At 40.4% G+C, this 55,176-nt stretch carries 54 protein-coding genes; 10 read left to right on the top strand and 44 right to left on the bottom strand.

The genetic code is table 11. The annotated features are described in order from the left end of the window. Window positions 1-16: 16 nt before the first annotated feature. From ACQKFO_RS01430 to ACQKFO_RS01410, 5 genes are all read right to left on the bottom strand, one after another. Entirely contained in the window at window positions 17-1,210 is a 1,194-nt protein-coding gene (locus ACQKFO_RS01430; protein ID WP_427596548.1) for a M14 family metallopeptidase, read from the bottom strand. 101 nt (window positions 1,211-1,311) lie between these two features. Then, a complete protein-coding gene (locus ACQKFO_RS01425; protein WP_427596547.1) occupies window positions 1,312-3,177 on the bottom strand; it encodes an LTA synthase family protein in 1,866 nt (621 codons plus the stop codon). 360 nt (window positions 3,178-3,537) lie between these two features. Continuing rightward, complete coding sequence (locus ACQKFO_RS01420; protein ID WP_427596546.1) at window positions 3,538-4,506, bottom strand: ROK family glucokinase; 969 nt, start codon at window positions 4,504-4,506, stop codon at window positions 3,538-3,540. A 5-nt stretch (window positions 4,507-4,511) separates the two neighbouring features. Beyond that, the gene (locus tag ACQKFO_RS01415) at window positions 4,512-4,718 is read right to left on the bottom strand and encodes a YqgQ family protein (protein ID WP_148969671.1); all 207 of its coding nucleotides are present in this window, start codon (window positions 4,716-4,718) and stop codon (window positions 4,512-4,514) included. Window positions 4,719-4,870: 152 nt separating this feature from the next. Further along, window positions 4,871-6,331 (bottom strand): spore germination protein, encoded by a 1,461-nt coding sequence (locus ACQKFO_RS01410; RefSeq protein WP_427596545.1) that lies wholly within the window; start codon window positions 6,329-6,331, stop codon window positions 4,871-4,873. A gap of 140 nt (window positions 6,332-6,471) precedes the next feature. On the opposite strand from ACQKFO_RS01410, the gene ACQKFO_RS01405 reads away from it, so the two are divergent. Continuing rightward, complete coding sequence (locus ACQKFO_RS01405) at window positions 6,472-7,350, top strand: hypothetical protein (RefSeq protein WP_427596544.1); 879 nt, start codon at window positions 6,472-6,474, stop codon at window positions 7,348-7,350. On the opposite strand, the gene ACQKFO_RS01400 is transcribed toward ACQKFO_RS01405, so the two are convergent. The 9 genes from ACQKFO_RS01400 to ACQKFO_RS01360 form a co-directional block, all read right to left on the bottom strand. Then, window positions 7,347-8,870 carry a rhomboid family intramembrane serine protease gene (locus ACQKFO_RS01400; RefSeq protein ID WP_427596543.1) on the bottom strand — a complete coding sequence of 508 codons (1,524 nt, stop codon included), beginning with the start codon at window positions 8,868-8,870 and terminating at the stop codon, window positions 7,347-7,349. The genes ACQKFO_RS01405 and ACQKFO_RS01400 overlap by 4 nt on opposite strands. A gap of 121 nt (window positions 8,871-8,991) precedes the next feature. Further along, a complete protein-coding gene (locus tag ACQKFO_RS01395) occupies window positions 8,992-9,171 on the bottom strand; it encodes a hypothetical protein (RefSeq protein ID WP_148969675.1) in 180 nt (59 codons plus the stop codon). A gap of 87 nt (window positions 9,172-9,258) precedes the next feature. Beyond that, the gene (locus ACQKFO_RS01390) at window positions 9,259-10,041 is read right to left on the bottom strand and encodes a DUF92 domain-containing protein (protein WP_427596542.1); all 783 of its coding nucleotides are present in this window, start codon (window positions 10,039-10,041) and stop codon (window positions 9,259-9,261) included. Further along, window positions 10,034-10,597: a 5-formyltetrahydrofolate cyclo-ligase gene (locus ACQKFO_RS01385; RefSeq protein WP_427596541.1), complete on the bottom strand. Its 564-nt coding sequence runs from the start codon at window positions 10,595-10,597 to the stop codon at window positions 10,034-10,036. The genes ACQKFO_RS01390 and ACQKFO_RS01385 overlap by 8 nt, the downstream gene beginning before the upstream one ends. Window positions 10,598-10,700: 103 nt before the next feature. After that, window positions 10,701-10,850, bottom strand: a complete 150-nt coding sequence (gene rpmG, locus ACQKFO_RS01380) for a 50S ribosomal protein L33 (protein ID WP_064091498.1) — start codon at window positions 10,848-10,850, stop codon at window positions 10,701-10,703. 57 nt (window positions 10,851-10,907) lie between these two features. Then, the gene (locus ACQKFO_RS01375; protein WP_427596540.1) at window positions 10,908-11,489 is read right to left on the bottom strand and encodes a hypothetical protein; all 582 of its coding nucleotides are present in this window, start codon (window positions 11,487-11,489) and stop codon (window positions 10,908-10,910) included. A gap of 6 nt (window positions 11,490-11,495) precedes the next feature. Further along, entirely contained in the window at window positions 11,496-12,503 is a 1,008-nt protein-coding gene (locus ACQKFO_RS01370; RefSeq protein ID WP_427596539.1) for a nucleotidyltransferase family protein, read from the bottom strand. Beyond that, window positions 12,500-14,815, bottom strand: coding sequence for a glycosyltransferase (locus ACQKFO_RS01365; RefSeq protein ID WP_427596538.1), 2,316 nt, complete (start codon window positions 14,813-14,815; stop codon window positions 12,500-12,502). The genes ACQKFO_RS01370 and ACQKFO_RS01365 overlap by 4 nt, the downstream gene beginning before the upstream one ends. After that, a complete protein-coding gene (locus tag ACQKFO_RS01360; RefSeq protein WP_427596537.1) occupies window positions 14,812-15,519 on the bottom strand; it encodes a DUF4912 domain-containing protein in 708 nt (235 codons plus the stop codon). The genes ACQKFO_RS01365 and ACQKFO_RS01360 overlap by 4 nt, the downstream gene beginning before the upstream one ends. 352 nt (window positions 15,520-15,871) lie before the next feature. Here ACQKFO_RS01360 and ACQKFO_RS01355 point away from each other — a divergent pair, with 352 nt between their 5' ends. Further along, window positions 15,872-16,219 carry a helix-turn-helix domain-containing protein gene (locus ACQKFO_RS01355; protein WP_427596536.1) on the top strand — a complete coding sequence of 116 codons (348 nt, stop codon included), beginning with the start codon at window positions 15,872-15,874 and terminating at the stop codon, window positions 16,217-16,219. 102 nt (window positions 16,220-16,321) lie between these two features. Here the strand turns inward: ACQKFO_RS01355 and phoU are convergent, their stop codons facing one another. The 10 genes from phoU to ACQKFO_RS01305 form a co-directional block, all read right to left on the bottom strand. Beyond that, window positions 16,322-16,981: a phosphate signaling complex protein PhoU gene (gene phoU / locus ACQKFO_RS01350; protein ID WP_427596535.1), complete on the bottom strand. Its 660-nt coding sequence runs from the start codon at window positions 16,979-16,981 to the stop codon at window positions 16,322-16,324. Window positions 16,982-17,068: 87 nt separating this feature from the next. Next, window positions 17,069-17,869: a phosphate ABC transporter ATP-binding protein PstB gene (gene pstB / locus ACQKFO_RS01345; RefSeq protein ID WP_427597758.1), complete on the bottom strand. Its 801-nt coding sequence runs from the start codon at window positions 17,867-17,869 to the stop codon at window positions 17,069-17,071. A gap of 58 nt (window positions 17,870-17,927) precedes the next feature. Continuing rightward, a complete protein-coding gene (gene pstA, locus ACQKFO_RS01340; RefSeq protein ID WP_427596534.1) occupies window positions 17,928-18,806 on the bottom strand; it encodes a phosphate ABC transporter permease PstA in 879 nt (292 codons plus the stop codon). A 2-nt stretch (window positions 18,807-18,808) separates the two neighbouring features. After that, window positions 18,809-19,714 (bottom strand): phosphate ABC transporter permease subunit PstC, encoded by a 906-nt coding sequence (gene pstC, locus ACQKFO_RS01335; protein WP_427597756.1) that lies wholly within the window; start codon window positions 19,712-19,714, stop codon window positions 18,809-18,811. 132 nt (window positions 19,715-19,846) lie between these two features. After that, window positions 19,847-20,782 (bottom strand): PstS family phosphate ABC transporter substrate-binding protein, encoded by a 936-nt coding sequence (locus tag ACQKFO_RS01330; protein ID WP_427596533.1) that lies wholly within the window; start codon window positions 20,780-20,782, stop codon window positions 19,847-19,849. Between the two features lie 356 nt (window positions 20,783-21,138). Beyond that, entirely contained in the window at window positions 21,139-23,334 is a 2,196-nt protein-coding gene (locus ACQKFO_RS01325; protein WP_427597755.1) for a peptidoglycan D,D-transpeptidase FtsI family protein, read from the bottom strand. Between the two features lie 111 nt (window positions 23,335-23,445). Beyond that, window positions 23,446-24,660, bottom strand: coding sequence for an MFS transporter (locus tag ACQKFO_RS01320; protein WP_427596532.1), 1,215 nt, complete (start codon window positions 24,658-24,660; stop codon window positions 23,446-23,448). Window positions 24,661-24,763: 103 nt separating this feature from the next. Beyond that, window positions 24,764-25,372, bottom strand: a complete 609-nt coding sequence (gene sodA, locus ACQKFO_RS01315) for a superoxide dismutase SodA (protein ID WP_427596531.1) — start codon at window positions 25,370-25,372, stop codon at window positions 24,764-24,766. Between the two features lie 174 nt (window positions 25,373-25,546). Beyond that, window positions 25,547-26,026, bottom strand: coding sequence for a DUF456 domain-containing protein (locus tag ACQKFO_RS01310; protein WP_427596530.1), 480 nt, complete (start codon window positions 26,024-26,026; stop codon window positions 25,547-25,549). Window positions 26,027-26,098: 72 nt separating this feature from the next. Beyond that, complete coding sequence (locus tag ACQKFO_RS01305; RefSeq protein WP_427596529.1) at window positions 26,099-27,727, bottom strand: Na/Pi cotransporter family protein; 1,629 nt, start codon at window positions 27,725-27,727, stop codon at window positions 26,099-26,101. Between the two features lie 244 nt (window positions 27,728-27,971). On the opposite strand from ACQKFO_RS01305, the gene ACQKFO_RS01300 reads away from it, so the two are divergent. Beyond that, window positions 27,972-28,745 (top strand): DUF1189 domain-containing protein, encoded by a 774-nt coding sequence (locus ACQKFO_RS01300; RefSeq protein WP_427596528.1) that lies wholly within the window; start codon window positions 27,972-27,974, stop codon window positions 28,743-28,745. Window positions 28,746-28,817: 72 nt separating this feature from the next. Here ACQKFO_RS01300 and ACQKFO_RS01295 read toward each other — a convergent pair whose 3' ends face one another. Both ACQKFO_RS01295 and ACQKFO_RS01290 read right to left on the bottom strand, forming a co-directional pair. After that, window positions 28,818-30,557 carry a methyl-accepting chemotaxis protein gene (locus ACQKFO_RS01295; RefSeq protein WP_427596527.1) on the bottom strand — a complete coding sequence of 580 codons (1,740 nt, stop codon included), beginning with the start codon at window positions 30,555-30,557 and terminating at the stop codon, window positions 28,818-28,820. Window positions 30,558-30,637: 80 nt separating this feature from the next. Continuing rightward, window positions 30,638-31,825 (bottom strand): MFS transporter, encoded by a 1,188-nt coding sequence (locus ACQKFO_RS01290; protein WP_427596526.1) that lies wholly within the window; start codon window positions 31,823-31,825, stop codon window positions 30,638-30,640. Window positions 31,826-31,882: 57 nt separating this feature from the next. Between ACQKFO_RS01290 and ACQKFO_RS01285 the strand changes: the two genes are divergently transcribed. Then, window positions 31,883-32,245: a hypothetical protein gene (locus ACQKFO_RS01285; protein ID WP_427596525.1), complete on the top strand. Its 363-nt coding sequence runs from the start codon at window positions 31,883-31,885 to the stop codon at window positions 32,243-32,245. 124 nt (window positions 32,246-32,369) lie between these two features. Then, a complete protein-coding gene (gene ispG / locus ACQKFO_RS01280; protein WP_187443688.1) occupies window positions 32,370-33,473 on the top strand; it encodes a flavodoxin-dependent (E)-4-hydroxy-3-methylbut-2-enyl-diphosphate synthase in 1,104 nt (367 codons plus the stop codon). An 84-nt stretch (window positions 33,474-33,557) separates the two neighbouring features. On the opposite strand, the gene ACQKFO_RS01275 is transcribed toward ispG, so the two are convergent. Beyond that, the gene (locus ACQKFO_RS01275; protein ID WP_148969695.1) at window positions 33,558-33,938 is read right to left on the bottom strand and encodes a DUF4190 domain-containing protein; all 381 of its coding nucleotides are present in this window, start codon (window positions 33,936-33,938) and stop codon (window positions 33,558-33,560) included. A 201-nt stretch (window positions 33,939-34,139) separates the two neighbouring features. On the opposite strand from ACQKFO_RS01275, the gene ACQKFO_RS01270 reads away from it, so the two are divergent. Next, window positions 34,140-34,709: a hypothetical protein gene (locus ACQKFO_RS01270; RefSeq protein ID WP_427596524.1), complete on the top strand. Its 570-nt coding sequence runs from the start codon at window positions 34,140-34,142 to the stop codon at window positions 34,707-34,709. A gap of 32 nt (window positions 34,710-34,741) precedes the next feature. On the opposite strand, the gene ACQKFO_RS01265 is transcribed toward ACQKFO_RS01270, so the two are convergent. From ACQKFO_RS01265 to ACQKFO_RS01245, 5 genes are all read right to left on the bottom strand, one after another. Next, window positions 34,742-35,101, bottom strand: coding sequence for a DUF1499 domain-containing protein (locus tag ACQKFO_RS01265; protein WP_427596523.1), 360 nt, complete (start codon window positions 35,099-35,101; stop codon window positions 34,742-34,744). A gap of 314 nt (window positions 35,102-35,415) precedes the next feature. Further along, window positions 35,416-35,832, bottom strand: a complete 417-nt coding sequence (locus ACQKFO_RS01260; protein ID WP_044339634.1) for a Fur family transcriptional regulator — start codon at window positions 35,830-35,832, stop codon at window positions 35,416-35,418. A gap of 3 nt (window positions 35,833-35,835) precedes the next feature. Then, the gene (locus ACQKFO_RS01255) at window positions 35,836-36,693 is read right to left on the bottom strand and encodes a metal ABC transporter permease (protein ID WP_427596522.1); all 858 of its coding nucleotides are present in this window, start codon (window positions 36,691-36,693) and stop codon (window positions 35,836-35,838) included. Window positions 36,694-36,711: 18 nt separating this feature from the next. Continuing rightward, on the bottom strand, window positions 36,712-37,488 hold the full coding sequence (locus tag ACQKFO_RS01250) for a metal ABC transporter ATP-binding protein (protein ID WP_427596521.1): 777 nt from the start codon (window positions 37,486-37,488) through the stop codon (window positions 36,712-36,714). A gap of 156 nt (window positions 37,489-37,644) precedes the next feature. After that, window positions 37,645-38,526, bottom strand: a complete 882-nt coding sequence (locus ACQKFO_RS01245) for a YitT family protein (protein WP_299738452.1) — start codon at window positions 38,524-38,526, stop codon at window positions 37,645-37,647. A 90-nt stretch (window positions 38,527-38,616) separates the two neighbouring features. Between ACQKFO_RS01245 and ACQKFO_RS01240 the strand changes: the two genes are divergently transcribed. Then, window positions 38,617-38,871, top strand: a complete 255-nt coding sequence (locus ACQKFO_RS01240) for a DUF2624 domain-containing protein (RefSeq protein ID WP_427596520.1) — start codon at window positions 38,617-38,619, stop codon at window positions 38,869-38,871. Between the two features lie 55 nt (window positions 38,872-38,926). On the opposite strand, the gene ACQKFO_RS01235 is transcribed toward ACQKFO_RS01240, so the two are convergent. Both ACQKFO_RS01235 and ACQKFO_RS01230 read right to left on the bottom strand, forming a co-directional pair. Further along, a complete protein-coding gene (locus tag ACQKFO_RS01235) occupies window positions 38,927-39,820 on the bottom strand; it encodes a deoxyribonuclease IV (RefSeq protein WP_427596519.1) in 894 nt (297 codons plus the stop codon). Window positions 39,821-39,889: 69 nt separating this feature from the next. Next, a complete protein-coding gene (locus ACQKFO_RS01230) occupies window positions 39,890-41,197 on the bottom strand; it encodes a DEAD/DEAH box helicase (RefSeq protein ID WP_427596518.1) in 1,308 nt (435 codons plus the stop codon). Between the two features lie 305 nt (window positions 41,198-41,502). Here ACQKFO_RS01230 and vrrA point away from each other — a divergent pair, with 305 nt between their 5' ends. Next, window positions 41,503-42,222, top strand: coding sequence for a VrrA/YqfQ family protein (vrrA, locus tag ACQKFO_RS01225; RefSeq protein WP_427596517.1), 720 nt, complete (start codon window positions 41,503-41,505; stop codon window positions 42,220-42,222). 171 nt (window positions 42,223-42,393) lie between these two features. Continuing rightward, entirely contained in the window at window positions 42,394-43,350 is a 957-nt protein-coding gene (locus ACQKFO_RS01220) for a 4-hydroxy-3-methylbut-2-enyl diphosphate reductase (protein ID WP_427596516.1), read from the top strand. A gap of 43 nt (window positions 43,351-43,393) precedes the next feature. Here the strand turns inward: ACQKFO_RS01220 and ACQKFO_RS01215 are convergent, their stop codons facing one another. The 10 genes from ACQKFO_RS01215 to ACQKFO_RS01170 all read right to left on the bottom strand — a co-directional run bounded on the left by ACQKFO_RS01215 (window position 43,394) and on the right by ACQKFO_RS01170 (window position 53,161). Further along, window positions 43,394-44,512, bottom strand: a complete 1,119-nt coding sequence (locus ACQKFO_RS01215) for a Nif3-like dinuclear metal center hexameric protein (RefSeq protein WP_427596515.1) — start codon at window positions 44,510-44,512, stop codon at window positions 43,394-43,396. Then, window positions 44,509-45,219 carry a tRNA (adenine(22)-N(1))-methyltransferase gene (locus tag ACQKFO_RS01210; protein ID WP_427596514.1) on the bottom strand — a complete coding sequence of 237 codons (711 nt, stop codon included), beginning with the start codon at window positions 45,217-45,219 and terminating at the stop codon, window positions 44,509-44,511. Before ACQKFO_RS01210 ends, ACQKFO_RS01215 begins: the two co-directional genes overlap by 4 nt. A 116-nt stretch (window positions 45,220-45,335) precedes the next feature. After that, window positions 45,336-45,710, bottom strand: coding sequence for a cytochrome c550 (cccA, locus tag ACQKFO_RS01205; protein WP_148969708.1), 375 nt, complete (start codon window positions 45,708-45,710; stop codon window positions 45,336-45,338). A gap of 230 nt (window positions 45,711-45,940) precedes the next feature. Beyond that, complete coding sequence (locus ACQKFO_RS01200; RefSeq protein WP_427596513.1) at window positions 45,941-47,083, bottom strand: acyl-CoA dehydrogenase; 1,143 nt, start codon at window positions 47,081-47,083, stop codon at window positions 45,941-45,943. 163 nt (window positions 47,084-47,246) lie between these two features. After that, window positions 47,247-47,786, bottom strand: a complete 540-nt coding sequence (locus ACQKFO_RS01195; RefSeq protein ID WP_427596512.1) for a hypothetical protein — start codon at window positions 47,784-47,786, stop codon at window positions 47,247-47,249. Window positions 47,787-47,910: 124 nt separating this feature from the next. Further along, window positions 47,911-49,041 (bottom strand): RNA polymerase sigma factor RpoD, encoded by a 1,131-nt coding sequence (rpoD, locus tag ACQKFO_RS01190; RefSeq protein ID WP_148969711.1) that lies wholly within the window; start codon window positions 49,039-49,041, stop codon window positions 47,911-47,913. A 33-nt stretch (window positions 49,042-49,074) separates the two neighbouring features. Beyond that, window positions 49,075-50,886 carry a DNA primase gene (gene dnaG / locus ACQKFO_RS01185; protein ID WP_427596511.1) on the bottom strand — a complete coding sequence of 604 codons (1,812 nt, stop codon included), beginning with the start codon at window positions 50,884-50,886 and terminating at the stop codon, window positions 49,075-49,077. 44 nt (window positions 50,887-50,930) lie between these two features. Beyond that, entirely contained in the window at window positions 50,931-51,398 is a 468-nt protein-coding gene (locus ACQKFO_RS01180) for a YaiI/YqxD family protein (RefSeq protein WP_427597754.1), read from the bottom strand. A gap of 310 nt (window positions 51,399-51,708) precedes the next feature. After that, window positions 51,709-52,521 carry a pyruvate, water dikinase regulatory protein gene (locus tag ACQKFO_RS01175; RefSeq protein WP_427597753.1) on the bottom strand — a complete coding sequence of 271 codons (813 nt, stop codon included), beginning with the start codon at window positions 52,519-52,521 and terminating at the stop codon, window positions 51,709-51,711. A gap of 13 nt (window positions 52,522-52,534) precedes the next feature. After that, window positions 52,535-53,161, bottom strand: coding sequence for a helix-turn-helix transcriptional regulator (locus ACQKFO_RS01170; RefSeq protein WP_427597752.1), 627 nt, complete (start codon window positions 53,159-53,161; stop codon window positions 52,535-52,537). A 461-nt stretch (window positions 53,162-53,622) separates the two neighbouring features. On the opposite strand from ACQKFO_RS01170, the gene ACQKFO_RS01165 reads away from it, so the two are divergent. Beyond that, window positions 53,623-54,996: a glycine--tRNA ligase gene (locus tag ACQKFO_RS01165; RefSeq protein ID WP_427596510.1), complete on the top strand. Its 1,374-nt coding sequence runs from the start codon at window positions 53,623-53,625 to the stop codon at window positions 54,994-54,996. Window positions 54,997-55,176: the final 180 nt, after the last annotated feature.

Below are 55,176 nucleotides of genomic sequence, written 5' to 3'. Positions count from 1 at the left end.
GCCGCCTGCGCTTTTGTTAGTACCAGCGATAGATGGATACGAGGAAGATCCCGAGCATGTCTTGGTAGATTTCGTTGAATTGAGAGAGGGGCAGAGGATTTATTCCTTTTCCTAACTCTATGGTAAACCCCGCTTTCTTGAAATCTTTAATGAACCAATCCTTGTAACCCGCGTAGCTGTCTATATATCTGACAGATTCATACCCGCTCACTCTGTTAAAGTCTGCTGCCAGCTTGACAGCTTCAGGAGGTTCCAACCCTTCGTATCCCCAATAGAATTCCTTCCCCTGAGTATGGAGGGCAAGCAGCCGGTCGAACTTTTCCTGACGGGCCAGTTTTGCCATAGCGATTGTTTCAGGTTCTGATAGTGGCTTATATCCTGGGAAATCTCTCGGGGCGGGTGCTTTTTCTTCTTTTCTTTCTTTCTCCACCTCCCATTTGGCGGGGAATTGGTTATTCAGATCCACTCCTCTAATATTTGCTTTCCAGCCTGTAAAGTCGGAACTTCCACGATTGATCTCGATTAATTCTTTTCGTTTGTCTTTCGGCGGACCATTCAAGACGAGGTCTACTCCATCCGGATTAACCATAGGTACAAACGATATCGTCACCACCTTATACAATGGCAGGGTTTGAATTCCTCTCATGAGGTTTCCATTCGTTAACGATAATAAATAGTCATTAATGAACGTCATTAAAATGGAAGTGGTTATCCATTCATTTGCATGAAAAGAGGCATCTATGTGAACCTTTTTCTTTCCAGTTCCAACTCTCATTTCAATGAGATCTTTTCCAAGGACACTTTCGCCAACCGAGTTTAATTTGATGAACGGATAGGCCGCTTTTAATTTCTTCACATCTTCTTCGAATGTTTCTGAGCTATAGGCTTGTTTCCCAATGACTATCGGGTGTACCACTCTTGATGGTAGAAAAATGCTTGACCCTATTTGTACACGGTTGGGATTAACCCCTTCGTTCAGTAGGAGTAAGGAGTCAACTCCAATATTCCGCTGCTCGGCAAGCGTCCAAAAGGAATCTCCGCTTTTAATTGTATAGCTTTCTTTTCTGAATCCAGGGAGTTCTATCTCTGTGCCAATCTTTAATCTATCAGGATCAACAGAAGGGTTCGAATCAATGATTAGTTGGATTGGAATATAAAACAACTGGCTATAGTACCAAAGAGAATCGCCATTACGAACTTTCACTTTCATGAAGGAACCTCCCTATACATACGTCCTTACTTACATGTATGAGTGGTTCTATATTTCATGACAAAAAAAAGCTTGCGAATCCCTTCGCAAGCTCTTTCTTACTATTCATCGTCTTCGTTTTCACCATAAAAACGAAGGAGGTCTCCATTAATGATCTTATCGGAGTATTCCAGCTCCTCATTTACACGCTCTTTGTATGGCTCACAGTATTTCATATCCGTTGTTTCTTCGGATCCTTTATTCCAGCACTTTTCACCTGCAAAGACATAGTCTTCAGTGATGAATCGACCGTCACGGAGAATAGCCAGATTTTCATGTTGACTGGAGAATATATCAGAACCAAACTGGATATCTTCCTTCGTATCAATCCCTAATAGATGCATAATCGTTGGTTTTAAATCAATTTGCCCGGAAACTTTAGAAATGGTCTTCCCTTCCTGGCCCGGAACATGAATGATTAAAGGTACTTCTTGAAGTTGTGTACTTACCAATGGTGTAACTTCTTTGCCGAGGTATTGGCTCATAGCCTTATTATGATTTTCGGATATGCCGTAGTGATCTCCGTACATCACGATAACAGAGTTCTCATATAAACCTGATTCCTTTAAGTCTGTAATGAAGTTCTTTACAGCTTCATCCATGTAACGGACAGTTTGGAAATACCGATTGACCGTACCGTCATTGGATGTGTAAGGATCGATAAGCTTATCCTCTTCATCTAATGTGAATGGATAATGGTTCGTCAATGTGATCATCTTCGTACTGAAAGGTTGAGGCATCTCTTTCATATGCTCAACAGATTGCTCGAAGAACGGAATATCCTTCATACCCCAGTTAACGGAATTCTCTTCCGTCACCTCATAATCCGGTAATGAGTAGAAACGTTCGTATCCTAAGGAATCATACATAATGTCACGATTCCAGAAGCTTTTATTGTTTGCATGCATAGCAGTTGTATAGTACCCATTTTCACCAAGCTTTTCAGTCATGGATTCAAACTCATTTCCTGAATGAGTGAAGAATACTGCTCCCCTGTTCAATGGGTAAAGGGAATTATCGAGTAAAAACTCTGAGTCAGACGTTTTCCCTTGCTGAGTTTGATGGTAGAAATTATCGAAGTAATAGCTTTCTCCAATAAACTCATTCAGAAAAGGTGTAATTTCCTGACCATTCATTTCGCTGTTAATGACAAAATTCTGTAGTGATTCAAGTGATACGATGATCAAGTTCTTATCCTTTGCCACACCATACATTTCTTTATCAGGTTCGATGTAACTTGCGCGAACATAATTATCAATATCCGCTAATTCACTGCCGTCTGCCATTGCTCGTTGAGCGGAAGACTTTGATTGCAAGAAAATATCATACACATGGTAGTTATACGTTCCAATATTCTTTACTAACATTTCACGATCAAACGTTCTTGTCAGCAGCTGTGGTCGTTCCGATTCTGCCAAGCCAAGGTTAAAGAAAACAAGGGCCGTGGCAACCAGGAAATACGCACGTCGATTGGCTCTGCTATAGTTTTGCAGAGAGAACCATGTTGGTTTTAACTTGATGATAAGAATTAACACAATGACATCCGTAAAATAGAACAAATCCTTCCAGCTCATAATTGCGCTGGCACTTGTACCTAAATCAGAGAAATTGCTTGTTTGAAACAGGACTGGGAGTGTCAAAAAGTCATCAAAGAATCGATAGAAAACAACGTTTCCGTATAGGACAAACGAAAGGACGAAGCTTGCAGCGATAATATAGCGGGTGCGAGACTTATCCTTCTTAAGAAGTAATCCTACTCCGAAGATAAATAGTAAGAAACTTAGTGGATTGATGAAGAGTATAAGTTCTTGGAGTGTATTTTCTATCTTTATATCAAAACTAGTTTTATAGACAATGTACGTTTTAACCCAAAGGAGCAATGCAGCGATGATAATAAGAGAAGCCTTTGGTGTCTTTTTCAATTTCATTTAATCAACCTCCTTGCTACAAACGGTTCATTCGTATGTAACAAATTCATGTAATATTTGTAATGGTAAAATCAGGTAATATCCGACGTGCAACCTTGACCTATCTTAATACTTTTTTTACAAAACGTCAAACTCCATTTCACATTGATCAAGTACAATAAATATTTAAGTCTTATTCTCTTACCCATACTATTAGACGATTGAAACCGTTGAAAGTTTCAAAATAACTATATTTTTTAAAAATGGTTCCATCGTCCCCGGGGCATAAAGACTAGTTCTGAACTTTAGTAGAATCACACAAAAAAGAACCCTCCTTTACAGGAAAGCTCTTTCTTAGAAATAATTATGTAACTTATTTCATCAAATCTTATTCTTTACTAACCAGGCTGCACCGATCACACCGGCGTCATTTCCAAGTGTAGCAATACTCAAGTTTGTTGAAGTACGGACGGTAGGGAATGAAAATTGCTTGAAATATTTCACGACCGGGGTTAATAAGATCTCACCCGCTTTGGATACCCCTCCACCAATGACGATCTTTTCAGGATTCAGTGCATTCCCTAAATTTGCGAGGGACAACCCTAAATAGAAGGATAATTGATCAATGACTTCAAGGGCAAGTTCATCTTGTTCTCTGGCTGCATCAAAAATATCCTTTGCACTGACAGTTCCATGGGACTCTCTTATTCCACGCAGGACAGACGTTTTCGTGGTCGCATCCAGTTTTTCATTTGCAAGACGAACGACTCCAGTCGCAGAAGCAACCGTTTCCAAACAACCTGTCTTTCCACAGTTACACTGGAATCCACCTTCAGGAACAACGGTAATATGCCCGATTTCACCACCTGCACCTTTCACCCCGTGCACGATATCTCCATTTGTTATGACTCCCCCGCCAACACCTGTCCCAAGTGTCACACAGACAATATCCTTTGCTCCGTCTCCTGCACCTTTCCACATTTCACCCAATGCCGCGCAGTTTGCATCATTGTCAATAACGGCTGATAAACCTGTTTCCATTTCAAGTAAATCTTTTAATGGCGTATTTTTGTCCCAGCCTAAATTAACGGCTTCGTAAATAATCCCTTTCGCCATATCGACAGGTCCCGGCGCACCCATTCCGATTCCGACTAGCTTATCTTTTGACTGATCTAAGTCTTCAAGCTTCTTATCAATCGCTTTAGCAATATCTACAATAATATTTTTACCATTTTCTGATTTATCAGTAGGTATTTCCCATTTATGTAAGAGCTCACCGTACTTATTCAAGAACGCGATTTTTGTCGTCGTTCCTCCTAAATCTACACCGACCAACCATTTTTCTGTCATCTTTATCACCTGTCCTGTTTTTCTTTTTCAATTTCTATTTCATGTCGCAACAAAAACAATGCTGTTTGAAAATCCCGCGTGTCGATCAGCTGGGATTGATAAAGTTCTATAAGTTCGCCTTCCATTAGTTGCAGGTCGGAAAGACGATGCCCAACATAGATTATCGTTCCATAACTTTTTAATAGCTGTTGGATATCATAAATCGTTTTCATAACATACACCCTGCTTTCTATCATTCACATTAAAGTATAAGTGAAAATCCCTATCTTCTCAATACGCAGCTATCAAATATCCTATCTAAATAACAAACAAAAAAAAGACCTCCTTAATGGAATAACCAATAAGGAAATCTCTTCAACCTTTATTAACGATCGGGATCTTTCGGGTGTAAGAACCGTGGTCGTCTGTTTTTTAAGGGCATAGGCGAACGCAGGAAGACGTCCCGGAATGCTCTCAGGTTAAACGGAATGAATGGCCACATATACGGAATATCAAAGGAGTTCATTCTTGAAAGCATAATAATCCATAGCAGTATACCAACAACAAATCCGTACACTCCAAATAATGCAGTGCAGATCAATAAGAAGATCCTGACTAACCGGTTGGCTAAGCTCATCTCATAGCTTGGCGTTGCAAAGGTACCGATTGCTGCAATGGCCAGGTAAAGAATGACTTCGTTGATAAAGAGACCAACTTCCACCGCCACTTGTCCGATCATTAACGCAGCAACGAGACCAAGGGCCGTAGCTAAGGAAGATGGGGTATGAATGGCAGCCATCCTTAGAATATCGATTCCGACTTCAATGATTAAAAATTGAAGGAACAATGGTACTTCACCCACATCATTTGGACCCACATAACTCAATGCTTCCGGCAATAGTTCAGGATGAATCGCAAATAAATAATAAAACGGCAATAGGAAAATCGAACTCCACACAGCGATAAACCTGACAAAGCGTAAGTAGGCTCCAACTGAAGGCTTGTTCCTATATTCTTCTGCATGCTGGAGATGATGCCAAAAAGTTGTCGGTGTAATCAAGACACTCGGTGAGCCGTCCACCATAATAATGACGTGTCCTTCATATAAATGTGCTGCAGCTGTATCCGGCCTTTCCGTATAACGGACCATAGGGTACGGATTCCAGTGGCGCCCGGCAATGAATTCTTCAAGTGTCTTCTCTCCCATGGGAAGACCATCTGTGTCGATCTTCGATAGGGCATCTTTGATTTTGTGGACCAAATTTGGATCGGCAATGTCTTCTATATAGCTGACGACTATATCCGTTTTGGATCTTCTCCCAATTTGCATATATTCCATTCGAAGAGAAGGATCACGAACTCTCCTTCTTGTCAAAGCAGTATTGAACACAATCGTCTCGACATACCCATCCCTTGAGCCCCTCACCACCCGTTCGATATCAGGTTCCTGTGGTCCTCTGACTGGATACGTTCTTGCATCGATCATAATGACCTTGTCAATACCATCCACCACAAGGGCAGTGGGACCTGCCAATACTAAATCAATCACTTGGTTCAGATCATCTACTTGCTCGATCTCTATGTAAGGGATGTACGTCTTCAATAATTTTTCCAATGTGTCTTCTTCTAATTGTTCAGGACTAAGTCCCGACAAAAGCTTCATCAGATAATGCATAATATCATCTTTAACAAAGCCATCCACTAAAAACATCGCCATTTTTCTCTCAGCATACTCCAAATCCAATTGAATGACATCAAAACTTTTGTCTACTGCTAAGGTTTCCCTTAGATAATTGGTGTTTTCTTCAATCTGAGTAGAGACAGGCTTTTTCTTTTGATTTGTCATTAGCCTTCACTCCCAATACCTTACATGAATTTCCATCTTTACCATCCTAGACAAAGCAGCTAGAAAACATACATCCTATCATATTGGTATCATGCGCTTCATACTATTAACTAAATGGACATACTACTGGAGTGAACGAAATGAAACAAAGACTAAAAGAAGCCATGCCTTTTCTTGTCATCATGTGCATTGTTGCTCTTGGGATACAATTTGTTTACAAGCCCCAAACGGAGGAAAGCATTATTTTTTTCCCGATCAATGAAAATGTTTCCTATGAATATGCCACTACCATTCTGATGCTTCAACCTGAGAAGAAAAATGATCATTATGAGGTGAACTGGAAGGTATCGTCAAAGCTTGATACACCTGCCTATTTACGTCAGGATGTCGGCTTTTTATTTATGAACGGGAGACTAAAAGGGCTCATGAACGAATGGGAACAGGACACCGATCAAATTGTTGAGGAATCAACCATAAAGGGAAAAGAAAGTAGTCTTCTTCAAGCTGTGTCTTTCCACTATTCTGAAATCCATGAAACGGAAACAGATTTTACGAGTGCTCAGAAAATGTCTGAAGATACATTGTATGTGATTGATTCAAATTTCAGCCCTTTAAATGCCTTCCGACAACCCGGTACAGATGCAGAAAAAGAATGGAAGAACATACTGGACAAAGTGACCTCACAACAGCTTGACTATTTATGGGAAAAGGCAATCGCATCCATGCAAATCCCCATCGAGGACTATACATCCTTTCCATTAACCCGACTCCCTAAAATCGAAAATCAACCTTTGGAAGGATTCACCGAGCAAGAATGGGAACGTGTAATAGGAAACCTATGGGAAGGACTTTATAAAAACTATTATTTAGGAATTAAAAAAGAGGACGGCTCTGTCATTGAGTCAATAGACAGTGCCATCCCACTTATATTATTGAAAAAAGACCGAAAGGAAGTTCTCGTGTTACTGATTGATAAAAACGGAGAAGCTTCTTTACTTAAACAACAGATTTCCATTTAAGTGCTCTCCTGTAACTCTTTATAAAGTTTTTCATAATTTTCATCCTGCCTATTTAATTCATAGGCTTTTTTTGCATGAACAAGAGCTTCCTTTCTGTCACCTGAGTCGATCAGAATTAACGCAAGATTGTAGTGTGCTTCATGAAACTCACCATTTTCTTGGATCGCAGCTCTCAAATGATCTTTTGCTTGTGCTAATTTGTTCATCTTGATTTCAGCGTATGATAAGTAGAAATATGTCTGTGCATTTGGCGAGCCTTCTTCAACCACCGGGACAAGAATATTTTCCGCTTCCTCCCACTTTTGATTGGAAATCTTTTCTTGGGCGACGCCATTCACAGTGTTAACATCCCAAGAAGTTGGATCTGCTCCAATCCCCCTCGTCACCAGAACTCCGACAAGCAGGATACTTCCCGTCAAAAAAAGCAATTGACGCAGCGGGCGGTGACCATTCGGCAAGCTGACAATTCCCGCTGCAAGAAACCCTCCCACTAATCCGCCGATATGACCTGCATTATCAATTCCCGGGATGGTAAACCCCAGGACTAAATTCAACAGGATCACCGCTATGATATTGGTACCGATCGTTCTAAAGAAAATCTTCGGATATATTACGCCGAAATACAGCAGTGCACCGAAACAGCCGAAGATTGCACCACTGGCTCCTGCAGAGAGATTGGATGTGAATAGGAAGCTGGCCAGAGATCCCGTGATTCCCGATATCATATAAATGAAAATGAATCTGAGACGTCCGAACATTTTCTCCACTGCCATTCCAAGATAAAAGAGGGCCAGGGTGTTCATAAGTAAATGCAGTATTCCTATATGCAGAAAGATCGGGGTCACAAGGCGCCACCACTCTCCTTCAATCATGAGGGGATTGTACTTAGCACCGAACTCGATCAGTGTCTGTGGGTCCTTGCTTCCACCATTTAGTTCAAGAATTAAGAACATGATCAATTGGAGTGCAATGAACAAATAAGTAAAGAACGGCTTTCCTTTTTCAAACAGCTGCCTTTCCTTCTGTATCTGTTTGGAAGAAGAAGTCATGGTCATGCTTTTAATCCACTCTACATTGGCATCCAATACTTCAACTGGAAGCTCCCATTCCCCTTCATTGAAAAGAGGGTCATTCCTAAGCGTTTTGACACTCTGATCACCATGAAGAAGAAGTGGCTGAACGGAGGTCTTTTGATGGTTCACGGATTCCTGGAGTAGATCCGGATCTGCATCTACAGGTGGATAAGTGGAGACATAGATATTCTTCATTTGAAGCTGCCTCTTCCCAAGGGATTTTCTGATTTTCTCCCCATTCACCGAGGTCAATTCCAAATCCCGCTTGACCCAGTTTCCCCAATCCAGATCTTTCCGGACCATCCGAATGACGGCCGCTTCTTTTTTCCCGGTATTCTCAAGCCATATTTCATCCTGGTTGGGTGAGAGATTAAGAATTCTATATTGCTTATCTTCAACTAAATGATAAGCTATCTTCCAAAACAAATAATGATATCGTAAATCCACATCATCCACTACTTTCTTTTATAAGAAATCCTATTCTCCCCCTACTATACCGAACCTTTTCTAAAACTGTAAAACAAAAAGACTGTAAGAGAGGTTTTCCCCCTTACAGTCTTTTTCACTGTTATCCTCTGAATGCACCTTGAATGAATTTAGAGCGGATACCAGGTATCCCCATCGCTGCTTTCACAGCAAATTTCCTAATGAGAAAGTTCCCTAGAAGTACATTCAACAGTCGATATCGATTCGGAATCAAAAAAAGAACCAAACCGCCCAGCACTAACCATTTTGTCCATCCGTTCATGATGATCCCTCCTGTTAGTAGTTTGGATCATTATAGAGAAGCTTATCCCACTAAATTACAAGTAAACGATACTTTCTTTCGTTAATGTCAATAGAATATGAGCATAAATACTCCTGCAAAAAGACTAGACAGAGCATTCACTGTCTCATTGTTCATGAGAGGAAACCCCTTTGTTCTTTCTGTTTTGTGTTCACAGTGAAAGGATGACTCTGTTTGAAGATCGCAGACCGTACACCGGTACTCCAACTGAATGAACGCGCCCAGCACTGTATCCAGGATGTTTCCTAAAAACCCGGAAAGGAGAAGGAGTAATAAGAGAGATACATCCATGGCGTTCAACAAAATTAATGAGACTAGTGAGATAAGGGCAGATCCAAAGAAAGCAGCTACCGTACCGATAATGGAAACAGCACCCGACGTGCCTTTGGGAACTCTCCTGAAGGTTCTTATGGAAAACGGCATATTATGACTGAGAGGTCCGATTTCTGATGCCCAAGTATCAGCATTTGCCCCCGCGATTGACGCAATGAAGGCCAGTGTCCAGACTTCGCTTCCCGTCACACTGAATAATATGGCAAAGATGGCTGCAGGGCCTCCATTCGCCAACACTTGCTGCCAGTCCCTGATGGACGTTTTCGCTAAGCGCTCCTCGATGCCTATCTTGCTTTTCTTAAAAAGGCGTGACCATATGCTTGATGACAGGAAGAATACGCCTAATATAAACAGTCCCTCAAACCCATATGACCATCCAATAGCCATGCCTATCATTATGGCCATTACTGCGCCCGAGAGACTTAAATTACTGGTTTTCCACCCTGCTATGGCGATAGAGAAAATAAAAAGGAGAATAAAGAAATACTCATTAATCACAATCGATTCGTCCCTTTTCCGTCAAGATCGTTCCAACGGGTATGTCGAAAGATTCGATCGGCAATGTATCGACCATTTGCTCCACAAAGGCAAGGGACATCGTCAGACCCGAATAGCTTGAGAGTAACCTGTCATAATACCCCCCGCCAAACCCCAACCGATATCCCTTTTCTGTATAAGCTAAACCTGGAACGATCATCAATTCGATCGCATCATTATGTACCACGGTCGACTTGTCGGGGTCCGGTTCATACAAATCAAAATAGGATTGTTCGAGCTGGTGGAAATCATGAAGCTCGAAGAAGACCAATTCACGGTTTTTCGGAAAACATTTCGGGACCACTACCGTTTTCCCTTCCTCCCAACCCCGTTTGATGATATTCCACGTATCGACTTCCGGAGGCTTTGAAATGGTCACCGCAACGGTGGTGCTCTTCTTCCACTCAGGAGATTCAAAAAGTAATTGTTCAATTCTAAAACACTTTTGTTGAAACGCTATATGATCGATTAATTCTAATGATTGAAGCTGAAGATTCCGTAGTTCTTTTTTATACATAATATCCCTCCATGCTTGATATTATATTAATGGATTCTCTATGTAAATGCGATGATGTAACAGTTATGAGCATAAAAAAAAGCAGCGGATAAAATCCGGCTGCTTATTTCGTTTCGCGGTGAAGAGTCACACGCTTTAATTTCGGGCAATATTTTTTTAGCTCAAGACGGTCTGGGTTGTTACGCTTGTTCTTAGTTGTAATATAGTTACGCTCACCAGTTTCTGTGCAAGCTAAAGTAATGTTTACACGCATTATTGTTTCCCTCCAAACATATACATCTTCTACTATTCATACGACTTTTCTATAATATCACTTTTCTTTCGGAAATGCTAGTCCGTTTTTCATTCTATCACTTAAATTTGAAACCTCTTCCTCCAATGCTCCTTCAATGGCATAGACTTTGCCTTGTTTCACTTCAAAAGGCTTGAATGAGAAGTCTAACATATAGACCATCATATTAAGACCATTGGTAATTGGATAGTAATAAAGGCTTCCGTTACTAAGGGATTTCTTCCATAGTTGTAAGCCTTTCAAGTTCAGGGGATAGATGGATTTCTTAACAGAGCCCGCGCAGGAAACAATATTCGTGATGGCAACAAGTTTACCACTGTAATTCCAGAACGTATCCTTGGATAGTGATAATACCCCAACTCCATCTTCTTTACAAGCGAGCCATTCAATGAGAAAGAAAACCTTAAGCCGCCTGCTTTCCTTTGTGGTATTTTCCATTTCAAAGTGTAAGGATTCTCCCCACCCTTCAAGATGTTCATGAATTTTTACCCTTATGCCGGTAAGAGAGGTTAGTTTCTCTGAGTAAAGGGGTACATATTCATTATTCCTGTTCCAGGCTATTCCTTGGATATGGAATTTTCCATTCGGATTCTCCTTCATTAGCCTCTACACCTTTTGCCAGATTTTTATTTTCTTTCCATAATATCTGGCAAGCTCCCTTGCCAGATTTCGTCTGTCAGCTTTGGAATAAATGATGAATCCTCTTTTTGGATCACTGATGATTTTCGTCCGGCCGCCATCTCTATGGTCAAAAACGATTTCTTTCTGACTGGAGGAAGACGGAACCGTTTCCAGTAATTTAGCAAGGACGATGGGCTTCTTACCATTTGGACACGCTACTTGAAGTCTGGTGATAAAAGGCTCAATAATGTCTTTAGAGTGGTGGAAGCCTTTTTTTAAGGAGGGGGGAGAATATTGCCCCCTCATGAGGTCATCACGTGCGCATTTATATTCTTCCGGGTTTCCGATATCTCTCCAATAAGCACTAGTTTTAAAAACATAGACTTCCTCATTGTTCGTAAGAAGTTGCGGAATGAAATCCTGACCAAAATCCCTCGCTCCTAAGTGGGCATAGCGATCAAGCAGTCGTGGATCTAACATGTATACCCCGGTGTTCACCTCATTTCCTACCCACTCTTCCGGCTTTTCGATAAAATCAACCAATTTACGCTTTTCGTCTGTATGACAAATCCCATATTCTTTTGGATTCTCTACTTCTTTTGAGACAACGGTCATTACCGCTCTTTTCTCGTAATGGAATTCAATGACTTTATCTATTGGTATATTCGTGAATGCATCTCCACTCAACACCAGGAACGGTTCACGGAGTCTGTGCCTGGCGAGGAAAATCCCTCCTGCTGTTCCAAGGGGGGATTTTTCCTCCAGATAGGTAATGTTTACATTGAAACGTTTTCCATCACCAAAATAGTCTTTAATCGTTTCACTTTTGTAACAGGTGGTGATGAGAATATCTTTAATTCCATATGACCTGAGGAGGGTGATGCTGTACTCCAGAATTGGCTTATTCAAAATCGGAACCATCGGCTTTGCAATCGACATTGTATAGGGCCTTAACCGCTTGCCTTCTCCACCTGCCAATATCACGGCCTTCATCTTTTTATGCCTTCTACTTTTGATTGAAGAAGCACATCATCGTATACGTGGATAGTTTGTTCAGCGATTCGATCCCAACTAAACATGGATTGAGCCATTTTGAAACCGAGGTTCCCTAATTTCTCCGATTTTGAAGGATTTTCAATTAAAGAGACCAATTGTCCATAAAGGCTTTGTTCATGATTGGGCTCAAATAATAAGCCGGTTTGCTCATGTTTCACGATTGATTTAAGTCCTCCTGTATTGGATGCGACCACTCCTTTACGGAAAGCCATCGCTTCCAGGGCAACAATGCCGAATGGCTCATAAAGGCTTGGGAATATAACCGCTAAACAATTTTTCAAATAGTCATTCCGCTCCCTATCAGAAATGTATCCAATGAAGGACACACAATCACTCAGGTCTTCATGGGCTACCGTTTGACGATAATGCTCTAACATCGGGCCTTTTCCCGCTATGATAAAAGAGATGTTGAACCCTTCTCTCTTTAATTCCGAGGCTACCCTGATAATCGTGTCGAACCCTTTCTCATGAACCATCCGTCCGATTGAAAAGAAATACGGTGTGGATGGCCGTTCAAAGCTATAAGGAGAAGATTGATCAAGCTTCTCTAACTCCACGCCATTTGGTATCACTGCGACTGGAGCTTCGATAGTAAATAAGCTCTTGATTTCCTCTTTCATATGCTCACTGCACACAATAAGGTGGTCAGATGCACTAATGAGAAGCTGCTCCTCCCGGTGAATCTTGTGTTGTAAATCGGTATATATTCCTTGATTGCGTCCATGTTCAGTGGCGTGAATGGTTGTGATGAGTGGAACCCTATAGTACTCTTTCAGTTTCATCGCTGAAGTGGATACAATCCAATCGTGGGCATGAATATGAGTGATTCTTTCATCTCTTATTAGATCATGAGCGTAATGAATGAACGCCTGATTTAAATCAAATACCCATTTAAAGAAGTCTTCTTCATATGGATGCAGGGGATGCACACGGTGAATCGTCACCCCTTCCATTTTCTCAAGTGACAGGGCATCATTTGCTTTGGTCGTAAGAACGTGCACCTTTTTCCCTTTTTTCACAAGATTATTAGCCAGGTCATAAACATGCCTCGAGAGTCCCCCTACGATATTCGGCGGGTATTCCCATGAGAGGATCAGAACGGAATCCTGCTTCATTGCTTTTTCTTCTACATTGCCTGCGAAAAGCTTTTCGAGGATTTCATCAGATGGAAATGGAACGACCCTTTTACGATGAAGGAATAAATGTTCATCAACCTGACCTTCCGCTATCATATCAAGTAAGCTGTCAAAATGAATAGTCGTCAAGCCAGACTCAAAATTCGCACCTTCAATGCTCGCGATCCATTCCCGCATTAATTGATGTGCTACCTCTGTCTGTCCTGCAGATGAATACAGGTCGTCAAGTTTCTCTTCCATACGATGAATGATTCGAATATTCTTCATGGCCGCGTCAGAAAGAATAGGGGTTTGCTTCTCCATCCCAAGATATCCGAAACCTACTCTGGAAAGTGCTGTAGAAGATTCCATATTCTCCTCTAATGAGCGTGTGAACTCCCCGGTTATCCATTCATCGTAGCTTGAATGATCCTCGATGAAAACAACGGAGAGTGAATGATCGTTCTCTTGCAATGCTCCGATTCTTCCTTCTGTTACCGGTATTAGCTTTAACCCCCTAGGTGTTCTAATGACACCGCTATCCTTCTCTTTTTCACTATGTTCATACGAGTAGGAGGAAATAAATGTGAATTCAATTCCTTGCTTAGTAAGGTATAAGTCAATTCCAGGAACATACGCTGCCTGGGGTAACCAAAAGTACTTCGGAATCATTTGGAAATACTGCTTATACAACAATGTACTAATGCGCACCTGAGATTCAATCGCCCTCGGAGTCCTGTAATGCGTCAGTGGAAATGAGCTTACAGTTGTAGGAATCACGGTAGCTTTCCCTTCCACCACCAGACTCTTATAAGCTTGTACGAAATTCATGTCATGGGTCGTCCACTGAGAATAGATCAGCTGCCATTTACTCTTTTCATGCGGCTCTGCTTGTAGAAGGTTGGATTGAATGATTGAGTGAGCTTTCTCCTTAAACTCTTCACTCATAAAAAGTGAGAAGAGGGTAGGGTTCATCACGACAGGTATAGAGGAAGCTCCGTTACGCTGCAGAAGATCTAACAATGCACTATTTTCAAGAAGGATGGAAGTAAGTAAGTCTTCCCGTTCATTACATTGTGAAAAAGCCAGTTCGTTAAATTGTGGATATATCATCACTGCCGAAAGTCCTTTCATGCCTTTTCCTCCTGATTCATTACATAGTACGAATAGGTGCTCACATGCTCCACCCATTTCGGTTCTTTAATTAATCCTTGCTCATATTCAAATAACTCTTTCATACTATGATACTCCTGCTGATGGGACGTTCTTGGGGTGTGGATTACATTGGAACGGGTGAATGCAACGAAGTCACCGGACGGTAAGCGCAATCCAATTTCCATACAATAGCTTCTGTTTTCCTTTAGGCCATTTACAAACCAATCACTCTCGGTATGGGGAACATATGAATCTGAGTATGTGTGATGATTATGTCCGTTAAAGGAAATAGATGTAATATCATATAAACGAAGGACAAAAGGTTGAGGGTCATCATTCATTTTAAAATGGCTTTTCACATGGCGAATCCATTCTTGAGTAATGTCCCAATAGCAATAGATTCTCGATGACGCAGAGAACATGATTGATAATTCAGTGGCACGCGGGTTTTTCGCACGGGGCTTAGGCATCTTTCTTCCAAAGGAAGCTCTTCCTATCCGTTTTTTCGGTATTTTCGGCTCAATCACTTCTATAGGGACACCCTCATTTACAGTAGAGTTTCCATGAGCCTTCTGATACTTCACCCATTGATATTGAACTTTCCCCACGGTAGTATTCAGCTCTTTGGCAATTTTCCTGAATGACACTCCTTGTTCTTTTAACCGAATGATTTCTGTGATCAAAACAATTCCTCCTAAAGAGTAACCAAATATTATATAATTTCGATCTAAAAATTATGACAATTATCCATAAATTCATCGTAACACCCTATTCAAAAACCTACAATAAACGCATTTTGTCGTATCTTGTTAAACGTGGTGATAGTGGGGTTTATCATGCATTTTTTTTGCAAATTATTATGCTGGAATGATATTAAAGCGATTACATTATCGGAACGACAAGATTCTTTCATAATTGCCCAGTGTCATTCGACAAAATATTGGTTCTTTCCACAAATTTATCCTTCCACCTTATAGAGATAAGCCATTATCTATGCTATAACTAAAGGAGAATAATACTGCATGAGGTGATATAGTGGATTTACTATTCATTGGATTAGTAAGCTTCTCTATCCTATTACTAGTCATTTCGTTTTTCCAACGGGATCGGTATCGCGATATTGAAAAAGACATAGAAGAATTGTCAATGAATGTTCTTCAGGAGCATTATCAACTAAAGAAGAGAATACGGATACTTGAAGAAGAGTTGATGGTGAATGGCGATGCTCCTTTACAAAGAACAGCTCCTGTCAGAAAACCCATTCATGAGGTTGTGAAAAATCAGGTCATTGCTTTATATCAGCAAGGGATACCTGTCGAACAAATCGCAAAGCAATCTGCACTTTCTAAAACAGAAGTTCAGCAACTTATTTCGAAGCTGTAAGAAGAGGGTCATGAATTAAATTAAATTTATTGACTAAAATGCTGCTCAATAGAAGGCATAGAAAAAGCTGTCCATGTACGGGACAGCTTTTTTTGATAGTTTCTATTCATTCAAGTCGTAACGACGGCCTTTCACTAGATAGAATACACCTTCTGCAATGTTCGTTGAATGATCCGCAGCTCTTTCAAGATAACGGCAGATGAACGAGAGCTGAGTAATCTGAGCCGTGAATTCAGGCTTTTCTTTATTGAGAGTCAGAAGCTCTACAATCGTTTCACCATATAAGTCATCCACCTTATCATCCATATCAGCGATTTTCTTTGCTTTCGCCACATCTTCTTCGACAAATGATTCTAATGTAAGCTGAATCATTTCAGATGTGATGGCATGCATTTCTTTAATGTGATGAATCGGTTTGATCAGAGGTTCATTACCAATACGGATCGTTGATTTCGCTACGTTCACAGCGAAATCTGCGATTCTTTCCAAGTCTGAAGCAATTTTGATAGCCACGATGATTCTTCTTAAATCAGTTGCCACCGGTTGTTGCTTAGCTATAGTCAGAATGGCTAAATCATTGATTTCCTCTTCCAGATCATCGGCTTTCTGGTCTCCCTCGATAATGGCAAGCGCCGTATCAACATCCTTCTCTTCTAGCGCCACAATACTTCTCTCAAGTGCAACCTTCGCTATATTACCCAGATCCATTAATTTGGTCTGCAACTCTTTCAAATTCGCATCAAATTGTCCTCTTACTGCCATGATTATACCCCTTCCTCTTTCAACACTTAAGCTTCTCAATAGTAGGAATTAAACATCCGGTGATATTTATCCTTCTTCAAATGTGAATTAACCGAAACGACCCGAGATATAGTCTTCTGTACGCTTATCAGATGGCGTAGAGAAGATTTTATCTGTTTTGTCAAATTCAATTACTTCCCCGTTCAGGAAGAAGGCTGTGCGGTCTGAAATACGTGCAGCCTGTTGCATATTATGAGTAACAATAATGATACTGTATTCTGTCTTCAACTCTTGAACCAGTTCTTCAATCTTTAATGTAGAAATCGGATCCAGAGCAGAAGTAGGTTCATCCATCAGAATGACATCGGGCTCAATAGCAAGACATCTTGCTATACAGATACGCTGCTGTTGTCCACCCGATAGACCATATGCATTTTGAGTCAGACGATCTTTCACTTCATCCCAAATCGCTGCACCACGCAAGCTTTTTTCCACAATTTCATCCAATACTTTTTTGTTTTTGATTCCGTGGATACGGGGACCGTAAGCAATGTTGTCATAAATCGACTTAGGGAACGGATTAGGTTTTTGGAAGACCATTCCCACCTTCGTTCTTAATTCCTCGACACGATAATTACGATCGAAAATATTACGCTCACGATAAAAGATATCGCCTGAAGTTTTTACGCTTGGAATCAGCTCGATCATACGATTTAATGTTTTAATATAAGTGGATTTCCCACAACCGGATGGACCGATGATGGCCGTCACTTCATTTTCCATAATATCTAAATCAATATTTTTTAACGCATGATTCGTGCCGTACCATAAGTTAAGCTGCTTTGTCTGATAAACGGGCTTTTTACTTACCGAACGATTGATCATACCTTTATTATTGTTGTTCACCATTGTTGTTTCCATAATTGAAAGCCTCCTTCATCCATTAAAAACTAATAAATAAGAGATATTAATATCTTTTTTGAAATTTATTACGAATCAGCACTGCGATCGAGTTCATTAGTAACAGTAAGCCTAACAGGATAATAATACCTGCCGCTGCTACATCATGGAAATCTGCTTGTGGCCGTTTTGTCCAATCGTAAATTTGCATTGGAAGTGCTGTAAATGTATCCAAGATGGAACCTGGTGTAAATAGTAAAATCGTTGGTACCCCAATAACGACGAGTGGAGCTGTTTCTCCGATTGCACGGGAAAATGCTAAAATGCTTCCTGTCAGAATCCCGGGAATTGCGGCTGGTAATACGACTCTAGTAATAGTCTGCCACTTTGTAGCTCCCATACCATACGATGCATCCCTTAATTCTCTTGGTACAGAACGAATAGCTTCTTGTGCTGCAACAATAATGACAGGCAAAATAAGCAAACTCATCGTCAAACCGGCTGCCAGTACACTTTGACCAAGGGCAAAAGCCCGGGCAAAGATCGTCAAACCTAAAAGACCAAATACAACGGAAGGAACTCCTGCTAGGTTAGAAATATTAACTTTGATAAATTTATTGATTTTGTTTTGTTTAGCATATTCTTCTAAATAAATGGCCGTTCCCACTGCTAATATGAATGAAACGATGACAACAACGAACATCAGCCAGATCGTTCCCATAAAGGCGGCATAAATCCCTGCTTTTTCAGGGAACCTCGATCCCACATTTTGTAGAAATTGCAGATCCAAGTATCCAATTCCTTGAGTGAATACCCGATACAATAGTACAGCTAACACGACTAAGCCAAATAAAGTCGCCAGGAAGAAAAGCCCTTTAAAGACGCTATTCACCATTAGTCTGGAAGACATCTTCTTTAAGACATTTTCATGATTGATATACTTCATGATTAATACTCCTCTCTGAATCGCTTAGAGATGTATTGGGCAAGCAGGTTCATACCAAGCGTGAATAAGAATAATGTGAAACCTACTGCATAAATACTATAGTAAATCGTCGTTCCATACCCTGCATCTCCTGTACTTACCTGAACGATGTACGCTGTCATCGTTTGGATGGAATCAGTAACATTCCAAGAAAGGTTTGGAGAAGCTCCTGCAGCAACCGTTACAATCATGGTTTCCCCAATCGCACGGGAGATGGCAAGAACAATCGATGCAACGATGCCTGATACAGCAGCGGGCAAAACAACCTTAAGTGCCACTTCTAATTTAGTTGCCCCTAATGCCTGTGCACCTTCACGTATGGAATTCGGAACAGACGACATCGCGTCTTCAGATAGAGAAGCAATCATGGGAATAATCATGATCCCCACTACAATTCCAGGACTTAATGCATTAAATATACTTAATCCAGGTATAAATGACTTCAATAAAGGGGTAACGAATGTTAGAGCAAAGAACCCAAATACAATCGTTGGAATCCCCGCTAACACTTCCAATATCGGTTTGATGAACCGTCTTGAACGATCCGTTGCGTACTCACTCAAATAAATGGCGGAAGCAAGTCCTATCGGTACTGCTACCACTACAGCTATTCCGGTAATCTTCAATGTGCCCGAGATTAAAGGAATGATCCCGTAACTTGGATTCTGAATGGAAAAAGGAAACCATTCTGTTCCTGTTATGAACTGGAATACGGATACTCTTGAAAAGAATGTAAATGTTTCAAAGATAAGAGTAAATACGATACCTATGGTTGTTAATACTGAAACCCCGGCTATTGCAAATAAGATCCATGGTATAGACTTTTCAACAGAACGATTTAAGCCTTTACCACTTTTTTGTGCAATCATCTCTGAAACAGAGTATGATGATCCTTTTGAATTTGTAGCCATATAATGCAAACCCCTTTCATCCACATGACAAGATGAGAAGCAACTAATCGCTTCTCATCCGTTCATTTTGACTTTAACAACGATTAATACTTATTTAAGACCTTCTAATTTTTCAGTAGCTTCTTTGATTTTATCTTCAGGAAGACTTACATATCCAACTGCTTCTGCCATTTCAGCAGAGTTATCAAGAGTGAATTTCATGAAATCATATACAGCTTCATTATCTTTAACAGAAGCGTTTTTAGCATAAACGAACAATGGACGTGATAGTGGAGTGTATTCTCCGCTCTCGATTGTTTCGTTATTCGGCTCAACTCCGCCGATTTTCACTGCTTTAAGTTCTTCTTTATTTGCAAGGTAATAAGCATAACCGAAGAATCCGATTGCGTTTTTATCACCCGTTACACCTTGTACAAGAACGTTATCATCTTCAGAAAGCTGAATGTTTTGTTTAACCATATCTTTTTCTTCTAAAACTGCTTCATTGAAGTAATCATATGTTCCTGAATCAGTACCAGGAGAATAGAATTTAACTTCTTCATCCGGCCATTCCGGATTGATATCAGACCATTTCTTAGTCTTTCCATCTTCAAGCCAAAGCTTTTGAAGATCTTCAACAGTCATATCTTCTGCCCAGTCGTTTTCTTTGTTAACAACGATTGTAAGACCATCTTTAGCAACTTCGAATTCAGTGAAATCAATACCAGCTTCTTCTAGCTTTTGCTTTTCTTCGTCTTTGATTGGACGGGAAGCATTTGAAAGATCCGTTTCACCTGCGATGAACTTTTCAAATCCACCACCAGAACCGGAAACACCGATAGATACTTTTACATCAGGTTGTGTAGCTGCATATTCTTCGTTAACAGCTTCCATGATTGGAGCTACTGTTGATGAACCATCCATTTTTACGCTGCCGGAAAGTTGTTCTTCTGAACCACTTTCTGCTCCACCCTGAGCACCACATGCTCCTAATACAAGAGCTGATCCGATCATTGCTGACATTGCCAGATACTTAAAGCTTTTCATTCCTAAATTCCCCCTAAGAAACTTGGTTGTTTTGTCCTACGAGTAATAGATTAATAGATGAGTGTTAATGCGGTTTTAATCGTTTGTAAAGGTTTTGTAAATTCGACATGATTCTTCAACTTCAGACCCTTGCCAGAAGATGAAAAATCTAGTCAAACCCTTATTAAACATAGTATTGGGCAATGATTTGTAAATTATGTAGTTCCCTTAAAAAAATCATTTTTTATATCGATTTGATCCTGATTATCGTATATTTAATAAAAATGTTCTCTTGATTTTGAGTAAAAAGACTTAAAAATCACAAGAAAAAAGCTGATTCCCAGAAAATCATTTCGTGGAAACCAGCTAACGTTTGCTTAGTTATTCTGTTCTCTTTCCTCTTGCATTTGTTCTTCTGCCTCTTCAGCGTTTTCTACTTTTTTATTAACTGAAGTGGGATCTTTCTCTTCTTCTGCCCGTTTCTTCTTTAGTTCAAAGTACGTATCCATCACTCGCTTGGAAATGTATTTATTCACGTAAGGATCGGCTACTCCGCTTGCTTGGATATGAGAAGCAGGCACCATTGTGGCATACGCCACTTCCGGATTATCGAATGGGGCGTATCCGATGAGAGTCGTGTTGTAGTTCAGCTCTCCATCCACATACGTCTCAGCGGTGCCCGATTTACCTGCCGCATTATACGGTGCATTCTTGAATTGATCATACGCCGTTCCATCAGGGGAATGGTACACACGATAAAACCCTTTTTGGACGTGCTCGATTTGGGCTTGTGTCGCATCAATTCGATTCAGCACATTCGTTTCTTTTTCAAACAGGATTGGTCCCAAGCTTTCCAGATCGTTTGTCGGCTCTCTAATTTCTTTCATGATGTGTGGTTCCACGCGATATCCATCATTTGCAATCGTAGAGATATACTGAGCTAATTGCATCGTTGTATACGTATCGAACTGACCGATCGCTAAATCAAGTAAGAAACCTGGAGTGGTGTCTGTACCTGTAAGTCCGGAAGACTCACCAGGTAAGTCGATTCCAGTCGGCACACCCAATCCGAATTGAGCGTAGTGGTTCCGAAAGATGTCAAAGGCTTCGGGATTATTCACAATCGGCTCATTCGGTACATACTGACCTCCTGCTACTTTAAGAGCAACCTTCCACATATATGAATTAGAAGACTTCTCCAGAGCAAACAAGTCAGACATTGGAATTCGCTGGTATCTATTGAACCATGAAGATTTTGGCTTTGTTCCTTTGATTTTTAATGGTTCATCGATCAACACTTCTCCCGGTTTTAAATTCCCGGTCATATAACCAGTTAATACAGTAGCACCCTTTACCACGGACCCAACTTCATAAGAAGACGTAAAGGTTCCTAACGCAGCATCTCTCATCTCGTACTTGCCTGTTTCAGAGTTCTTCACATACTGTTTTCCTGCCATGGCTAATATTTCCCCAGTACTCGGGTCAATCATGACCACGTAAGCACGATCCAGGTTAGGAGACTCACCGCGATTCACAATCTGTTTTCGTAATTCTTCTTCTATAATCTTTTCGACTTCACGTTGAAGCTCCATATCGATTGTCAGAACGATATCTTTTCCCCGTTGACCTTCTTGAACGAGTACAGATTCCAACACGCTACCGCCTTTAGTGACGTTTTTGATTTGTTCCTTTTGACCTTGCAGGACATCTTCATACTCTAATTCAACGTAACTCTTCCCTACTCGATCATTCCGGTTGTAGTCCTTCGCTAAATAGGAATCTACCAGGTTCTTCGGCAAACCTTCTCTTGAGGAAGATACGTTCCCAAGAATCGTCCTCAACGTATCATCAAATACGTAGGATCGCTTCCAGTCTGTAGTGGTATTGATGCCGGGAAGTTCACTGAGATGTTCACTGACGACGGCGAATTCTTCAGGGGTGACCCCTTCGTTCTTCACTACTTGCGGATTTAATGCATATCCGCTGGAGAATTCACGATAAATCGCAATGATTTCTAGATCTTTTTCAGTCAGTGATGCTAACTCGTCTTCTGTGATTCGATCTAGTCTCATTTGGTACACTTTCGCATTTACATCATCTTCAGATAAATCTTCATTGCCTTGAAGCTTTTTAATTTCCTTTTCTGTCACCTTTTTGTCTGCTTGCTCTTTATTGTTTAATAACCAATAGTCTTTCTTGTCTCTTTCTGTCACTTCTTTAGTATCTTTTTCAATGTACTCAGAAAGCTTGGCAGCAACCTCCATCATCTCTTCGATCTTGGTGTTGTTTGCACGAGTATACGTAATTGCATTTAACGGTACATTATCCACGATTACATTCCCATAACGGTCATACATTTTCCCTCGTGGCACACCTGTATTAACGACAACATCCTCTGTTCTTTCTACTTCCTTCTTGTAGCTTTCTCCGTTCACTATTTGAACGAGTCCCAGTCTAAGAACCAGAAGAGAGAATAATAAGAACACGGCAAAAAACAGCAGATTCATCCGAACGGGAACATGCGTCTTTCTTTTTCTCTTATTTCTTTTCAATCTTTCCAACCCTTCCTCTATGTAAAAATATCTTTATATCGTTACCATCCCTTCTTATTTTATAGAAAATTACAGGGATAATCTAGACATAAGCAAAGAGAGGAAATCTTTCCCTCTCTTTGCTTAAATATCCTAAATCGGTAAGTCCACTTTTCGCACGAAGAAATATATGAGGGTATGACCCGCTCCTAGCATTAATAGGAGGATTGGGATACTCTCTTCGTGGTTAAAAAATGTGACGGCAATGATGAAAGCCAGGACTGAAACAATTCTTCCTGAATTCAAGAAGATCTCCCTCACGACAATATACTCGATTCTCATTTCAGCGGCGTTCCATCCCGTTCCGATTACATCATATGTCATTGAAATATAAGGTACCAGAAGTATGGGATATGCAATGGCAATCACACCGGCATAGAGCAATAACTTCGTATAAGTGACATCAAACACAATCAAGAATATTGCCAGATAAAGTAGGATTCCACCTAATAAAATGGCCTTTTTTCGAAACTTTTTTTTAATGACCCGCGATGCAATGTAATAGCCTACGAATGCGATCCCTGAGTTTATGAGTCCGAAGGTACCGATGGCAAATTCACTTCCTGTACTGATGAACACAAATACAGAAATAATGAAGATAAACGTTCCTTCTCTCAACCCCTGGAAGAAGTGGGCGTTCGTAATGAAGCGCCAGTTAGCATTGTTTTTCCTTTCTTCCAGAATTCTGAGGAATAGATATCGTCCCGATGCAGGGCGTCTTTTTAGAAAGAAGCTCAAAAGAACGGCTACTGCAAATAGCAGGAGAGATAATCCGAATACAATGGTATAGCCCTTATACGAAGCAAATCTGGAGATGATAAAACCTGCGAGGATCGGTCCGATCATTCCTCCAGCTGACGTTAATGTACCGAGGAAACCATTGAAGAAATCTCTCGTTTCAGGTTCCGTAATTTCAAAGGTCAGTACATTAAACGCTAACCAATAGAAGCCGTAGCCGATACCGAGCAACGCTCCTAACACAACCAGGTAATTTTCGGCCGACTCACCGAAAGCCAGTACAGATATGTAAAATAGAGCCAAAAAAATAACCCCGAAGCGTAATACAATCACCCGGTCTACTTTCTTTGCCCACCTTCCAGCTAATATAAAAGTTAATGGCTGAAAGATGACAACGGTTAAATTATAGATGCCTAAATCAATAAATTCACCTGATTGCTTCCACAAGTAGATGTTTACAAATGTGTTTGAGAGCGCAATACTCAAAGAATATAATCCGCCAATCAACAGCAGCAGAGTAAGATCTCTTGTTAAATCAATATCGCCTAATAACTTTTTATAGCTACTCATTTAAAAAACTCCCCTTTAACGTACCCCTATCTTGTGAAAAAGGGAGGGAAGTTATACAAAAAAAAGAGAGGTTCTTAAAAGAACCTCTCCTCGTACGATTAAATTATTTAGCAGCTGAATAAAGCTTGGCTACTTCATCCCAGTTTACAACGTTCCAGAACGCACCGATGTAGTCAGGGCGACGGTTTTGATAATTCAGGTAGTAAGCATGCTCCCAAACGTCAAGACCTAAAACAGGCGTTTTACCTTCCATTAGAGGGCTATCCTGGTTTGGTGTGCTTGTTACTTCTAATTCACCGTTGTTTACCACTAGCCAAGCCCAACCTGAGCCAAAGCGGGTAGCAGCAGCGTTAGCGAACTCTTCTTTAAATGAATCGAAGCTACCGAACTTGGAAGAGATGGCATCAGCCAGCTCTCCAGATGGAGCGCCTCCACCATTCGGAGATAATACTGTCCAGAATAGAGAGTGATTAGCGTGGCCGCCACCATTGTTGCGTACTGCAGTACGAGCACCTTCAGGAACAGCGTCTAAGTTAGAAACAAGATCTTCAATGGATTTGCTTAGTAAATCATCGTGACCTTGAAGTGCATCATTTACTTTCGTAACATATGCGTTATGGTGTTTCGTGTGGTGAATGTTCATTGTTTCCTTGTCGATATGAGGTTCTAATGCATCATATGCGTAAGGTAATTGCGGTAATTCGTAAGCCATTATAAATTCCTCCCTATGTATAGTTTCCTGAACAATGAATTCAGGCCGTTTCAGTATTAGATTACCAAAACTACTATATCTGTTCAAATATTTTGCCTTCTATTTCTCACTTTTCTCGTACAAGAATAAAATCCCCTATATTTTCATTACTAGTCATGAGAATGTATTTCCCCCTCAGATGACAAAAAAGAAATATACAGCCATGACAATCTGGATGATTCCTTTTGTCACGACACTGGAGATGAATCCAACTACTGATCCAACACCTACTTTTACGGCAGTCTTTAGATTGGATCTGTGTACGACCCATTCACCTATGATTGCACCTAAAAACGGGCCGATCAGAATCCCGATGACAGGAATGACAAAAGGGCCTAAAAGCAAACCGATCGTACTTCCCCATATCCCTGCTTTCGTGCCACCAAATTTCTTTACCCCTATGAGGTTCGCCATGTAATCAGCACCGAAAAGAAGAACCACAAACAGAACCTGCACAGTCCAGAATAACCAGCTAAAGGGTTCAAAGCTGAAAAAGACGCCGTATAAAATAAAGCTTCCAATCAGAAAGACGACACTCGGTAAGATCGGATATATCAATCCCACAAAGGCTAAAATCATTAATACGATGATAATACTCCAATAAACGATTTCCATCTTTTAACACCTCCCATTCAGTATAAAAAAAACTGACTCATTTGACAAATATCAAACGAGTCAGCACTTGTATTACTCTACTTCTAAAACCGCTTCGGCAATATTGACTGCATGATCTCCGATACGTTCTAAGTTACTGACGATATCGACAAACACGATACCTGCTTGTCCAGAACATTTCCCTTCGTTCATACGCAGTATGTGTTGCTTACGAAGCTTTCTTTCCATCTTATCGATCTGATCTTCTTTTTCAGCTACTTCCCTTGCAATATCAGTATCGTTTAAGTCTAAAGATTTCAACGCTTTTTCCACTGTTTCGATTGTTAGGTTGAACATTACTTCAAGGTCATTCATTGCATCATCCGTAATTTTAACCTTGTTGGTTTGTTGATATTCAATCAGTTCAACAATATTCTCGAAATGATCTCCTACACGTTCGATGTCGCGTACGGTATCCATTAAGATGGAATGACGTTCGGATTCATTTTCAGACAATGAAGCAGAAGATAAATCAACCAGGTAATTCGTAATTTTCTTATCAAGATTATTAATGGCACCTTCAATTTGATAAGCTGCCTCTGCATTCTTAGAGCTCTTTGACTTCAAGAACTCATTGGTTTCTTCTAATCCCTTAACAGCAAATTTACCCATGCGCAGTACTTCTTCCTTTGCTTGACCTAAAGCGATAGAAGGTGATTGTTCAATAAACATTGGATCTAAATGTTTAGAGTTATAATCAACAAGTGAATCCTGCCCAGGGATCAATTTCGTTACGATCACTGCTAATAGAGCGATGAACGGGAACTGAATAATCGTATTCGTTATATTAAATGAGCCGTGAGCAAAAGCGATTGTCATCGGTTCATTCAGGTTAAATGAAGATTGTAAAAACAGAACAAACTTAGTAAAAAATGGCAAAATGATTAAAAAGATTGTTGAGCCAATCAGATTAAAGAGTACATGGACTGCTGCAGCGCGTCTTGCAGCGACCGAAGCACCCAAAGCTGCCAGAACTGCCGTAATGGTCGTTCCGATATTATCCCCGAATAAAATAGGAAGTGCTGCCTGGATGTCCACTAAATCCGAACTGTATAGCTCTTGTAAAATACCGATTGTAGCTGATGAACTTTGAACAATCACAGTGAATAATGTACCGATCACAACTCCAAGAATCGGACTGGCACTCATACTTACTGTTAAATCATGAAAAGCCTCAAGTGAACGAAGTGGTTTCATTCCTCCACCCATTAACTCCAGTCCATAGAATAATGCACCGAAACCAAATATCATCTGTCCAAGATTATGCACTTTCTTGTTTTTAAAGAAGAATAACATGACGGTACCGACTGCAATAATTGGTAATGCATATTCACCGATATCAATCCCGATGATAAACGCTGTTACCGTTGTGCCGATATTCGCACCCATGATGACACCGATCGCTTGTCTGAGTGTCATGAAGCCTGCACTTACTAATCCGACTACGATAACCGTTGTTCCACTACTGGACTGTATTAAGACTGTAACAAAAATACCTGCCAATACGCCCATGAATGGGTTAGTCGTGAACTTATCAAGAATTTCTTTCAGGCGTTCACCGGCAGACTTTTGAAGTCCGTCCCCCATATACTTTATCCCGAAGAGGAAAATCCCTAATCCTCCAAAGAACTGAAACAACATCTCTTGCCAATTTAATTCCATTTTTTCAACCCCTACATATATTTTCGACATTAAACAACAAAAACCCCATATCATTTTTAATATATTATAGAGCAAAGGTAAATACTTTTTACCCCAAATTTACAATAGGTTAATAAAACTCGACTTTTATTACAAATATGTTACAAAATATAATCATTTCAAATTGTTAATATTCTCTACACTTGATGCAATAGAAAGACAAGCATAAAATAGGAAGGGTATGCACGAAAGGAGAAAAGTATAAATGAATGTATTTCAACAATTGTATAAAAGTATCTATTCCCCAAAAGACATTGCAACATTCCGCTTTCAGGGAATTGGCAAGACGATCCGTTACATATTCTTATTGGCACTAATATCCATTTTACCAGTGGCTATACAGTTTATATCGTTTGCAACAAGTGCCATCGACAATGTAAGAGAATCAGTGGAAGCTGAATTTCCACCCTTTACAATAGAAAATGGTTCGTTATCTGCAGATCAATCAGAACCTATCACGCTTGATAAGGACAATATCACCATCATCTTTGACAGTACAGGAGAACTTAAGGAAGAAAAACTTGACGCAAACGATGATACGATTGCCTTTTTGGAAAAGAGTTTTGTAGTCATCAATCAAGGAAATGTTCAATCTTCTTCCTATAGTTTATTTGGAGATACAGCTCTTACAAAGAATGGACTAATTGATTTATTGGATTCGTTAATAGATATGAAATGGATCCTCCTTCCCGTAGCGTTATTCTTTCTTTACTTATTCACTTCTGGAATGACGTTCTTGAAGATCACGTTGTTCGCCATAATCGGTATTACGTTTGCCAATGTCCTTAAACGAAACGTTAGCTACCGGCAAAGCTTTCGGATGACCGCCTATTCCGCGACGGTTTCCACCTTATTTTTTACCCTAATGGAAATGCTGCAAACCTATATTCCTGCAGCCCCGATATTGGATTGGTTTGTGATCACCGTCATTCTTTACTTAGTCGTGAAAGAGATCCCCCAAAAGAGGATCCGGGCATAATTAAAATCCCTGTCTCACCCGGAGACAGGGATTTCCCTTTTACGTCATTTTTTATAGGAACTATTCAGCTCCCTATAACTTGAATTGCCTGCTTAATTCCTTTAGTTGGTTAGAAGCATTCAATAGCTTTTCTCCTACTTCATGGGTATTCCTAACCTTTTCGTGCTGCTCTTCAAAGGCAGCAAGCATCTGCTCCGTTCCCGCTAACGTTTCTTGTGAAACGGAAGAAAACGCCTCTGTTGAAGCCTCAACCTTAGGGAGAGATATTTCCAAATAGCCCAAATCCGCCTTCATATTTTGTAAATCCGTCGTAACACCATCTATTTCATTTTTCAACAGATCAAACGATTCTCGTGTATCAGTGGCTTCTGATACGTAGTACTGAAACTCTTTGAAAAATTGATCGAATTGCCTTGAAGCTTTTAACGTGATTGACTCCATAATATGAATGGTTTCACTTATATTCTTCGTAGCAACTGATGATTGATCTGCAAGCTTCTTCACTTCATTGGCGACAACAGCAAATCCACGACCGGATTCACCTGCCCGTGCGGCTTCAATCGTGGCATTGAGGGCAAGGAGCTTCGTTTGTTCAGCAATTTGATTAATCATTGAAATCACCGTGATGATGGTGGATGATTGTTCATGGACTTCTTGAATGATCTCATTCATTTGCTTGAAGTCTCCGGATACCCTGTTCAACCCCCCGACCATTTTATCAACCTTGTACTCCCCGTCACCCGCAGATTCATTCATATCCTTTGTTTTCTCAAAAACGGAATTCATTTTCATAAATATGGATTTTACGGTCCTATTCATTTCTTGGAAGTGGTTGACACTTACTTCGGAAGTACCTGCCGTTTCTTCTGCCCCTCCCTTCACCATTCGGACTGTTTCTACCATATACTCATTTTCTTTCAATAGTTCTGATGAAGAGGATTGAAGCTGTATCCCTGTAGATGTTAAACTGTCTGTAGTTTGATGAATATTATGTATTAAGTCTTTCATTTTCAGTGTCATCGAATCAAAACTTTTTTGAAGGGAAACGATCTCCGGCATCGTCGTTTCGACAGGGATGTTGGAGGACAGATCACCATCCCTTATTTTCTTCATCGATTCGCGCAATTGAGCGATAGGGGAGGTCAGCCGATTCACAAATAATAAGACAATGATAAAGGCAATCCCTACGCTAAGAACAATCATAACCATTGTATAGGCGGCCATCGATCGAATGTCCTGCATATACTCTTCCTGAGGGACAACGATCACGTATTCACCTTGCAGCTCTTGAATCGAATGAAAAGCCATCGTATAGGTCTCCCCCTCGATGGTTGTTTCGATGGTCCCTTTTTCAAGTCCTTCGATTTTACCTATAAGAGGTTTACCAAATTGTAATTCAGAACCTTTACTTACTGAAAAGGGTACAGCTTCAGAATCTTTAATAAAATAGAATTGTGCTTCTATATTATCTTGGATCAATGCTGTATCCTGTTTCTTGATCACATCATTCAGTTTTTTCTCAAACTGGTCCTGTTTACCGACATAAATGAGCATCAAGCTTTGTGCGATATCACTCATCGAGGTCACCTCTCGATCCAAACGCTGTTCCATAAGATGAATCGTAGCTTGTTTCGACTTTAAATAAGATATCCCTCCAATTGTTGAGCCAGTAAAAGCAATCAGGAGTAAAATGACGATCAATAATCGATTCTTTAATGTTAAACCCTTGAAAAATGGAACAATCATTTTCCTTTTTAGAACCCTTTTAATCCGCTGTGGCCATTCTCTTAAGAAGTTCAATATTTCCGACAAATTCATACACCCTTCCCTAATCTTTCCACATTTCATTTTCTCAAAGAAAGATGAAGGAAATGTAAAGCTTGTGTAAAGGTTTATTGAATTTTAGGACGAAAGACCCCCTGCTTACGATTTGACAGAAGCATAAATAATATCAAGTTAAGAAGGGAAAATGCAAAGGTGATCAAGTACATTTCCAACACCTCTTCTTTCCAAAGGCTGTAGGCAATTGGTCCAAGTGCAACCCCACCGAACCTCACCGCTCCATATATACTGACAATCAGCCCCCTTTCATGTTCCGAAACACTCCCCGTAATAAAGGTATTAATGACCGGCAGCATCAAGCCCAATCCACCGAAACTTACTGTAATAAAGAACATCAAAAATCCCAATGATGAAAAAAAGATCAGAAAACCTAATGGGACCGACATCATTAACATCCCACATTTCATATACGTCCACCCCAGTTCCTCATCCGTCTTTAACCTCCCCCCACACCAGTAAGAGCAAATAGTCATCGCACCAAGTGGAAAGATAAATGTAAATCCTTTGAAAAAACCATCTATATGAAAAGTATTTTCAATATGGTAGGAAAGGAAGAAGAGAATGCCGAATAATAAAAATAAGCCTATCCCTCCAATCGCATATAGTGGAATTAATAAGCGTCCTTTTGAAATAAGGATGGAGTACAGGTTCTTTTTATCAGCCTTGTGATAACCCTCTTTCGTTTCAATCGTTTTTCTAAGTCCTATTAAAATCACCACGCACAAGACAGGAAACACCCAAAATGCATGATTCCAATGGACAAGGATAGCCAGTGTGGCACCAGTAAGAGGTGCGACTACCTTGCCTACCCCATTAAACACTTCTAACGAGCCTAACATCCTTGAGCGTTCCTGTCCCTGATAGATGTCACCGATCAATGCCATGGCCAGAGGTGTCGTTCCAGCGGCCCCCACACCTTGTAATCCTCGGCCAATCATGAAGAGACTAACAGTTTCATTTACTTCTCCACTCACAACACAAAGTACACTTCCCAGAATCATTATCCATAGTGAAGCAATGATTAATCGTTTACGACCAAAGCGATCCGACAACATCCCCACAAATGGAATCACCACTGCTGCAGGTATCGTGAATGAGCTCAAGATAAAACCGGACCAGCTGCTATTCAAATGTAAATCAGCTTCAATACTCGGGAGAATGGGAATAAGCATAGAATTTCCCAGTACCATTAATATGGGCAGTAAACCGATTACCAGTTGGACAAGCTTATTCGTCATGATTCGCAACCCCTTCATAGTCAGGTTCATTCTAAAAAACACGGGAGGAAAGTATATATGAAAAGAATGGCTATTTTCTTTGGTATTATCATTCTTCTTTATAGTGTCTATTATGATTTAAATAAGGGAACCTTACGGCTGCTTTATCAAGAATCCACCGTCGCAACAACTCAGCCACAGGTTAATCAGGCGTCTCCAACTGAGTCTCAGCAAACTTCTGAGGAAGATCCCTCCTCCATTCCTTACGTGGAAATGGAGGTCAAGCCGGGTGATACTGTTTTAAGTCTCTCTGAAGACCTTCTTGATGGTTCTATACCTGTTCCCATCGAACGTGTGATTACCGATTTCGAAGAATTAAATGATGTGCCCCCTGCTAAGATTCAAATTGGGAAAACCTACAAAATCCCGAATTATCAATAATCCAAGCATTCAAAATACACCTATTTCTTGTCATTTCACACAAAACACTGTTACAATAGCTTCGTATTACTTTTAATGAAAGTTTTTAGAACCTTTCTAAAGGAGCGAATTACACTTGAGTGAAATTATACATCGTTCAAAAACACGTCCGGTCAAAGTCGGAGATTTAACTATTGGGGGTAACAACGAACTCGTTATCCAAAGTATGACTACTACAAAGACACATGATGTTGAAGCAACAGTTAAAGAGATTCACCGTCTCGAAGAAGCAGGTTGCCAGGTTGTCCGGGTAGCTTGTCCAGATGAACGTGCAGCAGATGCGATAGCTGATATTAAGAAACAAATCAATATTCCACTTGTTGTCGATATACATTTTGACTATAAACTAGCCTTAAAAGCCATTGAAGGTGGAGCCGATAAAATCCGGATCAATCCAGGAAATATCGGTCGTCGTGAAAAAGTCGAGGCAGTTGTCAAAGCAGCGAAAGAAAAAGGGATCCCGATTCGAATCGGGGTAAATGCCGGAAGCTTGGAAAGGAAAATTCTTGAAAAGTACGGATACCCAACGGCTGACGGTATGGTAGAAAGTGCCCTTCATCACATCAAGATACTGGAAGATTTAGATTTTCATGACATAATCGTTTCCATGAAAGCATCTGATGTGAACTTGGCCATTGAAGCATACACAAAAGCGGCCAAAGCATTTGATTACCCGCTTCACCTTGGAATCACTGAATCAGGTACATTATTTGCAGGAACCGTAAAGAGTGCAGCAGGGCTAGGGGCGATTCTAAGTCTTGGCATTGGAAATACACTGCGTATTTCCTTAAGTGCTGATCCTGTTGAAGAAGTGAAAGTAGCCAGAGAACTATTAAAGTCGTTTGGATTAGCATCAAATGCTGCCACCTTAATTTCATGTCCGACATGCGGACGTATCGAAATCGACTTAATTTCAATTGCCAATGAAGTGGAAGAATACATCTCCACCATTAAAGCACCAATCAAAGTCGCGGTCCTTGGATGTGCAGTAAATGGACCAGGTGAAGCCAGAGAAGCAGATATCGGCATTGCCGGGGCTCGTGGTGAAGGACTGTTATTCAGAAAAGGTAAGACTGTCCGGAAAGTTCCTGAAGAGACGATGGTTGAGGAATTAAAGAAAGAAATCGACAAGATCGCAGAAGAATATTTTGCACAGCAAGAAGCAGAAAAGAAAGAGCAGGAAGTATAAATGCATGTAAAGAGGACTGACCTTGGGTCAGTCCTCTTTTTTAATTTCTTGAAACGCTCCCAATTTCAAGAAAAAGCGTTATTTTTAAAAGAACGGCAGTACAAATAATCCAATGATTATCGATACGGCCCCAATTCCGATTGCCCAGGCACCGAGCATTTCTGCTCCTCGTCTTCTTGCCACGAATCCAAGAACAATTCCCGCAGCCCCCATGATTACCGGGAGAATAAATAAGGAAAGAATGGATAGAGCAAGTGCGGAGTATCCCAATACACGACCTGAAGTTGTCGTATCTTCGGCAGTATCCTCTTCAAAATCGCGGCTTACACTCATTGGAGCAGCAATTTCTGCTGCTGTTTCTTCACGGTATTCTTTACTCACATCTGTTTCCGGATTGTCGTAATACACGTCGATATCTTGTAGATTTCGATCAACGCTGTTTAATTCGCGTCGTTCATCATTCATACAGCAATCCCTCACTTTCTGTGTTTGGGAGCCTTCTTATTGTGTGTCACTTCTCTATATTTACTATGCTAATGTTTGTCATTTTTGTTAGCTTACCTTCACTTTTCAAACCATTAATTGCTTTTTGAAAACATCGTTTATCTACTGGTCATAAGTGTGATAAACTTGAAGGAGTTTTTATAAAGAGGAGTATGATAAAGAATGAAACGTTTTGGAATCGATATTGATGGGACAGTTACGTCACCTGAATCTTTACTGCCTCACATAAATGATTATTTTAAGTTGAATTTAACCTTACAAGACATCACCCAATATGAGCTGACAGAGGTTCTGAATATTTCACCTCAAACATTCGGGAAATGGTTTAAGGAAGCAGAACCAACCATATACAAAGAATCTCCCCTTGCTCCTGGCGCAAAGAAAATACTGGATCAATGGAAAGAAATACATGAGCTTTATTTCATAAGTGCAAGAAGGTCCGACCTCATCCAATTAACCAAAGAATGGTTCAATAGCCAGGATTTGACGTATCATCACATTGAATTAATCGGCTCACATGACAAAATTTCAACAGCAAAAAAACACGGTGTCGATATTTTCTTTGAGGATAAACATGATAATGCTGTAGCGATTTCTGAAGAACTATCGATTCCGGTTCTGTTATTTAACACTCCATACAATCAAAAACCGATTCCTGATAGAGTCATTCGCGTAAATGACTGGCAGGAAGCGAACTCCTGGGTTCAAACCTGGCTTCAAAATGAATCATAAGAAAAAGCCTCTGATCGTTAGAGGCTTTTTCATTACTTATTAAACAAATCTTTAAATTGTTCCACCCGTTTCCGATTCACTTTAAAATCATAATATCCGAGACGTGAACCTGACTTGATATGTAGAAGATGTGTACTTTCATCAATATAGAGTTCCAGGTCATCCTTGAACTTCATCCACTTTGATGTGAATACCGCATGCACATAATGTGACTTCTCTTCCTTGATCTCTACATGATCGAACTTGCTAAGGGTATTATGGATTCTCTCCTTCGTATCCTCTGTGCTTCCACTGATGGGAAGTGGTGCAATCCTATGATATGATGTGAGATCTATCGTGCTTACACAGTTTTTTTTATTCGTTGGGCAATGAGTAAAAGGAACTGTTTCCATGAACGCATCTCCTCTCTATTCCTTCTCTATAATTGCATTTTTTCCCTCTTTTGCTGTCACTTAAACTATGGACATTTCAGTAAAAGAAAAAGACTTCCAAGAAAAACAAATTTATCATGAGTGGAAGTGTGAAAACATGGGGCGTGCCGAGACCCCAGAGCTGAGGAGGCTCGGCCGAACGTCCGCGGAAAGCGGAGCGGTTCCCCTCACCATCTAAGCACACACTTATTGACAGAGCAACAAGCAGACCTTATGTAACAAAATAACAAACTTTACGGAGTGAGCAAGAAAAAAGAGACCCTAAAAGGATCTCTCTACTGACATTGAGGGCATTTACCGTAAATTTCGAATTTATGGCCGGATATGTCATACCCTGTGTCCGTTAAATTTTCTTTTAATGCTTCCATGGGGCATGTGTGAATTTCTTTCGTTTTACCACAATCCATACAAATGAAGTGATGATGATGGTGATGACTTTCGCATGTGAATCGAAAATGTCTTTCACCTGAGAGTTCCGTCTCTTCCAAGATCTCAAGTTCAACAAACAAACTCAAATTACGGTAGATTGTATCAAAACTAAGCCCCGGGTAATCAGCTTTCATATTCTCCAAAACATCCCTGGCCGTTAAATATTTATTAGAGCTGGAAAACAGTTCCAGTAATTGTTCCCGTTTTCCTGTATGCTTATATCCTTTTGATTTTAACAGGTCCATTGCTTCCGTTACATTCATTTTCTACACCTCAACCTTAGAAGAATGACTCGACGTTCTTATTTTTTTAATCACAATTGTAATGAGAAGGATCAAAATAGCCGTCATGACAATCGTACCACCTGGTGCAAGATTCAAATAGAATGCACTGATCAATCCCACAATAACAGAAATTTCACCGAAAACAAGCGAAAACCCAATCGTTTGTTTAAATCCATGGGCAATCCTGATGCTTGCAGCAACCGGTAATGTCATAAGAGACGAAACGAGCAGGATCCCGACGATGCGCATGGAAGCCGCAATCACAAGTGCCACCATGACCATAAAGATAAAGTGGATCGCCTTAGCGGGGATACCTGACGCCTTTGCATGATCTTCATCAAAGGATAGAAGAAACAATTCCTTGTACAGCAAGATAATGACGCCGATGACAAGGACGCTGATTCCTCCAATCAAATACAAATCCCCTCTGCTGACTGCGCTGACACTTCCAAATAAATAACTAAATAAATCTGTATTAAAACCGTCTGCCAGAGAAATGAAAATGACACCTATCCCGATTCCTCCAGATAGGATGATCGGAATCGCAAGCTCTTGATAATGCTTATATAACATACGCAAACGCTCTATGAACAATGAGCCCATGACAGAGAATACCATCCCAAAATAGAGTGGATTCAATCCCGAAAAAGCAGGCATTGTTTTACTTAAATACAGGCTCGCTGCAATACCTGACAGAGTGACGTGACTCAAGGCATCCGCTATTAAAGAAAGTCTCCTTACGACGATGAATGCTCCTAATAAGGGTGCGATGATTCCGATGAGAATCCCCGTTAGAAATGCATTTTGTAAAAATTCATATTGAAAAATAGCTTGAAGCATTGTCTTCCCTCCAATCGATCATGAATGATGATGTTCATGTTCATGATTTAAAAAATGTACATCATGACCATAAAAAGAGGAAAGCTGATTTTCCTTAAGCTTCTCGAACTCTTCTGTTTTGCCATGGAAATGTAAATGTTTATTTAAACAAGCGACATGAGTCACTTTGTTCGAAATCGATCCAATGTCATGAGTGACAAGAACGAGAGTGATGCCTAAATCTTTATTTAAGGTTTCTAACATATCATAGAAGTTTTGGACGTTTTGACTGTCCACCCCAACTGTCGGTTCATCAAGAATCAGCACATCAGGCTGGCTGACAAGGGCCCGGGCAATGAACACCCTTTGCTGTTGTCCACCTGATAATTCTCCAATGTTACGTTTAGCGAATTGACTCATTCCAACTGATTCTATGGCACTATAAACATCATGTTTGTATTTAGATGAAATCCTCTTGAACAAGCCTGCTTTTTTCGCTAATCCGCTCGCCACCACTTCATAAACCGTGGCTGGAAAACCTGTATTGAAGCTATTGGCCTTTTGGGAAACAAACCCTATTCGATCCCATTGTTTGAACTTATGCTGCGGGATCCCAAATAGCTCAATATTTCCTTGTTTAACTCGCAGAAGGCCCAGAACAAGCTTTAGTAATGTCGATTTTCCTGAACCATTAGGTCCGACGATCCCAAGGAATGCTCCTCTCGGAATACTTAGGTTAATATCTTCGAGCACTCTTTCCCGCTCATATCTGAAATTCACATCTTCTATTTTTATAATAGGATTTGTAGTATCCATTTTAATCATCTCTCTTTATAAGAATCATTACGATTTAAAAGTACATAGGGTAGTATACATGATGTGTGCACAATTGTAAATCATTCATGCCCCAATACCATATAAAAAGACTGCTCAATTTGAGTGAGCAGTCCAGTCCTTTATTTGCATGCTATATCAATGAATCGCAGACTTAAATCGCGCACCCTTTGTTTCCTGTGTACTCATAATCGTAATGAAGGCATTGGGATCTACATCAGAAACAATGGATTTCAACTTTGTTACTTCAAGTCTGGTGACCACGACATAAATGACCTCTTTATCATTATCTGTGTAACCTCCACGCCCCTTTAACATGGTTGTTCCCCTGCCAAGTCTTTTTAGTATGGCGTCGGATACATCCAGGTAATGATCAGAAACAATGATAACAGCCTTCGTTTCATCCATTCCCTGAATCACCGTATCAATCGTTTTAAAGGCTATATAGTAAGTCATAACGGAATACATCGCTTCTTCAAGTCCGAAGACAAATGCTGCCCAGGCGAAAATGAAAATATTGATGAACATAACAAACTCCCCCACTGAAAACGGAAGCTTCTTCGTTAAAAGGATACCAAGAATTTCAGTTCCATCCAGAGATCCACCATGACGTATCACCAGGCCGACCCCAACTCCAAGAGTCAATCCTCCAAAAACAGTGGCTAACACTTTCTCTGTTACAAACGGATCAATATGGTGTAAAAGGCTTTCAATACCTGCCAGTGCGATAATGGCAAACAGAGAAGAAACGACAAAGGTTTTCCCGATATGTTTATACCCGTAATACATGAAAGGGAGATTAAGGAAAACCAGCAGGGTTGCAAAGTTCACAAATGGAATGGTGTCTGAAACTAAATAATCCAAAATCAGCGAAACACCAATAATTCCACCATCGATGATATTATTTGGAACAAGGAACAACTCGATCGATATAGCAGCTAAGGCCGCTCCAATCGTAATAAAGATCAATCGGTAAATAAAATGAAGGGGACTTTCTTTTTTATGGACTCTTTGGGTCATCGGCAATTCCTTTCCTTTCACTTTATTTTCTTATAAAAATGTCACTTTCTGATCAGGTGTTACATATGTATCTTTTGAGGAGTGATAAACATGAAGTTGTTACAAAACGTGATTAATCACAAAATCAACAATATCACAAATGAAGAATTATTAAAGTACGCCAATCAATATAACATTTCATTGACGTCCCAGCAGGCAACAAGCATCGTCGCCAGTGTAAAAGGAAAGAACATCAATATTTTTGATGACAAAAAACGCAGTAAATTAGTGAAGGACTTAGCCAGGGTCATTGGTCCTTCCAAGGCGAAGGAAATCAACCAACTCTTTTTGCAGCTCATCAGATAGTAAAAGAAGAGGAGGCGTCCCTATTGTTGAGAGATGACCTCCTCTATTGCCTTTTTTATTGATTCAGTATTTTCGTTAATACATCTTCATCGAATGTTTGATTACGCAGCATATCAATTTCGTACTTGTAAGGAGGTTTTTTATTTTTCTTATCTTCCCCTACATACGGTGTTTCCAAAATCTTAGGGACCTCTTTCAGCTGTGGATGATGCACAATATAGTTCAGTGCTTTGAATCCGATATGTCCGAACCCTAAATTTTCATGTCGATCTTTGCTGGCTCCACGTTCATTTTTACTATCGTTAATGTGTAAAACCTTTAAGCGATCAATCCCGACAATCTTATCGAATTCTTCCAAGACTCCATCGAAATCTTCCACAATATTATATCCTGCATCATGGGTGTGACAAGTATCGAAGCAAACAGAAAGGCGGTCATTCAGTTCTACTCCATTGATGATCTGAGCTAATTCCTCAAAGGATCTTCCACATTCTGAACCCTTCCCTGCCATTGTTTCCAGTGCAATCTGCACTTTATGGTCTTTAGTTAACACTTCATTCAGGCCTTCAATGATCTTTTCGATTCCCTTATCCGCTCCTGCACCTACGTGAGCACCAGGGTGAAGCACAATCTGCCCCGCTCCCAGAGCTTCTGTGCGTTCGATTTCAGAGCGGAGGAAATTGACACCCAATTCAAATGTAGCAGGGTTCGTCGTATTTCCGATGTTAATGATATAGGGAGCATGTACAACGATGTCCTCTATCCCATTTTCTTTCATGTGGGCGAGACCTGCTTCAATATTTAAGTCTTCGATCTTTTTTCTTCTCGTATTTTGAGGTGCACCTGTATAAATCATAAATGTATTAGCTCCATAGGAAACGGCTTCCTCACTGGAAGCTAATAGCATTTTTTTACCACTCATTGAAACATGGGATCCAATCTTAACCATTCTTCTCAACTCCTAAGAAAATCTCTCTATATTGTATCGAATGTGTACAAATGAATCACGTTAAAACACTTATTTATTCCTGTTTTTCATTCTTCTCTCACGTTTCTTGATTTGATCCATTTTGTACTTCATTTTCTTTTTGTAGCCCGGCTTAACTGTTTTCGGTTTTCGAACCATGGATTTCGCTTTTTCATCAATCTCATCAACATTCGTTTTTTGACGGTTCTTACGTTTGTTCAGGGGTGGTAACTCAGACCATTCCCCTTTCTTAATATCTTGATGAACAAAGCTGATTCCGAGCTTTTCCAGACGATTCAATGCATCTTCATCCGATGGTGTATAAATGGTATAGGCAATTCCGCTATTACCGGCACGCGCTGTACGTCCGGAACGGTGAACATAAAAATCCAGATCTTGTGGCAATTCAAAGTTAATGATATGACTTACACCTTCAATATCAATACCCCTTGCTGCTAAATCAGTCGCTACGATGTACTGATAATCCAGATTTCTCGTTTGCTTCATCATTTTCTTACGCTCACGTGGGGAAAGGTCTCCGTGAATCCGTCCAACCTTTAAGCCTTTAGCGATCAACGCATCAGCCACTTCATCTGCTTTTTGTTTTGTATTAGTGAAAACGATACCTAAATATGGATTAATATCCACCAAAATATTGTACAATAAGTTAATTTTATCGCGACTCTTAAGAGGGACGATTACATGTTGGATATTCTTTGCCGATAGCTGCTCGGGCTCGACATGTGCATATTGTGGATTTTCCATATATTTTTTCAAGAAAGGCTTCAATTTCTCTGGAATTGTCGCAGAGAAAACAAGCATTTGTAATTTTTCAGGCATCTTAGCGGCAATCTGATCCACGTCTTCAATGAATCCCATATCCAGCATCAGATCCGCTTCATCAATTACGAGTAGACTGGCAGTATGAACAAATAAGGCTTGATCTTTCACTAAATCATTGATCCGGCCGGGAGTACCAACCACAATATGAGGCTGGTGTTTTAATTTCTCGATCGTTCTCTGCTTGTCCGTTCCACCAATAAAGCAGCGGGAAACAATGTTGCTATCCTTCGTGATCTTTAGTACTTCTTGATAGATCTGTTGTGCAAGTTCTCGGGTTGGAGCAGTAATCACGGCTTGTACCTGTTCAGAATCTGCATTTACCTTCTCAATAATCGGTAATAGGTATGAATGTGTTTTTCCCGTTCCTGTCTGGGATTGACCAATCGCACTTTGCCCTTTTAAAATCAGTGGGATCATTTTCTTTTGAATTTCTGTTGGTTCGTAGAAACCCAGTTCTTCTACAGCTTCATTAATGAAAGACTGGAATCCGAATTGTAGAAATAAATTCTTTTTCATTCTTTACATCTCCTTTATTCAAAATATCCTTTTATTTACGCTGTCATCGGGATGGATGTCTCTCGTACACATCATCACCATAGATATATATAAAATTTACGGATCACTTTATCACCACGTGTGATTATAATAACGTTAGCAAGCGTCATATTTAAAGAACATCTAACCATTATAATATTTTTTTGGCAAAACATCTAGTTCATACTTATTTTAATTTGAGATGATATTGTATGAATACCCTTTTTTCACCTATTGCATACTCTATACTGACGAGGAATTTATTCGAATGAAAGGAGGCTGTCATTATGCCGCCTAGAAGAATGAGGAATCAGGGACAGGATATGCGAAATCCTTTCGGGATGAGACAGCAGCGGGGATTCAACGGGTTCGGAATGCAGCAGCCTAGAAGGAATGGATTTGGACTGGGGCAGACGCAGCCACCTCCGTTTCAATTTGGAGGACAACGTCAAAATCAGGGATTCAATATGGGAATGAACCAGAGAGGAAGAAGCCGGGGGCCAGGTAAAGGTGGCTTATTGTCTAAGCTTCTTAAAAAGGGAGATAACCAGAATACCGGCGGAGGATTATTACAACAATTTTCCAGAGGGGATTCATCTTCCAACACGTCTGGATTTGAACGATCTCCCCAGGCGGCTGGCGGAATCCTCCAGAGCCTATTGAACCCCGGTAATGTGAATTCCTTTTTATCCAATTCGCAGCAATTGCTCCAGACCGCTCAACAGCTGGGTCCGATGTTCCAACAATATGGGCCTATGGTGAAAAATATCCCGGCACTATGGAAGTTATATCGTGGGTTTAAAGATATGCCTGCCGATGATGCGTCCGACGACGGGAATAGCGAAGAAAAAAATGCGGACATCGACATCCCTGAAGTGGAATCCACTGTTAAGAAAAAAAAGAAGAAGAAACCACCCGTAGAAATTTCAGAGGATAGTGAAGATTTTGATGATAACCAGACACCATCAAAGTCTAAATCAGGATCAAAACCCAAGCTGTATATTTAAGGCCAGGATCCCTAAAGGTACTGAATCACCTGTTTAGGGATTTTTTTATTTGTGCATTCAAAGGCATTTTGATAGGAATGAGTACACATTATTATCGTTCTCTTTGTCAGGAGGACTGTTCTCCTTTATAATGAAGACAAAACCTTTTCTCATGTAGGAGGATATTCATAGATGGAAATTATTAAGATTACTCCGAGAGGCTATTGTTACGGTGTTGTAGATGCAATGGTCATTGCAAGAAACGCAGCATTGGACAAATCGCTTCCTCGTCCAATTTATATTTTAGGCATGATCGTTCACAACAAACATGTGACTGACGCATTCGAAGAAGACGGGATCATTACCCTTGATGGCACCAATAGAAAAGAAATCATCGAACAAGTAAATGAAGGAACGGTTATCTTCACGGCACATGGAGTATCTCCTGAAGTGAAAGAAATAGCCAAACAAAAAGGACTTGTCACACTGGATGCAACGTGTCCCGATGTAACGAAAACCCATGATCTGATCCGCGCAAAAGAAGCGGAAGGCTATGACGTGATCTATATCGGTAAAAAAGGACATCCAGAGCCTGAAGGAGCTGTCGGGGTTGCACCTGAGATCGTGCATCTCGTGGAAACAGCAGAAGATGTAGAAAAGCTTTCTATTGAAAACGAAAAAATCATCGTGACCAATCAAACGACGATGAGCCAGTGGGATGTATTGGATACGATGGATAAAGTGAAGGAAATGTATCCTCATGTTGAACTGCATAAAGAAATCTGCCTGGCTACCCAGGTTCGTCAAGAAGCAGTTGCTGAACAAGCTGGAGATGCAGATGTCCTAATCGTTGTAGGAGATCCTAAGAGTAATAACTCCAACCGCCTTGCCCAAGTATCAAAGGATATCGCCGGTACTCCTGCACATCGAATCTCTGATATAAGCGAACTGGATATAGAATGGATTAAAGATGCGGGCATCGTTGCTGTAACAGCAGGTGCATCCACTCCTACTCCAATCGTAAAAGAAGTCATTAAATTCCTTGAAGCTTTTGATCCAAATGAGGAATCAACTTGGACAAGAGAGCGGAATGTTCCATTGAATAAAATTCTCCCTAAAGTACGAAAATCTAAATTGGGAACTAAATAAAAAACGTGAAAGGCCCCTTAGAAATTCTAAGGGGCCTTCATCTTTACATATACGTAAATGGGTTGGTTTCAGCTTTTGAGGCGAATATATTGACGATATACCCTTTTTCCGAGGATTTTTTCGCTAAGTAACCGGCCACTCCATCCTTCATGACTTTTTCTATGTGATGTCCTGCATCAACGACATTCAGTCCCATCATCATGGCGTCGTGGGCAGTGTGGTAATAAATATCCCCTGAGACGAATACATCCGCTCCCTGTCTTTTCGCTTTCCCGATAAACTTATTTCCATCTCCGCCAAGCACTGCTACTTTCTTCACTTTCGCTTCCCCATCACCAATGAGTCTGATTCCGTCCATACCGAATGTTTCTTTCACAAATAAAGCAAATTCCTTAAGACTCATCTCATTCTGTAAATGTCCGATTCTACCTAGGCCTAAAGCAGGCGACTCGTTTTTAAGGGAATAGATATCATAGGCAACTTCTTCATAAGGATGATGGGTAAACATCGCTTTCAACACCTTTTTCTCTAAAGAAACAGGATAAACGGTTTCCACCTTCTCTTCTTCTACTTCCTCAAGGAAACCTTGCTTCCCTATATGAGGGTTCGTGCCCTCCTCAGGGAGGAATCTTCCCTTTCCTTCAGTCGAGAAGCTGCAATGTGAATATTTTCCGATGTGCCCGGCTCCTGCATTCCCAAGGGCCGTTCTAAGTTCATTTGCGTTATCTTTTGGCACATAAACGACTAATTTACAGAGCTCCTCATTGTGAGTAGGGACGAGTACCGACGTATCCTGCAAATTCAGCATGTCGGATAAAAGATCATTCACTCCCCCTATCGCCACATCAAGATTCGTATGAGCCGCATACACGGCAATATCATGCTTGATTAACTTCTCGATCATACGTCCCTGGTATGTGTCAGTTTGCAGGGACTTCAATGGACGAAAAAGCGGTGGGTGGTGGGCTATAATTAATTTCACATTGTTTTTAATTGCTTCATCCACCACATTCTCCAATACATCCAGGGTGATCATCACATTTTCAACCTTTTCGTTCAGCTTACCAATTTGAAGACCAATCGGATCCCCTTCTTCTGCTAAATATTTTGGTGAAAATTGTTCAAACAGCTGAATGATCTCATGACCGTTTACTGTCTTCATGGGATAAGAACCTCCTCCACCATTTGTATTTTTTGAATAAGTTCCCGTTTTCGATCTTCCAACTCATCGGTTTTTTCCGCTTTTTCCATGTTATTCAATATATTTTTCCACTGTTGAAGCTCCTGATTCCACTTTCTCAAAAATGCATCATTACGCTCCTTCAATAAGAATGGACCGAGCAGAAGCTCTTTTTCAAGCTCACCAGAGTAGTGGCGTCTCGGATTCCCTTTTTCCGCTACTAAAATTTCATATATCTTATCATCTTCTTCAAGGATTTCTTCCCCTACTAAGTCCCATTCATTATCCATGAGCCACGTTCGGATGGACCTTGCACTCACATTCGGCTGAAGAATTAACCTGGGTTGATTGGTCAGCTTTGCTTTACCTGCCTCCAAGATTGAGGCAATCAATGTGCCTCCCATTCCGGCGATCGTAATACAATCCACCTCACCTGGAGCAATCACTTCCAAACCATTCCCAAATCTCACCTCTACCTCCTGAGTTAATTGGGCATCTTCGACTTGTTTCTTGGCAGAAAGATAGGGTCCTTTCACTACTTCTCCTGCGATTGCAGAGGAAGCAATACCTTTATTGACGGCATAGCACGGTAAGTATGCATGATCTGAACCGATATCAGCGATTTTAGATTGCTTGGGTATGTATGACACAACTGTTTCTAGTCGTTTCGATAATTGTTGAATATTCATTCGTTCACCTTTAATCATTTTTATTGGGTAAATCATGTACGATAATTATTCTAACCAACTTTTCCCGATAAAAAAAGTCCTTTGCCCAAAGACAAAGAACCTTTTTCAATCATTGATTATTTAAGTGACTTGATCCAGTCTGCCATAGCATCCAGATTTCCTTCTTCTACTAGACCAGCCGGCATCATACCTTTACCGTTTTTAATCGTTTCTTTGATCTCATCTTTAGACAGCTTTGTTCCTTTAAGAGCAGGACCGGCGCCACCTTCATAGTTTCCACCATGACAAGATACACAAGACTCTTTGTACTTAGCTTCCGGATCGAATTCTCCGCTTGAAGCCTGTTCGCCTTCTTTACCTTCCATTTCCCCGTGACCTTCTTCTTTTGCTTTTTCATCAGCGTTGTTAAGGCCTTCCAAAGACAAGAAGAAAACAAGACCAATTCCAAGAGCCATGATAAGTACGAATGGAATGATTGGATTACGATTCATGATTTAACCTCCTTTATGTACAACATCCAAAAATAGTGCTCTTTTCAACACTTTATATTTTACTGTAAAAAACGACAAAGTAAAAGTACTATCAATTAACTTTTCCATCTTTCTCACAAATTAGACACATTTCGTGTAAAATAAGGTCAGTTTTCTTTAAAAAGAAGGAGAGCCCTATTGCCCCAGAGCGGACCAATAGAGCTCCTCATAGCTGTTATGGTGTTTTCACCTTATTGACATCCTATCAGCCTTGAAATGACCATTCTCTGGACTTCTGAGGTCCCTTCTCCTATTTCAAGGAGTTTGGCATCCCTTAGATACCTTTCTACATGGTATTCTTTCATGTATCCGTATCCACCGTGAATCTGAATGGCCTCATCTGCTACTTCCATACTGATTTCTGAAGCGTATAACTTACACATGGAAGCTTCTTTTGAAAATGGTCTTCCCTGATCTTTCAACCACGCTGCCTTATGAACCATGTTCCTTGCCAGTTCAATCTTCATTGCCATATCAGCAAGCTTAAATTGAGTGACTTGAAACTGTGATAAGGTTTTGCCAAATTGCTTTCTTTCCTTGGAATACTGCAGTGCTTTATCAAAAGCAGCCTGTGCGACACCGACAGCCATAGCACCGATTCCGATCCTTCCACCGTCCAGTGTGACAAGGAACTGCTTGAAACCTTCTCCCTGCTTTCCTAACAGGTTTTCTTTCGGTACTTCAACATCTTCAAGAACCAACTCTGTCGTGTTTGATGAATGAAGGCCCATTTTTTCATAATTATCGACTACCGTGAATCCTTTTGCTTTAGTCGGAACGATAATCGCACTAATTTCTTTGTTCCCATTGTTTCTACCTGTAATCGCTGTTAAAGCGAGATGATTCGCATAGCTTGCATTGGTAATATAGCACTTATTACCGTTAATGACCCATTTATCCCCTTTATCTTCTGCAGTGGTTTGGGTGCCGCCTGCATCAGAACCTGCATTGGGTTCAGTCAGACCGAAAGCTCCAAACGATTCCCCTGTACAGATTGGCGTTAAGTATTCCTGCTTTTGTTCATGAGAACCAAATAAGTTAATGGGTGCTCCTCCAAGAGAAATATGCGCAGAGTACGTAATACCTGTCGACGCACAAGCTCTGCTTAGCTCTTCGGTTACGATTGCGAAACTGACCGTATCAGCACCTGCCCCCCCATATTCCTCGGGAAACGGAAGTCCCATCATCCCCAGATCAGAAAGCTTCTTGAAAATTTCTTTAGGAAATTCCTTTGTGCGGTCCCGATCCAATGCACCAGGAGCCACTTCTTCTTCAGCAAATTCCCTGATTGTCTTTTTAATCATTGTTTGTTCTTGTGTTAAGTCAAAATTCATCCTTATCCCCCTTGTCTAACTTTGATGACTGAAAGCCCTGAATTCATTTCCATAATAGCGCTTTTAAACATAATCACTGCACTCTATGAATACGCTCTCATTCTTATTATAAAAGGGAATAGAGAATTTTCTCAACTTTAAAAAACTTTTAAATTTTCAGAAGTTATAGTAGTATAAAAATAATTAGTAGGATCAACCCTGCCATACCTGACAGGCAAAAATAACCCAGCTTCCATTTCAAACCTGCAGTTATCCAAAGGAAACAGTTCATAAATAAGGTTATGTACATACCGAAAGAATTCCTGCCGAATAACTCTTCAATTATTTCTATGGAGGACAAAAGAAGTATACAAGCAGCAGCCATATACAAGAGTATTGGCGATAATTGTTTTTTAGTATAATAAATTCCTATCCCTACTAATAATCCGACAAAACTTGCCAAAATCGTTGTTTGCAAAACGATTGACAATTCAGTAAAATAAATGACAAATAATGAAATTAACATAGCACAAATTGAAAATAAGAAGTCTTTAAGCATTGTCTTCTTTTTGGCTTTCTTTTGATCGCTTTGTTCCATAACATCTCCTTCGGTATATAATGCAAGGAGATAGTCACAATAGTGCTCTGGCAGCATACTAGCTTGCTTCCAAAGTTGTATTTCATTCACAATTAAATCTTTTCTTGAATCCTTTACTGTTTTCACAGTTGTCACACCTTTATCTCTTAAATCTTTTAGCTACAATCATTCGTCAAAGGTGATGAAAAAACCTTTATTTCGAGCAAAAAAAAACCACCTCTATTCACAATAGAGGCAGTAAATGGGGTTTCTATTCTAAAAAGTCCTTTAAGCGTTTGCTTCTGCTCGGATGACGCAGTTTTCTAAGAGCTTTTGCTTCTATTTGACGAATACGTTCCCTCGTTACACCGAAGACTTTCCCTACCTCTTCAAGTGTACGGGTTCTGCCATCGTCCAGGCCAAAGCGTAAACGAAGAACATTTTCTTCACGATCTGTTAAAGTATCCAGTACATCTTCAAGCTGTTCCTTTAAAAGTTCGTAAGCAGCATGTTCTGAAGGAGATTGAGCTTCTGCATCTTCAATGAAGTCACCTAGATGAGAATCATCTTCTTCACCAATTGGCGTTTCAAGGGATACCGGCTCTTGAGCAATTTTAAGGATTTCCCGAACCTTTTCAGGCGTCAGATCCATTTCTTCTGCGATTTCTTCCGGTGCCGGTTCACGCCCTAAGTCTTGCAATAACTGTCTTTGGACACGAATAAGCTTGTTGATGGTTTCAACCATATGAACCGGAATACGAATCGTTCTGGCCTGGTCAGCGATCGCACGGGTGATGGCTTGGCGAATCCACCAAGTTGCATACGTACTGAATTTGTACCCTTTACGGTAATCAAACTTTTCTACCGCTTTAATCAGACCCATATTTCCTTCCTGGATAAGGTCTAAGAATAACATACCTCGACCAACGTAACGTTTGGCAATACTAACAACAAGTCGCAGGTTCGCTTCAGCAAGACGTCGCTTAGCTTCCTCATCGCCTTCTTCAATTCTCTTGGCAAGATTTATCTCTTCCTCTGCAGATAAAAGATCAACTCTTCCAATTTCTTTCAGATACATACGAACAGGATCATTTATTTTAACTCCTGGAGGAACGCTTAAATCATTCAGATTGAATTCTTCTTCCTCTTCTTTCTCTAACTCCGTAGCACCCGGATCATCATCTTCGTCATTTTCATTGATAATTTCTACACCTTGTTCACCTAAGTGTTCGTAGAATTCATCCATTTGATCGGAATCCAACTCAAACCCTGATAATTTATCGGCAATATCTTCGTATGTGAGGACCCCTCTTTTCTTACCTTGGTTAACTAAAAATTCTTTCACCTGATCAACTGTTAATTCTGATGCTATTTGTTTGGAACGCGCTGACTTTTCAGCCATTTGTTCCCCTCCTTCCAACTTCCTTACAAAACTTTATAGAGACTTACGCAGCTGTAAGATTTCCATTGCAATTTGTGCTTCTTTTCGGTAATCCTTTAGTCGTTCTGCTTCTTTTCTTTCCACTTCTTTTTCTTTTATTCTCAACATCTTTTGATGTTTTAACACCTGATTGACATAATCTACTAATTCTTGGTCCGTACTTTCTTCGCTTATTGACATCATTTCAATGTCCGTTACGATCCTTCTTAACCTCTCATCGGGAAGATACCCGATAAAGGCACTGGCACTTGGAGGTAGACCTTCTTCATAATAACCCAATAAATAAGTAATAATAGCCTGATGTTCATCAATATTAAGGTTAGTACCTGCAAGCCACTCCTGAATCTTATAAGCGATGTTCGGGTCCTTAAGCATATAGGCAATCAATCTTCTCTCAGCCGTTTGGTAAGCGGGCAAAAGTTTTGACTGGGTCTGTCTGGTGAAATTACCTTGCATACCTACCTGTTTAGGCGGTTTGGAATTCCGTTTATCGGGGCCTTCCAGATCAAAGAGCTGCTGTTGAAGAGCCTCAAGAGATAATTGGAATTCATCTGCTAAATACCTTAAATAATAATCCTTTTCAACCGCTTTACTCAGTTGGGTAATTTCCTTTAGTATGTCTTCTATATACTTAAGGCGATCTCCTTCATCATTTAAGTTTTTATTCAGCTTATAGTACCGAAGCTTAAATGCCATGAACGTTAAGCTTGCCCCTATTACATCTTGTTGAAACTTTGTTGGACCATATTTTGAAATGTAGTCATCAGGGTCTAATTGTTCCGGTATTGTGGCGACACGAATGTTCAGCTGATGATTGTTAAGAAGATTCCCTGCCCGGAATGCGGCTTCCACCCCAGCAGAATCACCGTCATAACAAATGATCACGGAATCAGTCAGGCGTTTAAGAAGTCCGATTTGCTGCTCTGTTAATGAAGTACCCATAGTGGCTACGCCATTTTCCACCTCTGCTTCACTGGCTGATATGACGTCGGCAAATCCTTCAAACAGAATGGCCTGCTGTTTTCTTCTAATCATTGAACGCGCGCCGTGATAGTTATAAAGAATGCTGCTTTTGTTAAAAATTTTCGTTTCCGGACTGTTTAAGTACTTCGGTTCATCATTCGCATCGATGCTTCTTCCTGAAAAAGCGACCGTATTCCCCTTCGTATCAACTATAGGAAACATGATTCTTCCCCTGAAGCGATCCAGGAAGGAATTGTCTCTTTCTCTTCTAACGAGTAAACCTGCCGCTTCCATCAGCTCCAGGGAATAGCCTCGCTTTTGAAGGAACTTAACCGTGAAATCCCAGCTTGGAAGTGACCACCCAATCTGAAATTTAGTAATACTTTCAGTCGTAAACCCCCGAGCCAGTAAATATTCGAGGGCTTCCTGACCTTCTTTTGTATTTAGAAGGAGATGATGGTAAAATTTACTCAATAACCCATGAGCTTCCATCATTTGCTTTTCATCTTCTTGGGGGGGAAGCTCCCTTTCAGACGAAGATGTCTGTATGGATATTTCTTCTCCTACTTTAGAACCAAGCTTTTGCGCTGCTTCAAGGAAGCTCAAACCATCAACATCCATTAGAAACGTAAACGCATTTCCCCCGGCCCCACATCCGAAACAGTGAAATATTTGTTTGTCAGGGGAAACAGAAAAAGATGGAGTATTCTCTCCATGAAACGGACACAAACCAAAATAATTGCGTCCCTGCTTTTTCAGTTGTACATAATCACTGACGACATCTACGATATCGGTTGACGATAATATTTTATTTAACTTATCTTCAGGGATTCTTTCAGACACGATTTATCACCTGTTTTTATTTACCCTCTTAATCCATTCTGTACTTATTCCGATTCTCCTGCAATTTCCGACAAGATTTTATCGAAGGAATTACAAAATGTTTCTCTGTCTTCATTTGTAAAAGGTTTAGGACCTTTACCATAGTTTCCTCTTCGGCGTTCTTTTGCTGCGACGTATCGATAATCGAGTGCCGTGACTATACTCTCTTCCCTGTAGGCTTTTCCCCTGGGAGAGATGGCATAAACTTTTTTTGGTAAAACCAATGACGCCAACCCGATATCCTGTGTAACCAGTACATCGTGTGGTTGAACATGGTTCATGATGTATAAGTCAGCCGCTTCTTTCGAACTATCGACATATACCCACCTGCCTTGATCAGGTGTGTTTTTCCTATGGGCATGAGAAGCAACAAAAACAACTTCAAAGCCATATCCTCTGGTAATTTTAATGATTTCCTGCTTTACCGGGCAAGCATCTGCATCTACATATACGGTAGACTTATGTTCGCTAATACTAACTATTCTACATCACTCCGTATTATCCTTCTCTCTTTATGAATTTTCCTAGAGAATTGATAAAAATTGTCGAATTTTAATTAAGACGAGACTTGACATATCACAATAATTAGTTTATTCCTTAAGAGTTTAGTCTAAACCTATTTTAAATATTTTTATCACAATTTTTTATTATAGTATAATCGGACAAGTTTGACCACTATAAATACTCAATTTATGAAACCTTTGATTGCTCACGTTTAGATTCACCAAAAAAGAATGATTCTCTCCCTTTTTTATTCAGGAAAAGAATCATTCTTTTTAACTGTTAATTGTTTGAGTGCTGATAGATATTCGTAATGACATTGGCTGTTTCTTCTACAGCTTTGTTCGTTACGTCAATCACATGGCATCCGATGCGATTGGTTATTTTCTCGAAATATTTCAACTCATCTTCAATGCGTTGAATATTCGCATAGCTTGCCTGATCGTTCAAGCCCAATGACTTTAATCTTTCCCGGCGAATCGTATTCAACTTCTCAGGGCTGATCTTTAATCCGAAGCACTTCTTAGGAGAAACCATAAATAATTCCTCTGGCGGATCGACTTCCGGTACTAGTGGTACATTGGCCACCTTAATCCTCTTCAGTGCAAGATATTGTGATAACGGCGTCTTTGAAGTTCTGGAAACACCTACAAGCACAATATCCGCTCTAAGGATGCCTCGGGGATCCCGCCCATCATCGTACTTGACGGCAAACTCTATCGCTTCCACTTTCTTGAAGTAATCATCATCCAGCTTTCTTACCGTTCCCGGCTCGAACAACGGCTCTTTTTGGTAAGCTGATTGATATTTATCCATTAATGGACCGATAATATCAAATGCGTACAATTCTTCTCTTTCAGCTTCTTTTTTAATATACGCACGCATATCCGGCTTTACAAGAGTGTATACGATCAGTCCCTGGTTTAATTTCGCCAGGGAAATCACTTCATCGATATGCTCTAAGTCCTCTACATACGGAAAGCGTTTAATGACCGTATTGGAACCATTGAATTGGCTAATCGCCGCTTTTGTGACTAGTTCAGCAGTTTCACCCACCGAGTCGGATACAACATAGATGATCGGTTCTTTCACGATCGCTCACCACCTTCTAATATTCATCTGCTAACGCTACAAATGCTTTCGTGATATTTGTTTTCGTAATTCTGCCTATGACCTCTAAATCGCCTTTTTCTGTTTTCTTAATCACCGGAACAGAGTCGATTTGTTTATGAATCAAGTCTTTGGCCACGCCTATTAGCTGGTCATCCTTTTCACAGACCGTAATATTAGGCATTCTCGTCATAATGATATTCACCGGCAAGGTACTAAGTTCCTGCTTCCCGATGCTCGCCCTCAATAGATCCTTACGTGACAGGACGCCAACTAAGTACGTATTGGCATCCACTACAAACAATGTGCCTACGTCCTCGAGGAACATTGTAACAATGGCATCATACACAGAAACATTTTCATTCACCACTACAGGAATCGATTGATAATCTTTAACATATATTTTGTTAAGGTTTTCTGTCAACAGCTGCGTTCCTGTTTTCCCTGTATAGAAATATCCCACTCTGGGACGGGCATCCAGGTAACCTGCCATAGTTAGAATGGCTAGATCAGGCCTGAGAGTCGCCCTGGTCAAGTTTAATCGATCGGCGATTTGTTCACCAGTGATAGGTCCGTTGTCTTTAACTATTTGTAAGATATGTTCTTGACGCTTATTAAGTTCGATTGTTACTCACCACCTAACGGACAAACGATTTATGTTATACTTTATATGAAATATTATATACTATTTAAAGAAAATGAAAAGAGCATATTATCATTCAATTGTGTCAACACTATATTTTAAATTTCACTTAACACAGATTATCTTTTTTTGATACAAACTTCAAATCTTTTTCCTTCTACTGATCAATAGTTGTTTTTATTTCTTTAACATGATAAAATGTCTTCATCATAATAATGCTATGACGGATCAATAAGTACTTGCTGCACTTCAAGCGACCAGGGACGGTGAAAGCCTGGAAAGCAAGGAAACGGCAATCCCGAGCTATTTTACATTTAAAAGTGGGTATACATGACGTATATCAACTAGGGTGGAACCGCGAGTATCAAGCTCGTCCCTAGGCTATATGCCTAGGGACGAGCTTTTTTATTTTATTACATACATGATGAAAAGGAGTGACTTTTATGTCAATGGAACAAGTAGTAAATTTAGCGAAGCATCGCGGGTTTGTTTTCCCGGGTTCTGAAATTTACGGAGGACTTGCTAACACGTGGGATTACGGTCCATTAGGTGTAGAGTTAAAAAACAATATTAAAAAAGCATGGTGGAAAAAATTCGTACAGGAATCCCCTTACAACGTGGGTCTTGATGCAAGTATCTTAATGAATCCACAAACTTGGGTAGCTTCTGGTCACGTTGGAAACTTCAACGATCCAATGATCGACTGTAAGCAATGTAAAACACGCCATCGCGCAGACAAAATCATTGAAAATGCCCTTGAAGAAAAAGGCATCGAGATGATCGTGGATGGACTTTCGTTTGAAAAAATGGAAGAAATCATCAAAGAGCACAGTATCGCATGCCCTGACTGTGGAAGCCAGGATTTCACCGATATCCGTCAATTCGATTTAATGTTCAAGACTCACCAGGGTGTGACAGAATCATCTACAAATGAAATCTATTTACGCCCGGAAACAGCTCAAGGTATATTTGTTAACTTCAAGAATGTTCAACGCTCCATGCGTAAGAAGATGCCTTTCGGTATTGCTCAAGTCGGAAAAAGCTTCCGAAATGAAATTACACCTGGTAACTTCACATTCAGAACACGTGAATTTGAACAAATGGAACTGGAATTCTTCTGTAAACCCGGAGAAGACCTGGAATGGTTCTCTTACTGGCGTGAATTCTGTAAAAACTGGTTACTTAACCTGGGAATGAACGAAGATAACATGCGTTTACGCGATCATGACAAAGACGAATTGTCTCATTACAGTAATGCAACTACGGATATTGAATACAAATTCCCATTCGGTTGGGGAGAGCTTTGGGGTGTAGCAGATCGAACAGACTTTGACCTGAAGCGTCATATGGAACATTCAAACGAAGACTTCCACTACATGGATCCTCAAACAAATGAAAAGTATGTTCCATACTGTATTGAACCATCCTTAGGTGCAGACCGTGTCACTCTTGCATTCCTATGTGACGCATTTGAAGAGGAGGAGCTTGAAAATGATTCACGAACAGTACTCCGCTTCCATCCCGCACTGGCTCCATTCAAAGCAGCAGTCCTGCCGCTTTCTAAGAAATTATCGGATGATGCATTCAAGGTGTATGAAGAATTATCACAGGATCTTATGATCGACTTCGACGAAACAGCGTCAATCGGTAAACGCTACCGACGTCAAGATGAAATCGGTACACCATTCTGTATCACATTTGACTTTGACTCGGTTGAAGATGGCCAAGTGACCGTACGTGACCGTGACACAATGGATCAGGTAAGAATGCCGATCAGCGAAGTAAAGGCGTTCTTACAGGAGAAGATTAAATTTTAAAACCTAAAGCGGAGGCGGCTCGTTCAGAGGCGACAAGCATAAGACAGCCCTGCCGGAAAGGCGTTCTTTGCCTTTTTGGCAGGGTTGACTTATGACCTCGAGCCTCTAAGCCCCGGAGCTAGCAGACACCTAAAGCGGAGGGGCTTTGCCCAGAGGCGACAAGCATAAGACGAACATACC

The sequence above is a fragment of the Rossellomorea sp. NPDC071047 genome, from assembly GCF_050270195.1.
Taxonomy (GTDB): domain Bacteria; phylum Bacillota; class Bacilli; order Bacillales; family Bacillaceae_B; genus Rossellomorea.
The sequence above is the reverse complement of the archived record's forward strand: the minus strand, read 5'-3'. Positions and strand labels throughout refer to the sequence as shown.

What these genes read in the sequence shown, in the direction of transcription:
- ACQKFO_RS01425 (WP_427596547.1), bottom strand. Translation starts at nt 3,177, where the DNA reads ATGAAATTGAAAAAGACACCAAAGGCTTCTCTTATTATCATCGCTGCA.
- ACQKFO_RS01285 (WP_427596525.1), top strand. Translation starts at nt 31,883, where the DNA reads ATGAAAAGAATGGCTATTTTCTTTGGTATTATCATTCTTCTTTATAGT.
- ACQKFO_RS01200 (WP_427596513.1), bottom strand. Translation starts at nt 47,083, where the DNA reads ATGAATTTTGACTTAACACAAGAACAAACAATGATTAAAAAGACAATC.
- ACQKFO_RS01235 (WP_427596519.1), bottom strand. Translation starts at nt 39,820, where the DNA reads ATGGTTAAGATTGGATCCCATGTTTCAATGAGTGGTAAAAAAATGCTA.
- ACQKFO_RS01255 (WP_427596522.1), bottom strand. Translation starts at nt 36,693, where the DNA reads ATGCTTCAAGCTATTTTTCAATATGAATTTTTACAAAATGCATTTCTA.
- rpoD (WP_148969711.1), bottom strand. Translation starts at nt 49,041, where the DNA reads ATGGCTGAAAAGTCAGCGCGTTCCAAACAAATAGCATCAGAATTAACA.
- ACQKFO_RS01320 (WP_427596532.1), bottom strand. Translation starts at nt 24,660, where the DNA reads ATGAGTAGCTATAAAAAGTTATTAGGCGATATTGATTTAACAAGAGAT.
- ACQKFO_RS01250 (WP_427596521.1), bottom strand. Translation starts at nt 37,488, where the DNA reads ATGGATACTACAAATCCTATTATAAAAATAGAAGATGTGAATTTCAGA.
- ACQKFO_RS01370 (WP_427596539.1), bottom strand. Translation starts at nt 12,503, where the DNA reads ATGAAGGCCGTGATATTGGCAGGTGGAGAAGGCAAGCGGTTAAGGCCC.
- ACQKFO_RS01270 (WP_427596524.1), top strand. Translation starts at nt 34,140, where the DNA reads ATGAAACGTTTTGGAATCGATATTGATGGGACAGTTACGTCACCTGAA.
- ACQKFO_RS01210 (WP_427596514.1), bottom strand. Translation starts at nt 45,219, where the DNA reads ATGAATATTCAACAATTATCGAAACGACTAGAAACAGTTGTGTCATAC.
- ACQKFO_RS01230 (WP_427596518.1), bottom strand. Translation starts at nt 41,197, where the DNA reads ATGAAAAAGAATTTATTTCTACAATTCGGATTCCAGTCTTTCATTAAT.
- ACQKFO_RS01395 (WP_148969675.1), bottom strand. Translation starts at nt 9,171, where the DNA reads ATGAACGGATGGACAAAATGGTTAGTGCTGGGCGGTTTGGTTCTTTTT.
- ACQKFO_RS01215 (WP_427596515.1), bottom strand. Translation starts at nt 44,512, where the DNA reads ATGAAGACAGTAAACGGTCATGAGATCATTCAGCTGTTTGAACAATTT.
- phoU (WP_427596535.1), bottom strand. Translation starts at nt 16,981, where the DNA reads ATGGCAGTAAGAGGACAATTTGATGCGAATTTGAAAGAGTTGCAGACC.
- ACQKFO_RS01260 (WP_044339634.1), bottom strand. Translation starts at nt 35,832, where the DNA reads ATGAATGTAACGGAAGCAATGGACCTGTTAAAATCAAAAGGATATAAG.
- ACQKFO_RS01405 (WP_427596544.1), top strand. Translation starts at nt 6,472, where the DNA reads ATGAAACAAAGACTAAAAGAAGCCATGCCTTTTCTTGTCATCATGTGC.
- ACQKFO_RS01420 (WP_427596546.1), bottom strand. Translation starts at nt 4,506, where the DNA reads ATGACAGAAAAATGGTTGGTCGGTGTAGATTTAGGAGGAACGACGACA.
- ACQKFO_RS01245 (WP_299738452.1), bottom strand. Translation starts at nt 38,526, where the DNA reads ATGACCCAAAGAGTCCATAAAAAAGAAAGTCCCCTTCATTTTATTTAC.
- ACQKFO_RS01290 (WP_427596526.1), bottom strand. Translation starts at nt 31,825, where the DNA reads ATGACGAATAAGCTTGTCCAACTGGTAATCGGTTTACTGCCCATATTA.
- ACQKFO_RS01220 (WP_427596516.1), top strand. Translation starts at nt 42,394, where the DNA reads ATGGAAATTATTAAGATTACTCCGAGAGGCTATTGTTACGGTGTTGTA.
- ACQKFO_RS01305 (WP_427596529.1), bottom strand. Translation starts at nt 27,727, where the DNA reads ATGGAATTAAATTGGCAAGAGATGTTGTTTCAGTTCTTTGGAGGATTA.
- ACQKFO_RS01300 (WP_427596528.1), top strand. Translation starts at nt 27,972, where the DNA reads ATGAATGTATTTCAACAATTGTATAAAAGTATCTATTCCCCAAAAGAC.
- cccA (WP_148969708.1), bottom strand. Translation starts at nt 45,710, where the DNA reads ATGAATCGTAATCCAATCATTCCATTCGTACTTATCATGGCTCTTGGA.
- ACQKFO_RS01330 (WP_427596533.1), bottom strand. Translation starts at nt 20,782, where the DNA reads ATGAAAAGCTTTAAGTATCTGGCAATGTCAGCAATGATCGGATCAGCT.
- ACQKFO_RS01385 (WP_427596541.1), bottom strand. Translation starts at nt 10,597, where the DNA reads ATGTATAAAAAAGAACTACGGAATCTTCAGCTTCAATCATTAGAATTA.
- ACQKFO_RS01375 (WP_427596540.1), bottom strand. Translation starts at nt 11,489, where the DNA reads ATGAAGGAGAATCCGAATGGAAAATTCCATATCCAAGGAATAGCCTGG.
- pstA (WP_427596534.1), bottom strand. Translation starts at nt 18,806, where the DNA reads ATGAAGTATATCAATCATGAAAATGTCTTAAAGAAGATGTCTTCCAGA.
- sodA (WP_427596531.1), bottom strand. Translation starts at nt 25,372, where the DNA reads ATGGCTTACGAATTACCGCAATTACCTTACGCATATGATGCATTAGAA.
- ACQKFO_RS01430 (WP_427596548.1), bottom strand. Translation starts at nt 1,210, where the DNA reads ATGAAAGTGAAAGTTCGTAATGGCGATTCTCTTTGGTACTATAGCCAG.
- pstB (WP_427597758.1), bottom strand. Translation starts at nt 17,869, where the DNA reads ATGGTGAACAACAATAATAAAGGTATGATCAATCGTTCGGTAAGTAAA.
- ACQKFO_RS01275 (WP_148969695.1), bottom strand. Translation starts at nt 33,938, where the DNA reads ATGAATGATGAACGACGCGAATTAAACAGCGTTGATCGAAATCTACAA.
- ACQKFO_RS01165 (WP_427596510.1), top strand. Translation starts at nt 53,623, where the DNA reads ATGTCAATGGAACAAGTAGTAAATTTAGCGAAGCATCGCGGGTTTGTT.
- vrrA (WP_427596517.1), top strand. Translation starts at nt 41,503, where the DNA reads ATGCCGCCTAGAAGAATGAGGAATCAGGGACAGGATATGCGAAATCCT.
- ACQKFO_RS01265 (WP_427596523.1), bottom strand. Translation starts at nt 35,101, where the DNA reads ATGGAAACAGTTCCTTTTACTCATTGCCCAACGAATAAAAAAAACTGT.
- ACQKFO_RS01310 (WP_427596530.1), bottom strand. Translation starts at nt 26,026, where the DNA reads ATGGAAATCGTTTATTGGAGTATTATCATCGTATTAATGATTTTAGCC.
- pstC (WP_427597756.1), bottom strand. Translation starts at nt 19,714, where the DNA reads ATGATTGCACAAAAAAGTGGTAAAGGCTTAAATCGTTCTGTTGAAAAG.
- ACQKFO_RS01240 (WP_427596520.1), top strand. Translation starts at nt 38,617, where the DNA reads ATGAAGTTGTTACAAAACGTGATTAATCACAAAATCAACAATATCACA.
- rpmG (WP_064091498.1), bottom strand. Translation starts at nt 10,850, where the DNA reads ATGCGTGTAAACATTACTTTAGCTTGCACAGAAACTGGTGAGCGTAAC.
- ACQKFO_RS01365 (WP_427596538.1), bottom strand. Translation starts at nt 14,815, where the DNA reads ATGAAAGGACTTTCGGCAGTGATGATATATCCACAATTTAACGAACTG.
- ACQKFO_RS01410 (WP_427596545.1), bottom strand. Translation starts at nt 6,331, where the DNA reads ATGACAAATCAAAAGAAAAAGCCTGTCTCTACTCAGATTGAAGAAAAC.
- ACQKFO_RS01415 (WP_148969671.1), bottom strand. Translation starts at nt 4,718, where the DNA reads ATGAAAACGATTTATGATATCCAACAGCTATTAAAAAGTTATGGAACG.